This is a genomic window from Bacillus rhizoplanae, assembly GCF_917563915.1.
GTDB classification, from domain to species: Bacteria; Bacillota; Bacilli; order Bacillales; family Bacillaceae_G; genus Bacillus_A; species Bacillus_A rhizoplanae.
In genome coordinates this window covers 230,686-288,356 of the sequence record NZ_CAKJTI010000003.1, presented here as the reverse complement: position 1 = coordinate 288,356, position 57,671 = coordinate 230,686, and the positions used below count along the sequence as shown (strand labels likewise).

Genomic DNA, 57,671 nt, shown 5'->3' with positions numbered 1-57,671 from the left:
AAATACGACTGCTTCTTTAACCTCAGCAAAATCCACTACCTTTGCTAATGTCTTCTTATGAATTCTGACTCCGCCTAAATCACGTACAAAAATACGTTGGACCTCTCCGTTTTTTGTAACAATAATAGAGTTTTGCATATGTCCTTCTAAAGCAATTCCATATTGTAAAACAAGTTGTAATAAAGGAATCATAACTTTCTCAGTGTAATGAGCAACATAGTGAAATACCTCTTTTTTACCAATCGTTTCTGTTTCAAAATATGTACGTATCATATCTACAATAACGGGTTCCTCTTCTTTTAATGGATTGCTTGCTGTTAAACTAGCTCCAACCCATAATAATTCTCCCTCTTGCTTATATGCATTTGGGCTTTCTCGTAAAATAAATGCTAAATTCCTTCCTAAATGAAAATCATTCTGTTTTGTAAAAGTAGCTCCAACTCGTTCACGAACGACAACTACTGACTGCGCTAACTCTTTCTCATTCGCATAAATCGTATCAAACAGCGAAGAAAGAATTGGCCCATTTACTGTTATTTCTGGTGATACCGTTCTAACTGCACTTGTTGCTTGGGCGCGTACTGGAAGCTTCACATGATACGGTAACTCTAATAGATTCATTGTTCGAAATGAAAGCGTCGCTCTGGACGAAAGTTGATATGGGATTGGAATAATACGTCCTTCCTCTAACTCTTCCCCATACTCCTCTGTTAGTACATGCTCATATTGCCATGGATGAACAAGAAATGGATAAAAGTCTTCTATTCTGCCCCCTCTGCTTACTAATATTTGAGAAGCAGTTTCATATAAATCTGGTAAATTTTCATATAATACAGGTTTTTCAAAGCTATCTCCTGTAACTGCTGTTACATCTTTATGAACAAGCAATACGTATAACGGAACAACTTGCTCAAACTCAGGAGCATAACGTTTTACTTCTTCTTTTGATAAACCTAGTTTTGTTTTTGTTGAAGGATGAAGTGGGTGCCCTTCAATTACTAATGACTCTGTATATAATAATTCATCAAACGGCATACATATTTTTAATTCTTCAAAGAATTTGTATAGATTATTTGGCCTGTATTTCGCAAAAAACATCACGTTTGTTTCAAGTTGCTGCTTTACCCATTCTTGTTTTTGTTCCCATGCTTCATAAGCTAATTCTAGGTTCTCCACGCTATTCTGTAACTCTTTCTGTAAGGAGTCTGAAATATGAAGCTGAAAGAATGGTGCTACTTCCTCAAAAAACATTTGTAATGAATCAATCCATCTAACATGTCCTCTTACTTTAAACCGGAGTGGAAAAGCAAATTCGTATCGTTCAAATGCCCCTTCTTGTTGCACTTCTAATAATAATTCTGCTTCATTCATACAATCTATAATTTCAATACCATAATCATGCTTTAGCACAGCACAACTTTCTAATAATTTTTTTTCACGAATTAATGCATTACAAAAACGATTTAAAATACGATATTCCGCTTGTACTCGATTTGATTGTTTACTTTGAATGGACAAAATTCTTCACCTTCCCTTTTTGTTGTTTCACTTTTATATACTGAAATACAAATGGGATTATACATAAAGTACCCATCATTACAAATGTTTCAGAAATACCCACATATTCAATGGCATAACTTACTACAATTGAACCGAGTGGAATCATTCCTCGATCCATTAATACAACACTAAGCATAAGTCCTCGTTCCTCTTCACAGACATTGTTTTGAAAATAAACACGATTACTGGAACGTAACAACTGTCCAAAAAGGCCAATAGAGAATAGTAATATAAAAAATACAAATGTATTACTAATAATAAGGAGCGCTATACTAATAGAAAACAAAACTAAACTAATATAATAGATCCTAATTTCTGAGATGTACTCTAACACTTTAGGAAGAATAATAGTTGCTATAATGGCACCGATTGCTGCCGAAGACATCGCAATGCCAAATACCTCTGCTTTTCCAGTAAATTGATGCGAAACAAGTACAGGCAATACAGACGTATACGAAAAACCAAAAGCCATTATAATCATTGATGTGATAAAAATGTCTCTTCCCATATGATCATGAGAGAAATATTGAACAATTTGTTCCCAGCTTGCCTTTTTCTTTTCTTTTCGTTTTTTCATCGTTTGATCTTTCATTGGTAAGACAAGAATGAATGCAATAAGTGAACAAACTGCCTGCATCGTAAATGTAAGTTCAATATGTCCTCCTGCAATTAGAAATCCAGCTACAGCCGGCCCTGTCGAGCGACAAACATTCATCACAAACGAATTCATAGATATAAGTTTACTAATTTGATTGTTCGTATCAATATCCGAAAGAAGTGTATTTCGATTTGGTGTTTCTAATGCACTAATTACTCCTCTTACAAATGAGAAAAGAAGGAAAATAAAAAAGGACGGAGCAATAAACACAACATAAATGGCAAGTAACGTTGTAACTACTAGCCCCCAAAATGAATACAACTTCATTAACTTAATACGCGGATGCAGATCACAAAGCTTCCCTGCATATACACTAAACAATGCAATTGGAATGAGTCGTACAAAGTTTATCCATCCTAAATATGTAGCACTATGATACACATCATAGACGTACCAATTGATTGCAGTCATTCCAAGCCAATTCCCCATAAATAAGAAAAATGAACTACTAAAGAAGAGTTTGCGAATATGAACCACCTCAAATTTTTTGTTGCATTTTTAAATGCTTCTTTTATAATTGAAATTGATTATCAATATCACTGTAAAAACAATATAAAATATTCTCACTTCTTTGTAAAGACTAAAAAATTGAGAAAGGTGGTTTCTATGAACCTAAATAAAATTCAAACGTTAGCAGTAGAAGAACAAAATTTACTTTCTTTTTTACAACAACATCATGCTCCATTACATGAAACCTATCAACAAATGATTCGAAAGGGACGAACTGGTATACTCGAACGACTACTATCGTCCTTCATACGTGAAAATATATGTAACATGACAAAAACTGGAATCATATTTAGAAAACACGAAGGGGTGTTTGCATCATTTTCAGATCATCGTTGCCCAGATTATTTACTAGATTATATAAACACTCATATTCATCAATTTGACGAGTTTTCAATGATACAAGGACTATATTTTAAACAACAAAATACATATCTACTTATACCGATTCAACACGTATATGCCTTTGAACGTCCTTTTGTAAAGGGACCGTACATTCTCGTCTCACCGTCTAGTCAAACAGAAATTATACATCCAAATGAAGTATTGGCATTATTACTACATGAAGATTGGCAAGGACCACTTTCCTATTTTCATATGTTTGAAGATGATCTCGCAAATAGCGCTGCCAATTTAGCTCTTGCTTATACATCTCATGAACAAACTGAGAATGTTTCAACGCTACAAGCTGCTTCTCGAGCGCAAGATCCATATGCCTTTTTTGAACAGCTCGTTATAGAAGGTCACCCTTGTCACCCTGGTACCAAAATGAGAAAAGGTTTAAGTCCGGAAGAAACACTTGCCTATTCAGCTGAGTTTAAAAATACAATTCCATTGCGCTTTGTAGCTATACATCAAGATTATGTAAGCGCTGCTTTTATGGAAGAACAAAATTGGAATGCATTATTGTTTTCTTTTGAACCTGTACTCCAAGTAGAAGCCGAAATAAGACTTGGCGATAAAATAGATGACTACATTTTATTACCGATTCATCCATGGCAAGCTACTCATACGCTACGTGAAATTTACAGTGATGAACTCGAAAAACAAATCATCATTTTATTCGATTATGAAGCGAATTATTTAGCAGGCATGTCATTTCGTACAATCTTTCCTGAACAATATGAAACGATTAGACCGCATTATAAACTGACAACAAATATTCATTTAACAGGAGAAGTGCGGACGTTATCCGAACAAACCATTCATAATGGACCACTTATGAGCAATATTTTAAAACAAGTTGTTACGCAAGATACGATGATTGACGAAACTCGCTTTGTTCCAATTATGGAACGAGCTGGCGCTCATTTTCTTCATCCAAATGACATAGATGAAGAAACACAAACATTACGAAGCGAAAATCTCGCTTGTGTCATTCGCGACAACATTCATGCTTATGTAAAACACGATGAATGGGCTATTGTAGGCTCTGCCCTTGTCGCTTCAGTACACGGTGCGAATAAACCCGTCATAGTAGAACTAATTGAGTTATATAAAGATAGCCACAACCTACCATTACACGATGCAATTGCTAGGTTTATTGAAAAATATGTAACAAATGCCCTTGTCGGCTTTATTCCGCTCATGGTTAAATACGGCATTGGTTTAGAAGGACACCTGCAAAATACAGTTCCTGTATTTAAAAAAGATGGTACACCGGACCGACTACTCGTGCGAGATTGGGAGGGTATTCGAGTTCATCGTAGTCGTTTACAAAATGCGGGATTTGATGTAAACGTATTTCATCATAAATCAAGAATTCTAGTAGATGATGAAAAAAGTATGCGTAATAAAGTATTTTACTCTGTGATGCAAAATCACTTTGGCGAGTTATTTTTACATATAAGTCAGTTCTATCAACTAGATGAGCAACTGCTGTGGAATGTTGTAAAACGAGTCTTGAACAATATTTTTATAGATTTACAAAAAGATTCTAACTATAAAGAGCATGCAATATCTGACTATGCTGTCTTTTTTGCAGATAAAGTAGATTATAAAGCTTTAACTCTTATGCGTATAATGGGAGAAGCACATGCCTATTTTTATGTAAAAGTTGACAACCCTTTATGTAAGTGAAGTAAAAACGAATGATTTTGAATCTCAAAAAAGTGTGAAATAAATTGCGAAGAATCTATGATTTGACATACAAATTAAGATGAGCTCAATTATGAGCTCATCTTTTTGTTTACGGTATTAATTGTTCATATACATATGGTTGCTTTGGAGCTGCTATTTTTTCTACTTTATTTACTTTTACAAGTGGAAATAAAGCGCCCCTATATGTTGTTTCATCTAAAATTCCTGTAATCGTAACCCACGTCTCATCTTGCAACTCAGTAATTCCTTCTCCTGAAGCAATCATTCCCCAAACCGTCGCATCTGCCACGCAGCACGTAATACCATAACGTGCGACTACCACGTTATTTCCTTCCACTTCTTTATCATGATATACAAAACCTGAATACGTAACTTCTTTCCCTTTAAAACCAAGAACATCACGACCTATTATATCCATAGCAGCAATATAGTTCGTATCATTTATTTGTATGCTTTTCTTTTTCAAAAAGTCCTTTTCTAAGTCTTCCGATGGTTTTTGAGAACTTGGTACATTAGCAATTGGCCGTTCCTCTTCATCTACTAATAAACTCTTCCAATCTTCATTTTCTTTCTGTATCTTCGTTTGTGTACTTTGATTCATTCCGCGTTTAGCAGCAACACTTCCATCAATTGCTACACTCGAGAATAAAAAGGCGCTGATGATAGGTATAAGAAATAATCCATACAAGAAGCAAGTTCCTATTTTCGTTTTTGGGAAACCATGTCCCTCGCAGCAATGACATGCCTTTACCTTCTCATTTCCACTTCGCCACACTTGTAAACAACCAAGCAGTAAAGACACAATTGTTGCAACATAAATAAGTTTTATCATACGCGGTGCAATAAAGTTAGTTATATGTCCCGTAACAAGTAATTTGAATAATAGCATAGCAAATCCAATCAATATAATGCCGCGAATATAAATATGAAATCCCCTTTTCTCCTGCTCCTCCATCTTCTTTGCCTCCTATCCCATCGCAAGTTGCACGATTACATACACGCTAATCGTCACAATCGCCATAAATAGAAACACGAACTTCTTTTGAAAATATGCAAATAACATAACTGTATTTTTCAAATCAAGCATTGGTCCAAACACTAAAAAAGCGAGAAGAGCTTTTGCTGAAAAAATATGCCCAAACGATGCTGCAATAAATGCATCTGCTTCAGAACAAAGAGATAAAACATAACCAAAAGCCATCATCGCAAGTGGAGAAATAAAACTACTGCTCCCTAATTCAGTCAAAATTTGACGATCTAAAAACGTTTGAAATAAGCTAGCCAAAAATGCGCCGATTAGCAAATACTTTCCTGTACTAAAAAACTCATCTGCTGCATGTGAAGCAACCTCTTTCCAACTTCTCTTCGAATGTTTATGTTCACTTACCACACTGCTTTCTTTTAATACATTTTTGTTACGATACAAGTAATACACGATACATCCCATACATATAGCAACAAGAAAAGCTAGTCCAAAGCGTCCATATACAATTGTGTGATTCGTACGAAACGCATAATATGTCGATAAAAATACAATTGGGTTCAATATAGGAGCACTAACAAGAATAACCATTCCTACATGAAGTGGTAGTCCTTTTTGGATCAGCCTTCTTACAATTGGAATAATTACGCACTCACACATCGGAAATAACACCCCAACAAATGCAGCTGGAAACATGGCAACAATCGGATGCTTCGGCAACACTTTCCTGATCACTTCTTCTGTCACAAATACTTGAATAATCCCTGAAATTAATACGCCAAGTAATATAAATGGAACTGCTTCAAAAAAGATACTCAAAAAGATTGTATTTACATTCATCCACTTTTTCGGAATCAGTGCTTGCAACGATGATACATTTGTAAAATCAACAAAAAACAATAAGAACAGAAATAGTCCAATTAGCATCATACCAAGAATTTCTCTAGAAATCCGTGCAAGTGTCATTACAATCTCCTCCTTTATATCGTTATCTCATGCACCTAGCAATAAAGTAAAACTTCCATCAGTGGAGGGTTTTTCACCCCCACTGATAGAAAGCCCGCTCAATCGGGCTTTTACGGGTAGCTATCCCCCACCTATCTTCTTTGCTTCTCTCTGCATCTTGAGATGGGGGTCTTACTGCCCGTTAATGCGGGATAAAATCGCCACTTCAAAATTCCGAAAAATTTTTAAAAACACTATTCGTAAGGTCCCGTAATGGAATTCTAAATGAATAAAATCCTTTCTGATAGAAGCTCCACTCTATTGTAAACATATGCTTGTCCTCTTTTTCTATGACATGTTTCATCCGCAGCATACTTACTATATCTTATTTACAAATCGTAACCATTATGATTTATTGTTGCAATTTTATTTTGCATCCTTTAAGATATAACAAGAAATAAAACGTAATGATTACGATTTAAAAAGGAGAGTCTTTATATGAAAAAAATTCCTGTTACAGTATTAAGCGGGTATTTAGGATCTGGAAAAACAACATTACTAAATCATATACTTACAAATCGCGACGGAATGAAAGTAGCTGTCATTGTTAATGACATGAGCGAAATTAACATTGATGCTGCACTTGTCAAACAAGGTGGATTTTCTAGAACAGAGGAAAAACTTGTTGAAATTCAAAATGGATGTATTTGCTGTACATTACGTGAAGATTTAATTATAGAAGTGAACCGTCTCGTTGAATCTGGGGATATTGATTATATTGTCATCGAATCTTCAGGTATTAGTGAGCCTATTCCAGTTGCACAAACATTCACATATATGGACGAAGAATTAGCAATCAACTTATCAAATACATGTCGTTTAGATACGATGGTTACTGTCGTAGATGCGAATCGTTTCTGGGATGATTATGCTTCTGGTGAAAGTTTATTAGATCGCCAAGAAGCACTTGATGAGACAGATACGCGCGAAGTAATTGATTTACTCATCGATCAAATTGAATTTGCAAATGTAATTATTTTAAACAAAACAGATATGCTAGAGCAGGATGATATTACAGAACTTCACAAACTATTACAAAGGTTAAATCCAGAAGCTCGTATTATTGAAGCAGTTTATTCGCAAGTGCCGTTATACACAATCCTAAATACGAATCTATTTGACTATGAAAAAGCAAGTCAAGCAGCTGGATGGATTAAAGAATTAAACAGCGAACACACACCTGAGACAGACGAGTATAACATTTCATCATTTGTATACCGCCGTAAGCGCCCGTTCCACTCTGAAAGATTGATGAAATGGCTCGAAAGCTGGCCACTTGACGTCGTGAGAGCGAAAGGCTTCTTCTGGCTTGCTTCTCGCAACAATATCATTGGACTTCTCTCTCAAGCTGGTTCATCTATCACGATTCAAGGAGCTGGTGAGTGGATTGCAGCTACTTCAAAAGAAGAACAACAACAAATTATTGCAGAAGACCCAGACATTTTAAACCGTTGGGATGACGCATACGGAGACCGAATTACAGAGTTAGTCTTTATCGGTATTGACATGAACAGAGAAGAAATAGAACAATCTTTGGACCACTGCTTATTAACTGAACAAGAAATGTATGAAGACTGGGATACGTTTCTTGATCCTATCCCTTCATTTACGACTGCATCTTAAACAAAATCCCCTTTCTCAGTGTAGTATTGAGAAAGGGGATTTTGTTTAAGGTGAACTTTCCATAAGTAAAAGATTTCTTCATCTACTACTAATGGTTAACCATGCCTCTTTAATTCATCTAAAAAGAACAATGTTGGATAAAGTGAAACTTCCATCAGTGGGGGTTTTCTTTATCCCCCACCTAGCTTCCTTGCTCCTCTCTGAATCTTGAGGTGGGGGTCTTACTGCCCGTTAATGCGGGATAAACTACGCGCGTACATCTTCATATTTTAAGCTATCATTATATTCTTTTTCTAATTCATCTAGTGATAATTCATACAATTGTTTATTTAATACTTTGTATACACCTACATCAATTAACTTCTCAATCAATTGTTTTTTCCTTTGTTCTACAGCATAACGGAGCCCATAACTCATTCTTTCTTCAAAACTCCTTTCGACAATTCCCCTATCATAACCTTTACCAGTTATAAAATAGGTTTTTAGGAAGTTAGATTATCATATAAATAATTTACTACACGAACGTTTTGTGGCCACATTATACATATATATGCACAAAAAAAGATCTCATGACAATTTTTGAGATCTTTTTTATTGAACATTCTACTTCTTATATCCGGAATGATTACATCAAGTATTAACATTCCATCCAGCCTTCTAAACTCTTTCTTTAGTAGTGTTTCTTTAAAATAAAACATACCGCATAGAAGAATGTATTTTCTTCTGTGCGGTATGTTTTACATATTACTTCTAATTTTTATCATATCTGCTTTCATCACCCTCACAGGTCCAATCTATATTTTCTATATCAACGGACCAACCTATAATTGTGACACCTTTTGCTTCTTTCCAAGAATCTACCTTGACAAGTATTTGTCCAATATGAAGGGCATCTTCTGCATGTAACGATTGATATAATAGATGATCGTCTTCAAATATCCGTTCACCACATTCAACAATCCCATCTGTTGCCATCACAAGATGATTGGTTCCTTCTTGTAATTCACGAATCCCCGAAGTAAAACAAGGTGTTGCTGCTGAAAAAATATTCTTTCTGCCAATCCTCTCATAACATTGCCGTTTATTCAAACGCCCCTGGTCACATTGTAATAGTCTTGGATGAAATAAGTAGACAAAACATTCTCCTACTGACAACCAATACACAAACTTTCCTTTCCGAAGACAAATAAGGCATGATGTTTGTCCTTGTATTCGTTCACTTTCTTCAATAAATTTTTCATCTGTAAAGAGCGATAATAAATACATATGCGTATGATGAAAAACTAAATGAGAAGGATAAGTGAAAAGCTGCAATAACTTCTCTTTTCTTTTACAAATTATATCTATAATAAGCTTTGCTCTTTCGATAGTACTTTGTGCATCAAAAATCATAACAAATTCCCATGTTCCTTGTGGATCACACCAAGCAAGCACAGCATCTTCATTTTCGCTTGCACCAGCTTCTGTATTTCCACCATATAATCCGATAGAAAGAGGATCTAGCTTTTCTACATGAATCTCATTTAAATACGCTTTTTCATCACCAGTCCATTTAAAGGTATGTACGGCTTCCATCCTCATCCCTCGTTTCATTGTGATTTTAAGATAAGATTATATTATCTACTAAAAAAAAGATACTTTTTTACAGAAAAATTTAATAAATAAAGTGAAACTTCCATCAGTGGAGGGCTTACTGCCCGTTAATGTGAGATAAAAACATTTATATCTTTACAAACAATTATATCGTATTATACGATATAAAAAAAAGGGGGTTGTAATCATGCTAACTTTAAATAAACATTGGGAAACAATTTATTTTTACCTCCGTCATGAATACGAAGAAAATTTATCTCACCAAGCCATTCGTATTTTACAAATGATTTCTCGAAAAGAAGCACAAACCATTAGTGATATCGCTGCAAAACTCTCTCTCTCTCATAACACAGCTTCTGAACATATTAAACGGTTAATTCAGAAAGAATTTGTAGTAAAAAAGCGTAGTAAACAAGATGAACGAGTTGTACTTGTGACAGTAACAAAAAAAGGAAAGAATGCATTAGCTACACACACATTGCTCGATGAAACAAAGCTAAAAAAAATAGAAGAGAAGTTATCTGAAGAAGAAAAACAGCTGATTCAATCTGCATTTGAATTATTAGCGAAGGAGGCTTACGATGTCTTTTCTCATTAAAGTGATTGTCTCTGCACTTATTATTGGAGGAGTTACAGAAATCGCTAAGCACTATAGTACACTTGGCGGCTTCATTGCCGCCCTTCCATTAATTAGTTTGCTCAGTTTATTTTGGATTTCTGTGGAAGGAGGTTCTCGAGAAAAATTAAGTGATTTTGCACTAGGAGTGTTATATGGTTTTCCAGCATCAGCCTTACTGTTATTCATTGTATATTTAGGTCTTCGCAATTCATTTTCACTTAGCACTTCTATTCTATGCGGTATAGGAGTATGGGCAATATTATTGGTATGCCAAAGGTTTCTTCAAACTTAAGGGGGGCTTTATTTTGATTACAGCAGAGGTATTAGAAAATGTGTGGCAAGAACTCATTCATGAACAAACTACACTTTCAAAACAAAGTCAACTTGTTGTTGCTACTAAATCGGGACACTCCATTGAAATAGATCGGCCCGATATTATAATTGAAGCAGTAAAACAAATCAAAAATATACAGAACTTATAGAAAGAGGAAAGCAGTGTCTATACTGCTTTCCCCCTTCTTCTTATTCAAAGTCTTCTTCTAACTCTTCTACATCATAAAACAAGTTTCCATTGTTTACATGAATAGGGCCGTTTGCAACATCAACGCGTAACACCCATGCCCACGGCACAGATAAACGCTCATGCAGTGCCCGCCAGAAAGCCATCGACTTTCTCTCATATTCTTCTAACTCTTCTAACATCTCTTTATAGGAGGCACCGTCTAACTGAATATTTACTTCCATTAAACGTGAAAAAGCGTAATGCTTTAGTTCTAGTTCTGCAGCAATTTCCATTTCCTCAGGTGTTGCCATACCAATAATCGTTCCGTCAGGTGGTAAAATCTCATACACATTGTGAACTTCTACAACTTCTCCTGGCATGGATGAAAATCTATTGTTTTTCTCGAACATATGAACAGCCTCCTTTTATTAAAAAACTTTTTCACTCCAGCCATTGATTTCTATAACTGTTACATAATCTCCTGCTCTTTTCGTCAATCTTCACACATTTTTTACAATGTCCTCTTTCCAAAGTCGACTTGCTTGAACAAACTGATCTTCTGAAAATGTCAGCTTATATATGTCAGGCATATGAAGCTCCTTCCAAAATGAAAAATCATATTGGGAATCAAAATAATTCATAATAAGGACCATAATATTCCCGTGTGTTCCTATTACAATATTTTTCCCTTCATATTTCTGCAAGACTTTCATCATGCAAGAAACTCCGCGCTGCTGGGCAATAACGTTAGATTCTCCACCTTCAAACTGAAAAGAAGGATTCTCCCATACTTTCGTAATGGATTTCTCGAAATCTTCGACAGGCTCTAAACTTAATAAACGTTCTCTTAAATCTTCCTCTAACTCAATCGATAAGTCGAAATGTTCAGCAATCCCTTCTACTGTTTGAATAGCCCTTTTATATGGACTAGCAATCACAACATCTATCGATTCATTTTGTAATACTTCTATCACACTCTCTGCTGCTTGCCATCCTTTCTCAGACAATGGTCTTTCTCTCTCATCTGGCGTATATGTAGAATGTGCGTGACGTACAAAGTAAATATTAGTCATTCCCCTATCCCCTTTGCATTTTTCATAATTATATAATAACTACTACAACTATAGCGGAAGGGATTAACCAAATTTATGTAAATTTGGTAATATAGAAATAAAATACATTACATAACAAAAAGTGTGATGTTTGTATTTCTAACATACTCCGCACCACACTTTTTGTTTACATAATAAAATTATGAATTTTTAACTATTCTAGAAAACATCCCATTAACAGTAAATTTTGTAAAGGTAATGTTTTATCCCGAATTAACGGACAGTAAGACCCCCACCTCAAGATTCAGAGAAAAGCGAAGAAGATAGGTGGATGATAACTGTCCGTAAAAGCCCGATTGGTGAGAGCTTTCCATCAGTGGGAAAAGACGTCCACTGATGGAAGTTTCACTTTATTTCCCGTGATGTAACATGAAATCACTTGCTTCTTCTTCAATATGATTTAACTTTACAACCCCTTCTTTCCACTTATGAATGTAACGCGTTACACCTACAGTAAAAGAAACAAAAATAGAAGAAAGAATAACTCCATATACAACACCAACAGTACTCATAACGACACTTCCTTATCATAGGATAATAATATTAGTATACTCCTTTTTTTATCCAAATGCAGGGAGTTCATCTTTTTGTAACAATGACTACTTATTCTTTAAGATATAGACACTTCCTCCTGTTTTTGCACATTCTTCCATTGCTTCGTTCCCAAAAAAACAACAACAAACAATCCAAAGACAGATATAAGCATAACAGTAGATGCTGGTATATAGTCTAAAAGTACGCCGTACAAAAGTGTTCCAAGAGGGACAATTGCTGTTGCAATTGTTTCAATTAATCCGAATACACGTCCTAAATATTCTGGTGCCGTCGTTTTTTGAACAAAGACTTGTAATGGGACATTAATCGTGATGATATTCACTCCAAAAAGCATCATAAGTGTAATGTAATATATGAAAATCATTGTTTTAGATAACGGAAGAAACATTGGTAATACAATACACAACAATAATCCAGACAGTATGAAAAGGTTCCTACGAATCGTCCGAAACTTATTTGTTGCTTCTGCTCGAACGGATAAAACAATAGAAGCGATTAACATCCCAACAGCAAACATACCTTCAATTACCCCAAATTGTTGAGAGGAAAGTGATAATTTTTGAACGATAATATATGGAAGTGAGACCGTAACTGCACAAAAAAAGAAATTCAGCCAAAGTGAAAGTTTCAGCATCGAAAATATGTCACTTTGCTCTTTCACATATACAAAGCCTTCTTTTATGCTCGTTAAAAAATGATCCTTATTTTCTTTTTTGTCTGCTTTATACAAATCAAATACCATAAATACTTCTATTATCGCTGCAAAAGCAAATGTAATACCATTCAGTAAAAAAAAGAATTTCATAGAAAATAAGCCGTATACAAGACCACCAATAATCGGTCCTAAAATTGTCGCAAGCGATGTAGCTGTTTGATTTAATGAATTCGCTTTTTGAATACGTGTAGTATCAACTAGAGATGGAATTGAGGATGTTAAAGCAATAGAGAAAAAGCTTGCACATATGGATAACAGTGCTGCGGATACATAGATGAAGATCAGTGAAAGTCCAAATGAAGTTGAAAGTAAGAACATAGTAAACATAATAAGAGCACTTAATACATCTCCTCCAACAGCGAGCCACTTCCGGTTAATTCGGTCTGCAGCTGCTCCGGCAATGGGCCCGCAAATCAAACGCGGAACGGAACCACAAACAAGGGTAATAGCAAACCCCATGCCAGATCCTGTCGTTTTTAAAACGTACAGCCCCATTGCAAACGTGTAAATATTTGCCCCAAGCATTGATGATAATTTCCCAATCATCATCAAAACAATATTTCGCGTCGCAATTTTTAATCGTGCATCATTTTGCTTTTCTATTACACCTTCCACATAATCACTCTCCCTTTAAAAGTTAAATTGTGTTAAACTTATTATATAATTAATTTTCTGAATTTGACAATAAAAAGTTTAATTATATTTAACTTTTTTGAAAAAAGGAGGAGTTCCATGGCCACTCTCGGAGAAAAAATACGGACATTACGAAAAGAAAAAAAACTTACCCAATCTGAACTTGCTGGGACAGAACTAACAAAAAGTATGCTCAGTCAAATTGAAAATGGTAAGGCAACTCCTTCCATGAAAACGTTGCATTATCTTGCTGATAAGCTCGGCTGTGATGCAAGCTTTTTATTAGAAGAAGAAGCGAATGAATTTGCTACTCTTGTGCAAAAAATGGAGCAAAATATACAAGATATGCGTTTTAAAGATGTATACGAAATTCTTCATCCTATTGTGCATGATGTACTATCATCTACACTAGATGCTGCCCGCTTATATAAACAATACGCTAAAGCAGCACTTCACATGAAAGATTATCATGTACATGCATATATTGAAAAAGCAACACTAATTTTTGAAAAGTATGCTTTATATCGCGAAAGTACAGAAACAAAACTTATCTTCTTTCGATTATTGTTTCTCAATAATAAATACCATGAGTGTTTACAATTAATTAATTCCATTCGGGATGAGTATAAAGAAAAACATTTAGAAATGGATTTAATTATGCAAATTGAACTTTTTTTAGATGAGGCAATTATTTTATTAGCGATTGGAGATTATGACGACTGCAAAGATATTATTTTACAAGCAATTGCTTTTTCTAAAAAAAATCAAGTGTACTATAAGATGGATGAATTTTATCGTATTTTGTCCTATCAAGCAACATTTGCTAAAGATACAGAAGGTTACTTACACTATTTAAAGAAAGCAGAGCAATTTGCCATTTTTACAGAAAACGCCATATCAACAACTCTTCTTCATATATTGCAGGCTTATTTTCATAATATGCTTACGAAACAATATGAAGTTGCACTCGCGCACATTGAAGCATACGGAGAACAGTCAATAAAGGTACTAGGACCCGAAAAAGATGGCTTTTATTATCTCGAAAAAGGCAAAGCATTATATGGCCTAGATCGTTATCATGAAGCGTTAGAATCGTTGCAACAAGTCACAATTCCCGCTTATTCACATCATCCGATAGACAAAGCATTACTGACTACAGCTGGCTCTTTTCGTGCTTTATGCTATATGCACCTGCAGAATAAAGAACAAGCTCTGTATGAAGCAAAGCAAGCACATCATGCCATTCAAGATTATCATGCTCCAATGTTTTCTTCGTTCACTGAAGAAACATTACAAATGATTCAAAAACTTTAAACTCTCTATCAATTGGTATATTATTCCTTACTGTGAGCCAAAATAGTAGTACAGCATAACTTCCATCAGCGGAAGCTCTCTTGATGGTTAACCAATCGGACACAGAGAGGAGTTTAAAAATGAACATTCAAAGAGCAAAAGAAATTTCAGAATCAACGGAACAAACCAATGTAACTTTTCAAGGTATGCCTGTTACGATTCAACATGTCGACGAAAAAAACGAAACAGTACACATATACGAGGCAACAAATCCAAATCGTGAACTCACTGTTCCAGTTAACAGCTTAGAGGAAATATAAGAAATCCCACTTCATTTTATTTTGAAGTGGGATTTCTTATATTTCTCGTACTTACAGGCAGTTAATCCCTTGCGTAGATGTCTTACTGCTTATTTAACGAGACTATTTTTGGTTTTTCATGAATTTTTTCATATTAAATTCAATTCGGTAAATGAAATTAAAATACGCATTAAATGACACACTATTCAGTTTTCATGATAAACTAAAAAGAAAAAATTTATAGCAAGGAGAAAACAAAATGAACAAAGCACCATACTACGCGGTTATTTTCACTTCTCAACTCTCAACTGAAACAGATGATTACGAAATCGTTGCAGATGAAATGGTAAAGTTAGCAAAGCAGCAACCTGGATTTGTCGATGTTGAAAGTGTACGCGATGAAACTGGCTTTGGTATTACCATTTCGTACTGGGAATCACTTGAAGCTATTCAACAATGGAAAGAACATGCAGCCCATACGATTGCTAGAAAAAGAGGACGAGAACAATGGTATGAACAATTTCATACAAGAATTTGCCTTGTTGAAAGAGAGTACCGTACTACAAAAGGAGAATAGTAAATGATAAAACCGAAAACTGCTCTTCTACTTCTGCACGAAATATATGGAATCAACCAACATATGAAGCATGTCATTCACACATTTTCCTCTTCGACTATAGATGTTATTTGTCCAAATTTATTACATCGCTCCTCTCCTTTTCATTACGATGAGGAAACAGAGGCATATTCACATTTTCTCAAGAACGTTGGATTTCAACAGGGGATACAACATATTGAAGATATGCTCGCTGAACTACGAAATAACTATATGCATGTGGGAATTCTCGGGTTTAGCGTTGGTGCAACGCTTGCCTGGTTATGTAGTGAAGATCATAAAATTGATTTTGTTATCGGATGCTATGGTTCACGTATTCGTGATTACACAAACATTGTGCCGACATGCCCTACATTATTATTATTCCCTTCAAACGAAACTAGTTTTTCAGTTTCTGCTTTAATTAATAATTTACAAAGTAAAGGGCAACCACTTGTAAACATAAAACAGCTTAACGGAGAACACGGGTTTCTTGATCCATTTTCTGCAAAATACAACGAGGAAGCTGCGGATCAAGGGTATCAGATGATAAATTCTTTTCTTCAAAACATAACAGAGAAGTAACTCCTACTCCTCTGTTATATTTATTTTTCGTTTATTCCCATGTTTTCTCAAGCGCGTATATCTTCCATTTATAATTCATAAGTGTGTAATATTCTTGAATTACAACATATTCTTTCGTATCTGTTTTAACAATATAAGTATTATCGCCTTTATATGTAACACTCTGTACGTTTTTATCTTCAAATTCTTCTTTTATTCCTTGTTCTTGCAAAATTCCTTCTGCATGAACATGTTTCAAATAATTGTAAGGTGAGAAAATAGAGATTCCTAGCACGATAAAAATTGTTACAATAGCAGTAATATTAGCTACCTTCGACTTCTTCATTTCTTTTCCCCTTCAACCAAAATTACTTTTTATCTATCTTTATCCTTACCCACATCCGCACTTTCTTCCCTATCTTCCTGCTCCTCATGAAACTCTACAGGTGATTGTGCAGTAATTGATTCAAACGGTGTGTAGTAAATTTGAGGCGTCACTTTTTGAACAAACATTGTATATGTTGTAAGCCCAATAATAAAAAATAAAAACATTGTAAACATAACAACACCAATTGTTAAAATAAACATGGCACCACCCCTTTTGTAATCGTTATATTACAAAGTTCGATGCAATATGAGATAATCCTTGTTACAAAAAATGAAACTTTCATCAGTGAGGATTTTATTTACTCAAGCCCTACCAATCGTTTTCTTAACCCCCATTAAAATGGGAGAAATAAACGTAACAAAAACATTACAATAACTCCCGTTAGTACTGCACCTAATAAGCTCCGTGTAAAAATTGCAACAAGGAACGTCGGAATAGCCGCTAATAAATAATCCACTTGCATCGTTTCGTTCATAAATAATGTTTGTGCTAACAATGCAGCCAATATTGCAATTGGAATATAATTTAGCCATCTTAACCCCCATTCTGGAATTTCTACTTTACTTAATACAAGCAGTGGCACTACTCTCGGAAGCAATGTGACGATTGCAGATCCAAGTACAACAAGTAATACATCCCATCTTACTTCCATTTTTCAATCACCGTCCCAATTGTTGCTGCTGCAAGTGTTGCAACAATAACAGCAACACTATTTGATACAAAGAAATGAGCAAGAAATGCAATCATAATTGAGGAAATGGCAACGCAAAGATGAACAAATAACTTTGGACGACTATTCATAAGTTGCAAAACAAACAATCCGATAAACATCGCTGGAAGTGCATAATCCATCCCGTATGTATGCGGGTCTGGTATCCAATCTGCCAAAATACCTCCAATAATATTTGCTATTACCCAATTTACATAACCTGTCACATTTAAACCGAGCATCCATTTTTCACTTACATATTGTTTTCCTGTTACATGCTGGGCTGCAACGCCAAATGTTTCATCAGTAATTTGCGAGCCAATCACTATATTTTTCCAAATTGATACCTTTTTTAAGTATGGAGCTAATACTGCGCTCATTAAAAAATGTCTTAGATTCACAAAGAAAACGGTAAAAATAATAGTAGAAGCTGGTGCACCCGCTACAAACATTCCAGCCATAATAAACTGTGCCGAGCCAGCATAAATCAGTAATGAAATAAGTGCAATTTCTGTTATTGAGAATCCAGCTGTTTTCTCAATAACACCTGAAGCAACGCCAATGCTTAAATAACCGAGAACTGTTGGTAAACAATCTTTCACACCCTGCATAAACGTTTCATCTTGCGACTCTAATACCGCTGCTCGTTCCACCCTAACTCCCCCTTCACCCTTTTGTAAGAAAACAGCTCACCTAATAAAGTGAAACTTCCATCAGTGGGGGGTTTTTCTTCCTCCCCCACTGATGGTTAGTTGAACCAATCAGGCTCTTACGGGCAGTTATCTCCCACCTATCTTCTTTATTTTCTCAGAATCTTGAGGTGGGAGTCTTACTGCCCGTTAGTGCGGGATAAACCGATATAAGCGTTGCATTCATATTGAGAAAAACCAAACTTTTACAACTCTTTCACAATCTCATTCCCCTTTAGTAGTTATGATTATACCTACTAATATAAAAAGAAAATTCAATTGAGTCAATAATATTCTGAATTTTAAATAAACAAAAAAAGACGACTTTAAAAGTCATCTTTTTTTATACTTATACTAACAGCCCTTCTTAATTTGCAGCATTGTATCCCCATTTTTTTGAAACTCATAAGGAACTTGTACTTCTGCTACTTCGCATCCTTTATTTCGTAAGTATTCTATGAGCTCATCTAAAAATTCATATCGTTCACCTTTTAAATCGATACATGGGAAAATTCTTATTTCTTTTTTCACAACACGGAGCAACTCTGTAACCGTATCAACATGGAACTCATAATCGAAACTATCACTATACATGAATAAAAAATGTGCTGATACAACCGTATCAAACTCTTCATCTTGAAATGGCAGCTTTGGCAATGTTGCATATATGTATCTCTCTGGATTTTTTTTCATGTCAGCTGCACAAACTTGCAGTGCTTCTAAGCGGTGCTTCTTTAAATCTTCTCCACTAGAAAAATAATTCCATATATAATTATCTTTTGCTTTTTCCATATGTTCCATCGTATGTGTCACATCTTGCAGCCCTTTTTCATATAAATCTTTCTGACCAAATTGGTATACAATATCACAGGATGTTACGTCGCCGCCCTTTGCATTTGCGACTGCAGTAAATGAACAAGCACCCGCTGGGCAATCTAATATTTTTTCATTTTGTATGTCCTCATCACGCAATTGGAACATATCACAATACTCATCAAACGTACGTCCAATAAATACAACTCTTTCAATATTTAATTTCATTGCCCTCTTCGAGCATTTCTTTATCTTAATAATTCATTGGATACTTTATTGTACACTTTATCAAATGTTGTCATGACACGCTGCGATGCTTGAACCATCTTTTGGTTTGTCATAAGATCGGTCATTTCTTTCGTCATATCAACATTTGAGTTTTCTAACATATAATTGTGAACAACTGCTGTTCCATTTGGCAAATTAGCGATATTTGTTCCATCTATTGTAAAGCTCTTGTCTTCATGCTTCATAAGACGTGCTTTCATATTTGCATCAACTGATTTTGTTTGTAGACGCGCGATATTTTGCTGCACCGCTTCATTTGTTTTGCTAAATGTTCAGCTGTTGCAATATGCATATGCTGTGTAAAATCTTGACCATCTGTTATAAATACAATTGGTGCAGATGAAACAACTGGAATTTTTAGTAATTCACCACTGCTTGCTGTTTCATCAAACTTTGTAAATATAGATCCATAAATTGACACATTTCATTTTCGTATTAAGATTGAAATATATAAAGGGGGATTTATATGGAACATAGTATTTTAAAAATCATTGCACTAGCAGAAAAACTAAAATATGAAATGCGGCACAGCTGGCTTTCAAACGGCCGTCAAGAGAGTGTAGCAGAGCATACATGGCGTATGTCACTTATGGCTATCCTCGTTCAGCCTTATTTAGATAAAGAAGTGAATGTAGAAAAGTTACTTAAAATGGTGATTATTCACGATTTGGTCGAAGCTGAAGCTGGTGATATTCCTGCGTTTGATACAATGAATAGTGAAGAATTAAAGCGAAAAAAACAAGAAAACGAACAGCAAGCAATCCTGAATATTAAACATACACTATCCGGTCCACTTGGAGAAGAATTATATGACCTATGGATGGAGTTTGAAGAAAAAGAAACATATGAAGCAAAAGTAGCGAACGCTCTAGATAAACTAGAAGTAAAAATCCAGCATAATGAGGCAGACATTGATACATGGCTTCCAATTGAACATAAAATGACATTCCAAGTTGCACAGCATACAGATTTTGATTCGTTCTTATCAAAATTACAAAAGATTATTGAGCAAGAAGGGGAAAAGAAATTAATTGCTGCTGGGATTGATGTAGAGGCTTGTAAACAGTAGAAAGGTTACAAAATACGTTAAAAAAAGCGGCATATGTAGTAGCCGCTTTTTCTACATTATCCCACATTAACGGGCAATAAGACCCCCACCTCGAGATTCAGAGAAAATCGAGGTGGGGGTAACTGCCCGTAAAAGCCCGATTGGTGAGAGCTTTCCATCAGTGGGGAATGAAGCCCCCCCACTGATGGAAGTTTCACTTTATTTTTTATTAAATCCTTTTTTAACTAAAAACTCTTTCATATGCAATCGCTTCTCCTGCGACATGAACGTACTCATTGAACCAGTCCATGTCACATCCTTTTGATTTGTCAATCTTTCCTTATAATACTGGTTTGTCGTGTGATCATATTCATCTAATAATTCATTATATTTTTTCTCATCGTATACATTTTCATGTAAAATAGCTCCAACTGGTAAGCGAGGTTTCACTCCATGATTTTCATCTGGTACACCAATTGTCATTCCAAAGACTGGATATACTTTCTCTGGTAAATGTAACAATGCACTTACTTGCTCTGGGTTATTACGAATTCCGCCAATATAACAAATACCGTATCCAAGGGATTCAGCAGCAAGCGCTAAATTTTGAGCAAAGAGGGCAGCATCTACCGTTGCCACAATAAAATTTTCTGTTGTATCAGATTTAATTTCTGTTCCATGCTTCTCGCATGCAATTTCTAATCGCTTTAAATCTGCGCAGCAAACAAAGAATGCCGCGCAACTTTTCACGTGACGATTTCCAGATAGCTCCGCTAGTTGTTCTTTCAATGCTTCATCTGTTACATAGACAACTGAATATGCTTGCACAAAATGTGATGATGCCGCATGCTGTGCTGCTTCAATCATTCTTTCGATTATATTCTTTGGAATCGATTCTTTCTTATACTTACGGACTGATACGTGTTGTTCCATTTTATGTATAATTTCATTCATAACATCCCGCCTCCTGTAGTCTGAATACTCAATAATTAACACATTTTTCGCATACAGACAAACGATATGCTTATAACAAAATGATACACAAAAAGGACCAATCTTATTTGATTGATCCTTTCATACATAATTAAGCTGCTTTCAACACCTTCACACCTTTTACAATATTCCAAACACAATAATAAATTCCTACAACTGCACAAATGACATAGGTTACAATCACACCAACACCAATACTTGCAGCGTCTCCCATACCAATACCAACTGCCCCCGAAAGAGCAAAGCCTCCAAATAAGATAATGAATGGAATTATGTGCGTCCATAGTGCTTTTTTTGCATGATATTTCACGTCACCTTCGGCAATAAAATAGACGATAATTGGAAATAGGAACGGTGCAAAGAAAATACTAAAATAACATAATGAAGATAAAATATTATTGCTTTTCATACGATTCACCTCTAAAGTTTTGTTGTTTTTGTTACTTTTATTATGCCATTCCAAAACTTTAGAAACTATCGTTTTACCTTTCAGCTAAATTACAGTTTTGTAAGATTTCTCGTTATATTTGATTCATGAGCCAATACTTTGTAATTGCTAAATATTCTCGAACATTAGATTGAATGATAATAGGTTTTGGTGTTCTTGCAGACAATCCCTCTAACTGCAATCCTTGTTTTTCAGCAATCTTTTTTGCACGATACATATGAAAATCGTTCGTTACGATAATTCCTTTTTTCTTATTTGCTGGAATAAGAGATTTTGAAAATTTTATGTTTTCATCTGTATTTGTAGAGCGATCTTCCATTATAATTCGTTCTTCTTGAATCCCCTGTTTTATCAATCCTCGTTTCATAGCCAAAGCTTCGGAAATATCCTCTCCTTTTCCTTTACCACCAGATACAATTACAATTGTTTGTTGATGTGTTTTTAAATATTCCGCGGCTTTATCAATACGATATTGCAGAGAATAAGAAGGTTCTGTTCCTTTCACACGCGCACCAAGTACAATCATATAATCTGCATCATTTGGCGCTTCCATATGTCCATGCTTGTAAATAATATATTGTAATACACACATATAGCCAACTATAATCATCAAAAGAATCATGCCGTACGTTATCCACTTTTTTCTTTTTAGCATTTCTACAAATACTCCCCTCTCTTTATTTTTTCATCTTAATATTCTTCCAATCACTTGTGTAGCCTTTTTTCCAATACAACCCAATCTATCCTTTAAAAGTAATATTTCTACTCCAAGTAGGAATATCGAATCATGTATCCAATGCATTTTTTTACATAGAGCGTACTGAGATTAAAATGAGACTCCTATTTGTGTTGTTTAGAATTTTGAAGTAGGAATCCTGTTTATGAATAACAAAAAATCCCCTTAACACATTAAGGGGATTTCATCATTATATATGTTTTTCTGCCAACACTCGTATAGAAACTGGATGTGAAAAGCGATTCATTGCAAATACAACACACGCTGTTAATAATTCTGCCACGGGCATTACAAGCCATATTCCATTTACACCAAACAATTTCGGCATGATCCACAGAAGAGGTATGATAAGCAGTAACCCGCGACTCAATATAATAAAAGCAGATTTTATTGTTTGTCTTACAGATTGAAAATACTCTCCATATACAATGTTATAGCCTAAAAATACATATTGCGTGAAGAATAAACAGATTCCTGTTATCGTCATATTTAATAATTCTGCAGATTGAACGTCAAATAAACCGATAAGATATTTCCCAAAGAATAAACCGATAATTGTTGCGATAGCACCGAGTACAACAGCTGTTTTTACCGCAAGCTGTAACCCTTCTTTCAACCTTTCCGATAAATTTGCACCATAATGGAAGCTCGCGATAGGTTGTAGTGCTGCCCCAACTCCAAAGAATAAAAGTAACGTTATGGCATGAATACTGTTTACCATAGCAAATGATGCAACGCCCTGCTCTCCAGCGTATTGAATAAAAGTAACGTTAAAACCTATTGTTACAATCGCCGCTGTGATTTCTGTTGTAAAGCTAGGAAAGCCAATCACGAGAATTTCTTTTATTGTTTGCCACTCTAATTTTAGTTTCGTCCATTTTAAAATGCTGTTTTTTCTAAAGAAATGACTCAATAGTACAAGAAAGCCAATTGCTGCAGATAAAATTGTAGCAGATGCTGATCCTGTCACACCCCAGCCAAGAATGAAGATAAAAATATAATTAAATACAATGTTTAATACCGCTGTGATAATTAAACCTGCCATAGCTAAATTCGGATTTCCATCATTTCGTATAAATGTACTCAAAACATTTTCTAATACATATACCATTCCAAATGTGAATAATACATGGAGATAATCTAATGAATACGGTAAAATTACATCATTTGCTCCAAATAAGTAAGCTATATCTTCTATTTTCCATAAACAAATAATCATTAACACACCAACAATAGCAACGGCTACCGTCATAGATTGCGTGAAAATAGAACGTGCTCGCTCTACTTTATTTTCTCCTAAAGCGATAGAATACATTGTTGCTCCGCCCATTCCAATCCATAATGAGATCGAGAAAAAGATAGAAAATGCGGGAACGGCAACATTCACTCCTGCCAAACCATTCGCACCCACACCTCGGCTAACCATAACTGCATCAATCATAATATTCACCGACATCAGTACCATTCCAAGTACAGCCGGAACTAAATACGAAGTAAATAAACTTTTAATCGGTTTTTCTCTTAAATTCTCAGTTGCTTCCATAACAAAACTCTCCTTTACGACTCTCTGCTCATATTTTAAACCTTCAAGTTACTTGAAGGTCAAGAGAGAAGTAAAAAATATACTTTGTTATTAATGATGCCTTACTTATTGTATCTCGCTATTTGCGGATAGTAAGCCACCCACTGATGGAAGTTTCACTTTATCTTTTTTTGATCACAGGGATTTGGATTTCTGTTACTTGCTCCATTGGATTACTTGTTACAGACCAATCAATTAACGCTAATTCAATTGCATCACCACATATTTCATAATCATCTTTTTCAATAGCTTGTAACAACCTCTTATAGGTCTTACCTGTTTCTTCGTATGGTCCATGATGATACGCACACGCATATATTCCCTCTTCAATTACATTAGAAGTAGCACTTTCAAATAGCATATAATCAAGAAGAATAAATACGCTATTGTATGCTTGAAAATCATGCTTCAATAGTGCCTCTTTTGCTAGAGTAACGCCTAGATCCCCTGAAAATAAGCTATCATCTACTTGCTTCATATTTTTTTGAAGTGAATGAATATAATATTCAAACATGTCATCCGTTATATTTTTGGTAATAGGAAGAGCCGTAATTTTTCGCGTTGGTAGTTCTGTAAAAAAGACAGTGTGAGCATCTGTTTGTATAGCTTCTTTCATTAAATGAATTTTATGTTTTATTTTTGCTAACGTATATTCAATTTCCCTTTGTTTTTTTAATAACATCTCTTCCTGCTTTTCTAATAAATTCAATGCAAATGATGGTGTTCTTTCATCTATATATCGTTTAATTTCTTTTAGCGGTATGTTTAACTGACGTAAAAACTTAATCGTATCTAGCATTGAAAATTGATCAATTGTATAGTATCGATAATTCGTTTGTGAATCAACAATTGCTGGATGAAAGATACCCTTTTCATCATAATAACGCAATGTTGATTCAGGAATATTATGCATTTTCGCCATTTCTCCGATTGTAAAACGTTGATTTAATAACATATCTATTTCTCCGTTCATTTCAAATTCATTAACCTAATCACACTTTTTATTGTTCCGTTAACAACAGTTTCACTTTAACCCGCTATTGCGGGCAGTAAGTATATTATACATGTATGTATTCTTTGCAAAAAATAGCAAACTAAAAAGCGAGCCTTATCCTTCTGGCCCGCTTTCACCTTTTATCAAATACGTTCCATCGCCGCTTTCACTGTTTCTACAACAAACGTAATTTCTTCGCTAGAAATTACAAGCGGCGGTGCTAATGCTAAAATATTATTATAACCAGCTGTTGTCATACCGTTGCGACCAATAAGTAATCCTTTCTCTTTACAAGCATTCATCACCGTTGCAATTTTGTCCCCATCAATTGGCTCTTTCGTCGCTTTATCGTTTACAAGTTCAATTCCAACGAGTAACCCCTTTCCGCGAATATCTCCTACATATGGATGGTCACCAATCGCTTCTTTTAATTGTTCTAATAGAAGAGATCCCATTTGAGCAGAACGATCAATCAATCCTTCGTTCTCCATAATTTCTAAATTTTTAAGTGCTAATGCACAAGCTGCTGGATTTCCGCCAAATGTATTAATATGACGGAAAAACTCGTATTCTCCCGCCCCTTGAAACGCCTCATAAATTTCTTTTTTCACTGCCGTTACGGACAATGGTAAATATCCACTTGTAATTCCTTTTGCCGTCGTAATAATATCTGGCTTTACATCATAATGCATGAATCCAAATGGTTTTCCTGTACGTCCAAAACCACAAATGACCTCATCACTAATAAGAAGTGCCCCATGCTTTTTGCACGTTTCATGAACAGCCTTCATATAATTTTGCGGCGGCATTAAAATACCTCCGCCTGTGATAATTGGTTCCATAATAAATGCTGCTATCGTTTCACTCAATTCCCATGTCATCACGCGATCAATTTCTTTTACACATTCCACATCATAAATATCCTCTACATCAATTCCTGGCATGCGGTAACAGTCTGGCGGTGTGACATGTAAGAACCCTGCAGCTAACGGCTCATATTGATATTTCCGCTGTGCTTGTCCTGTTGCTGCCATTGCTGCCATTGTATTTCCATGATAACCGCGGTAGCGTGACATAACTTTAAAACGATGCGGTTCTCCTTTATACGCATAATATTGACGAGCAATTTTAAATGCTGTCTCATTTGCCTCTGATCCACTATTAGAGAAGAAAATAACGTATTCCCCACCAAGCCACTCATTTAATTTCTCTGCTAATTGAATTGCCGGCTCATGTGATTGTGACATTGGAAAATAGGAAAGCTTTTGTAACTGTTCATACGCAGCATCAGCTAGTTCTTTTCTTCCATAACCACTATTCACACACCAAAGACCGCTCATTCCATCTAGATAGCGTTTTCCTTCACTATCCTCCACCCAGCAGCCCTCTGCCTTTGTTCCAATCATTGTACTGCTTGGACTATACGGACGCATTCCATGCCATACGTATTTTTCATCTTTTGCTAATAATTCTCCAGATTGCTTCGTTTTCACCATACATTCCACCTTCCATTACAACTTTTTATATCTAAAGCTGTTCGGTGCCTCATGATGATTTAAATTTTTCTCTTCCTAAACTTTCATTCCACAAAAATGATGTAAATCCTACCGGCTAATAAAAAAATTCAACGCTTTTAGGCAAGGTGTCCCCTTTCTCAAGGAACGTGAAGATGCGATAGCACCAGTAAGTAGGTAGGGGAGGAATTGCCTTTTTGCACGGAAGAATATTCCTTATTTTCAGTAAATAATGATATAATATATATATACTGAAAATAAGGAGGTGGAAAAATGGAACTTATTATTACCGCAAAAACAAAAATATTACCTACCAATGAACAAGCGGTGTTGCTACAAGACACTTTACATGTCAATCGAAAAGCATTAAATTATGCATCACAAATAGCCTATAAACACAATTTGTTATCTAAGTTTAAGTCGTTACAACAACTGGTATATACAGGCTTACGAGAACAATTTGGTTTGAAATCTCAAATGGCTTGTAATGTGTGTACGGTTGTTGCAGGAAGTTATGCTACCGTAAAAGAACAAGGTGAAAACACACTTGTAAAATATAAACGTTCTAAACTGCAATACTCATATGGACGTGATTACTCGTTTACAAAAGATGGGCTAGTTAGCGTTGGTACATTACAAGGGCGTATTAAAATTCCGTTCATCACAAAAGGGTTAGAGCACTATTTTGATGGTTCTTGGGAATTCGGCACAGCTACACTTGTATATAAAAAAGGCAAATTCTTTTTGCATTTTGCAGTAAAGAAAATATTTGAAGACACTTTCACCATTAAAAATATTGTTGGTGTTGATTTTGGTATGCGCTTTTTAGCTACAGCTATCGACAGTAACGACAATCACCTATTTAAAAGTGGAGCATCCATAAAGGAAACAAAAGCAAGATATGTCCGTTTACGAAAAGGACTGCAAGCCCATGGTACAAAATCGGCAAAACGAAAACTCCAAAAAGTAAGTGGAAAAGAAAACCGTTTCATGACAAACATAAATCATGTATTGTCGAAGGCACTTATCCAATTTGCAGGAAAACACTCGTTAATTGCGATTGAAGACTTAACAGGGATTAATTTAACAACTACTGTTCGTAAACGTGACAGATACTATCGTCTATCATGGGCGTTTCACCAACTACGACAAATGCTTGAGTATAAAGGGATTATGAACAATATAAAAGTAATTGCATTTGACCCTGCGTATACAAGCCAAAAATGTCCGAAGTGTGGAAATACAAACAAAAAGAATCGCAATCAGAAGGCACATACATTTTGTTGTACAACATGCCAATACGAATCGAATGACGATAGAATCGGAGCAATGAATCTAAGACAAATGGGAATTGAGTACCATCACAAAATGACATTAGAAGCATGACTTCTTATGTTGGGTAGCTGTCAGCCTACCTATAGTAACCTACGCTTGAGGTTAGAGGTCGCTAGACTGTTTGTATAACGTGTAGTAGAGTTACAAGCCCCCACTTCAAGATTCGTTAGAATTTAAGTGGGGGGTAGTTGACAAGAGAAAATTAGTAAATGTTATTTAGTAAAATAACAAACAAAAGTGCTTTCCTTTAGCCAGAAAGCACTCTGTTTCTTAATGCGCCGATACATCACTAATGCCATGTCCTGTATTCGACTTTACTAATATCTCATCAAATTTCGCGGCATCTTCTTTCTTACTAGATAAAATCGTCCCTAAATAGGCAGCTAAAAATCCAAGTGGAATGGAGACTATGCCTGGTGTTGTATATGGAAATAACGGCTCCCCAACAAAAATTGCTTTTCCAGCCACCGGATTCCATACATTTGGACTCAGCGCAACGAGGACAATAGCAGAAATTAAGCCAACAAGCATACCACAAATTGCACCGGTCGTATTAAAACGCTTCCAATATATCGTGAATAAAATAACTGGTAAGTTTGCACTCGCCGCAACAGCAAATGCAAGCGATACAAGGAACGCTACATTTAATGTTTGTGCAAATAACGCTAAAATAATAGAAAATACTGCAACTCCAACTGAAGCATAGCGTGCCATTTTCACTTGTTCTTTTTCCGTCGCTTTTCCGCGGCGTAAAATTTCATTATAGAAATCATGAGCAAACGCTGATGCAGCTGTTAAAACAAGTCCTGCTACTACAGCTAAAATTGTCGCAAATGCTACTGCCGAAACGAAAGCAAACAAAAGGTCTCCACCTAACGCTTTCGCTAGCATTGGCGCTGCCATATTACCTGCTGCATTCGCTTTCACAATTGCCCCATTCCCAACAAATGCCGCCGCTCCAAACCCTAAGAAGATTGTCATAATATAAAAAGCTCCGATTAACCATGTTGCATATACAACGGATTGACGAGCTGTTTTGGCATCACGAACCGTAAAGAAACGAACGAGAATATGCGGCAATCCCGCTGTACCAAGAACAAGTCCTAAATTCAAAGAAATGGTATCTAAACCATCTTTATACTTTACACCTGGATTTAAAAATGCTTCTTTCAACGGTGTTGCTGTCTTCATTTGTGCAAACATTTCTGTAATACTAAAATTAAACTTCGCAAACACAATAACAGAAATAATAAATGTACCTGCCATTAATAATACTGCTTTAACAATTTGGACCCAGCTCGTTGCTGTCATTCCGCCAAAAATAACATATACAGTCATCAATGTCCCAACAATCAATACAGATGTTGTGTATTCGATTCCTAATAATAATTTAATAAGTGCTCCTGCCCCGACTAACTGTGCGATCATATAAAAAATCGAAATTGTCATCGTATTAAGCGCTGCTACTCCGCGTACTTTTCTTGCATCAAAACGTGCTGCAATCATATCTGCTAACGTAAATTTCCCCAGATTTCGAAGCGGCTCTGCAACAAGATATAATACAACTAAATAGGCAACAAGAAAACCAATACTATAAAAGAACCCATCAAACCCTGTTAATGCTATTGCTCCAGCAATTCCAAGAAAAGAAGCAGCGGACATGTAATCACCCGCAATCGCCAAACCATTTTGCCACCCTGTTAATCCACCGCCTGCTGTATAAAAATCGCTTGCATTTTTTGTTTTTTTCGATGCATAGTACGTAATGACGAGCGTTCCAAGAACAATTACTAAAAACAATGTAAAAGCTGTTGTATTCAAGATTTATCCCCTCTCTTTATCTATGTTTTCAAGAATCTGATTCGATAACCGATCAAATGATTCTGCTTTTTTACTATAGATCATACACAGGGCCCACGTCATAACGAACTGAGCAAAAGCAAACACCCATGCCCATGTAATATCACCAAACACTGGTGTATTAAGCACTTTTGAATATGATGTTAAAATAGGCAAGGCAATAAAAAAACTAAAAAAGAAAATGCTCATCGGTACAATAAATTTTTTCTTTGCTTGTAACAAATTTTGAAATTCAGCAGATTGTACTACTTCTGTGTAATTGATTTCACTATTTAATTTACGAGCAGACGTTTCTTGTTTCACTTCATATCGTCCCCTTTCTTTTCAATGCGAATAATAGAAAATCCCCTCCCATGAATGTGTTAATTACTAAATTTTATAAATATTCAGAAACTTATTCTCATTGTAGACAATCTATTTTTATAAGCAAAGATTTTTCGATAGACAAATTACGCTATATTTTTCCAATTTTCCAATATGATTTATTACAATAAAGTGAAACTTCCATTAGTGGGGGGTTTTTCATTCCCCACTGATGGTTAGTTGAACCAATCGGGCTTTTACGGGCAGTTATCCCCCACCTATCTTCCTCGCTTCTCTCTCAATCTTAAGGTGGGGGCTTACTGCCCGCGAATAGCGAGATAAAAAAAGCAGTGCTTATTGCACTGCTTTCTCACCTTCCAAATTACGAGCTGTTTCACTCGTTTCGACATCTTTTCCTTCTCTATATGTCTTAAACAGAAAATCGTAAAATAGATTTGATACTCCAAACCAGTAATTCTCATTTTTATAATGATGGAGTATATGCTGCTTCTTTAGCCACCTTCCATATGGAGTCATTGGACGAATTGGCCGATGAGCAATGTAATGTTTCCATTCATATACTAAAAGCATGAAGATCATTCCAATTCCAAATGATAATGTCACCGTGACGCTAGAAGTAATACCGTATACAATGCATAAATATATCGTAAATCCCGGAAGACTATACCACACGGGTAAAAATAATAACTTTAAATCATTCGGATATACGTGATGATCATAATGAAGACGTTTTAACATTTTTAATAAAAATGGATTCTTCGGCGGTTTTAAATGAAATAAAAAACGATGTGTTACATATTCGTTAATTGTATAAAAGATAATACCCGCAATGACTGCACTAGCTGCAATCAATGTAAACAATTGCATGTTCAAAAAAACGATAAAAGCAATTAAAATTCCAATCATAATGAAAATATCATGCTGAAAGAAAAACTCTTTTATAACTCGCTTCATCCCTATATTCCTCTCTTTAGAAAACGGCCGTAACGTATTGTTATGGCCGCTTTCTTTTATCTCTATTCTATTCCCATTATAAACTTACTTGCTTCTCCATTTTGATAGAAAAAATTACTTGAGCCAAATATATTCTGTTTCGGAATAATATGTTCCACTGCAAAAACTGTTACTTCTCCTCTTTGTACTTCTCCAATAATTAGCCCTAATATTTCATGATTTACAGCAAATGTCGGTTGTTTTGTTTGAAGTAATCGTTCAACAGTTTGAAGAACAGCCTCGTATAATGGATTTCTATCTGTTACTTCTTTACGAATTTTCGGTGCTAATGTAATAATAATTTCTTTTTCATTTACTATGGTTCGATACATAAAAATCTCCCCTTCAATCTTATATGAACAACTGTAAAGCTTTATACGCAAAATGAATGGAATAACCGACTCATATAATCCCCGGTCCGGCTGTGACTTGGACCGCCGCATCGTTTTTCCAAAATGAACAGAAAAAGCAATATTTAACGTATTTGCGAAAGAAATTCCTCTTCCTCTTTATATTCCATATTTGAATGTAAAATTCCTTGTTTTACACTTTGAAATTCAAGATAAAACAAAAAAATTCTGTGCAGTACATGACTGCAAAAAATAGACTAGCTTTTATGAGGAATATACATAGTTAAAATATCCTTATCCATCCAAATTTATACAAAACCACCCCTTAAATGACAGCTTTCAAATTCCTATGATATCAAAGTTGGTATATCGTCCTTTTTTTCATTCCCTCATTATCTAATAAAGTGAAACTTCCATCAGTGGGGTTTTTTTCATCCCCCACCGATGGAAAGCCCGCCCAATCGGGCATATGCCAGCAGTAAGACCAACTCATTCTCTCAGCTCTTTATGTACAGCCTTCATTTAAAATTAAAAGTAGCAGTTGTCCTATACCTATTTACATTAGCTAGTGTAAAAAATTATTTAAAAATACAAAAAGATAAAACCGCTTACTTGACTAAAATCTCCCATTTCATGTATATTTAATTTATCATTTAGTAGAATATTCAAGAATATAGCAATTTCGATTTTATGAATTTGTGAATGTTTTCTGTATTATTCACTAAATGAGAAAGTAATCATATTTAGGAGGCATCATAACATGCAAGGTAAAGTAAAATGGTTTAATAGCGAAAAAGGTTTTGGATTTATCGAAGCTGAAGGCGGAGACGATGTATTCGTACACTTCACTGCAATTCAAGGAGAAGGCTACAAATCTCTAGAAGAAGGTCAAGAAGTTTCTTTCGAAATCGTTGAAGGAAACCGTGGACCTCAAGCTACTAACGTAGTAAAACTTTAATTCAACATATAACAGGAGGTTACCCATCGGTAACCTCCTTTGTTTATTCCTCTGTATATTTCTTTTTCACAGAGCGAAAACTATGTGAAATGAGAAAATAAAGGAGGAGAAAACAATGGGTTCACCTGTAAATGATTTTGAGGAAGTAAGATTTCGCGTAGAAACTGCTCAAAAGATGGTTGGTTCCGCGACGGTCACAATGGACCCTGAATCATTGCAGCATGCTACAAATGCTGTTGACTCAGCTCGCCTTCAGCTCGAAACAATGAAAGAAGTAGCGACAGATTTAGATGCACCATTTTTATTAGATCAAGAAGCAAAATTAGAGAAATGCGAGCATCAATTACAAGAAGCAAAGCATTAAAAAACATCCAGGGGATTTTTCTCTGGATGTTTCTATTATGTACGTAACGAGCTATAAAGTGAAACTTCCATCAGTGTTTTTTCATCCCCCACCTATCTTCCTCGTTTCTCTCTAAATCTTGAGGTGGGGGTCTTACAGCCCCAAAATAGCAGGATAAAAACTGCTGTAAGTTTTCTACATATAATCGTATAAAATTCCCTATCTCAACAAAGTAAATAGGGAATCGTTCAAGACAGTCTTTCTCCATACTCTTTTAACTTTGCTCCTATTGTACATTGCCGAATGCAAAAGGAGTGGGCATAATATTTACTATGTTCTTTTCGAAAATGCTGCTGTAAAAAGCAGCCATCGCAATATGTTTCTAATAAATCATTCACTTCCGTAATCAACTGCTTACGATCCACTCCTTCACACCCCTACTCTGTTATTTCTTTATGACTATCAATATTCGTTCCTTCAAGTGCTTGCGTTGCCAATTGATGAGCTTCTTTATTCTGTTTTCTAGAAACAGGTTCACATATCAGTTTTATTCTCATCTGTTTTGCTTTTTGTTCGACTTGATCTAAATAATGGATTAAATGTTCCTCATAACATGGCCATTCACCCGCTAATTGCTGGAGCACCACTTGAGAATCACCGCGAAGTATAACGGATTCATACTTAACTCCTAGCTCTTCTAGCACATTCATTCCGTATAATAACGCAGCATATTCCGCTTCATTATTATCAGCAATTCCTTCTATGTAAGCATTGCGACGAATTCGATATGTTTTTCCCTGCTTCTTATAATAAATACTCACTCCCACGCCCGCTTCTTTCGTCTCAATATCGTACCCTCCATCGAAATACAATAAGAGATCTTGCGGCTCCTCTTCAACTTGTTTACTCAATTTCTTAACTTCTTTTAACGTCCACTTCGTCCCCATTTCATCATAAAACAACAGTTCTTTCGCTCTCCCTGTTTTTTCAAAGTCCACTGCAAACTGCATCGCCTCTTCTAAACGAAGGTAATCTGTTTCAAGGTTAGTCTCTAAACCATGTTTTGTTCGATATAACCAAGTTATTTTATATTTCATTTTGCTCCCCCTTTTACATACAAAATCAATACACTACCAAATATTACATGTTCATTTTATAATATTTTGTCTATGAGCACAGTATTCTATTCCGAATACATCACATCTCCGAACGATGAAGTGAAACTCCTGCAAATATAAATTGAGAAAAAGAAATAAGAGTTGTCACGATTAAGTGAACAACTCTCTTATTCTTATCCATCTTACACAAATTTCTCAAACTGCACTCGTTTATTAATAAAATACATAACAGGTGCTCCAATAGCCATTACAACAAATTCACCAATTGCACATGTTAGCCATGTAAGCAAAAATGGTAAATCAAATGCAAGATGTAGTTCGATGGCAATAAGGGACATTGTAAACGTAAAGACAACTGTGTTAAAAATCATCCGCGCCCATATCCCTTTTATGAAACGCATAGAAACAATTGTACAAAGCAAGGCAATAATAGATTGCCCCACCCCAAATACAAGATCATATGCAATCATTGGTGAGAAAAAGAGGTTTGTTAAAAACACTCCCAACACAATCCCGTAAATATATTTTTTATTGAACACAACAAGATGATTGAACATTTCCGAAATACGAAATTGAATATTCGTAAAACCAAAAGGCTGAATAAGCATGGAAACGGCAATATATAAAGCTGCTAAAACCCCGTTACCAACAAGTGTCTTAATTTTCATTGTATAATCTCCTTAGTTTTTTTACGTGGGATGGTTACGAACCACGTGAATATGTAAATGAACAAAATTACATTATATTTATAATTTAAATTCAAGTCAATATGGCAGAAGATGCATCAAATGAACTGAATTACAAAGGGATAGTCATAAACTATCCTTTTCTTTTTATAGGACGTATAATAAAAAACATGAAAGATTTAGGAGGGTTTGTTCATGACAGCAACGATTCAAAATGAAAAAATGATCGTTTCTATTTCTGAAAAAGGTGCAGAATTGCAAAGCATTCGCTTAAAAGAAGATCATACAGAATATATGTGGCAAGGGGATTCAAAGTATTGGGGACGACATGCTCCCATTTTATTCCCAATCGTCGGAAGATTAGTAGATAATACATATTATGTTGATGAAAACTCTTATTCGTTAACACAGCATGGATTTGCTCGTGATCTAACATTTACAATAAAAGAACAAAGCGAATCAAAAATCACATACGTAGTAACGAGTAATGAAGAAACATTACAAAACTATCCGTTTGCATTTGAATTACTCGTTTCTTATGAATTATATGAAACATCTGTATACGTAACATATGAAGTAATCAATCCAAACACGAAAGAAATGTATTTTTCAATTGGAGGACACCCTGGTTTTAATTGTCCTTTACTATCAAATGAATCTTTCACAGATTACTACTTATCTTTCAGCACTCCAGAGCACTTAGAAACAAGCGTTTTAGAAGGACCGTTTCTTTCTAAAAATAAACTCATAGTAGCAGAAGAAACAACCGAACTTCCACTTACATACGATTTATTTAAAAACGATGCGCTTATTTTTGAAAACATGAACAAAAACGAAATTGCCATCCGCTCTCACAAACATAATAAATTTATTAAAGTAGCATTTGAAGGATTTCCATTTGTAGGTGTGTGGACGCCTGGAAACGACGCACCGTTTCTATGTATTGAACCTTGGTATGGCATTGCTGATGAAGTAGAGCCCGTAAAAGACTTTAAAGAAAAAAAAGGAATTCAAATGTTAAAAGCGAATGAAACATTTACATGCCGCTATAGCATTACAATCGGTTAATCGGAGGTTTTCAATTTGATTGAAGTGTACATTGATGGTGCATCAAAAGGGAACCCTGGTCCTTCTGGCGCCGGGGTTTTTATCAAAGGTGTTCAACCGCCTGTGCAGCTTTCTGTTCCACTTGGAGTTATGAGCAATCATGAAGCTGAGTATCACGCATTACTTGCTGCATTAAAATATTGCACCGAACATAATTATAAAATTGTATCGTTTCGAACAGATTCCCAGCTTGTAGAACAAGCTGTTGAAAAACAATATGCGAAGAATCCATTATATGCGCCGCTTTTAGAAGAAGCATTGCAAATGACCCAGCAATTTGATCTCTTTTTTATGAAGTGGATTCCAAGCAGTCAAAATAAAGTAGCAGATGAATTAGCGCGAAAAGCAATTTTAAAAAATGAACGGGGGTAGTGTATTGAAAAAAGAGTGGATTGCTCCTCTCGCATTGTTGTTCGTTGCCTTTATTTGGGGAGCTACGTTTGTTGTTGTTCAAAATGCTATGTCATTTGTCGGACCATTTTCTTTTAATGCTGTACGTTTCTTATTAGCTGGACTTATTTTACTGGTTATTCAGCTCATTTCTATGAAAAAAATACCTATTAAACGTGCAGGGTATAGTAGCTTCGCTGGTATTATAGTAGGATTCTTTTTATTTATTGGTTACTTGTTACAAACATTCGGCTTATTATATACAACTTCTTCTAAAGCAGGATTTTTAACAGGACTTAGTATTGTCATGGTGCCTATTTTATCGTTTATATTTTTAAAACAAAAAGCGAATATATTTATTGTACTCGGAATTACAGTAGCTACAATTGGATTGTTTTTATTAACAGCTGGAAATTCTTTTCAATTGAATATAGGAGACCTTCTTATCATAGGTTGCGCTGTAGCATTTGCTGCTCACATACTTGTAAATGGATTCTTTTCAAAAAAGGTGTCTCCGTTATTATTAAGTACAACACAAATATTAGCAGTTGGACTCTTTTCTTCTATTTGTGCATTTTTGTTTGAAGATTGGGAGAAGTTATTTTCGCTATCATTATGGACGAATCGCTCATTTTTGTTCGCACTATTGCTAACATCGCTATTTGCCACTTCTCTTGCATTCTTTATTCAGACAACAGCACAAAAGTACACGTCACCCACCCGCGTTGCCATTATTTTCGCAATGGAGCCAGTCTTTGCAGCAATCACAGGTGTTCTTGTTGCGAATGAGCAATTGTCAGTATCAGCTATCATTGGGTGCATTTGTATTTTCTTAGGAATGATCTTTGTGGAACTCCCAAATAAACAAAAAAAAGAAGCGCAGGCTGCATGAAGTTATGTTTGTAACTTCCGCATAAAAGCCATCGCGCTTTTTTTATCGGTAATTTTCTCTTCCTTTAATCGTTCTAACAAAGCAATAAAGTAACTGCCATCAAATTGTAATTGGTGCTTAATCGTCGCTTCAATCGCCACATTCACAATTCCATCAGATGAACCTGTATACCCTTGACCAAACATAATAAATCCTTGTGCTTCCTCTGATAATTTAAACCCTTTTGTATGTAAGAATGAAAGGTAATCTTGAACTGTTTGCATGATGTCCCCACCTAGTTTGAAAAATTCTCCACTCTCTATCATACATGTTTTCGGGCATTATGAGAATGAATTTTCTTTGAAAACTGCTGTAGAATCTATCTATTCAAACTTTGTTACGTATTCATAGTCGTTTACTTACTCATTTACAAGAAGTCGACTACAAATAAAGTTTTTTAACATCCTTTCCAACTAATAAGTTAGATAAACAAAGTCCTTTCAGGTTATCACTGAAAGGACTTTCGAATTAGCAGCACTTTAAGTTGCAATGTTTTATTTAAATGCTTATTCAAGATTTATAGATTAACTCCTTATTATGTGGATTTTCCTGATCAAAAATTTTCCTTTACTCAGTTACTCGCTGCTCCATATGATACATGTCTTTTTTCAATTTTTTCTTCAATTTCTCTTATGTTCTCCTTATTATTTAATAATGATTGTTTATTTTCTATTAGTAATTGTTTAAAGGATTTTCTTATTTTTTTTCGCATACTTAATTTCCTCCTTAATTGTTATGAAAAATTTCATTTATATAAAAGATAAGTAATTACCTGTATTGTGTAATAATAAAAGATTTGTGTGAAATCCATTTGAACTTCAAATGAAAACTACGTATATTTTTTCATGAGTCAATATGTGTATAGTTCTGCGACTGAAACGTGACTTTACCAACAGTTTGTTTACTACCTTTACTATCAATCTAAAGAAATTAGATATGGTAGAAACCATATCCAGTTGAAATGTTTTAAATATAAATAATAACGCCCAATCAAATGTATAGTTTGATTGGGCGTTATCTATAGTCTAGAATAAATCCTTTTCAAGAACCGCTTTTTATCCCGCTACTTTTGGGCAGTAAATACCCTATTAGGCAGGCTTTCCATCAATGCGGGATGCAGAAAAGCTTCTACTAATAGAAGTTTCAATTTATAACATATTTACAAACATTTCGGGTCTGCCCCAGTTCATTTGCTCACAAACGAATCGGATTTTTTCTATATCAATTGTGTGAAGGGCTTCTTCTAATCCACAAGAAATTGGCACTTCACAATGAATTTGTGCAAGTTGTAATGACATATGCAAATTGTCTAAGTCATTTTCAATTTTTGTACGCTGTGTTTTCGTTAATAGTGCAATGTTTTCTAAAACAGCTGCAACTGTTTCGTGCTCTTGAATGAGCTTATATGCTGTCTTTTCACCAATGCCCTTTACTCCTGGATAATTGTCACTTGAATCACCCATAAATGCCTTTGCATGAACAATTTGCCACGGCTGTACACCTTTTTCTTCGATAATTTTTTCAGGCGTGTAATATTCATAGTTTCCAATTCCTTTGCGAAGGAGCATGACGGTAATATTTGTATCAACAAGCTGCAGCAAATCTGTATCACCCGTTAAAATAAACACTTCTGCTTCATTTTGATACACTTTTGCTAATGTTCCAATACAGTCATCAGCTTCATATCCTTTCATACCAATGACTGGAATAGATAAATGCGCAGTCATTTCTTGCACTAAATCGAATTGTGGAATTAATTCTTCTGGCGGTGCCCCGCGATTCGCCTTATAGTTTGAAAACGCTTCTGTTCGAAAGGTTGTACTCCCCATATCCCAGCACGTTACAATATGAGTCGGTTCAATTGTCCCAGACGCTGTTAATAAATGCTTCATATAACCATGAATCCCGTTTGTCGGAGTACCATCTTGTCTTTTCATAAATTGCCCGTAGACACTTGTTGCATAAAAAGCACGAAATAATAGTGCCATACCATCTACTAATAATACTTTTTTCATAATTCCTCTCCTAATGACAAAAATAAAAACCTCACGTCATTACGCAAGGTTATAAATAATCAATAATGATTGTACTTTTTATTATACAATGATTTACTCCATTTAGCATCCATAAAGATTACTTACAATATTGATGTAATAGTTCCACGTACGTATTATTTCCAGTTGAAACAACAACTGCCTTTGCTGTTCCATTAACAATATGGGTGCTTTTATAGCATAAATTTTCAAGATAAAGTGGATTGTAATCTTTTATGCGTTTTAACGGCATAAATCGCTTTTTTTCGATATGATAACAACTTTCATATTTTTCTACAAGCATTTCCTTTCCTGTTAAAGGAGATTCATCTACTAATAAATCTTTTGCGTAAATAATGCGGGCATCAGCTGGTACAGTATCACCTGCTGAAAGACAAATTACATCACCTGGAACCAATTCTTCTACAGGAATATTCATCATTTCAGAATTTGTATCTACTCCATTTGCTTTATCATTTACTACTCTTAAAACAGCAACCGTTTTTGATGTTGTTGCACTTGTTTGATTCGTTTCCTTTTCAAACAGACTTACTTTTTCAATCAACTTCATCATAATATAAGCCAGCATAATTTTTTTATTCGCATATCGTTCATTTTTCCCATATTGTGCGATACGTTTTTTTGCTTCTTTAACGGAAAGACCATTTCTTGTTGTTTTAAAATAAGCATATACAGATTTCACATCTCGAATCGCAACTTCCACTAACATTTCATTGTTTTTCTGTAAAACTTCTTGCCCTTTATGATTCATGTTGCCTATAATTTCATCTCGTTTATTTACATATAACATCGTCCGTCTCCTCCTTCGCGCACGCAGGAAGAAACTCATTGTTTCTCGACTTATCTATTTACAGATATAGAGGGAGGAACAATTCGCTTCCTACCTACATGACGTATTCTTTTTTTGAAATATATGGGTAACGGAACCGAGTCCGAAGCTGACATTGCTCCTCACCTCCTCATAAACTTATTTTTAGTTATGTATATTTGTACAAAATACAACCTTACTAAAAAGACCTTTACCCGGAAACGAGTAAAGGTCTGAACATACACAAATAAGCGAAGTTTAATGAAGCTACATTTTATAGTAGCTTATATTAAAAAAATCGCACCTCTCCCTCGCCGAGCTTTAGCACTGTATAGCATAGGTTCTTCACCAGCTACATTAAGAAAGACCTTAATTCGATCATTCCTGTTGACCCATTGGCGTCTCTCGACATTTTTGGGCAGTAGCATCTCTCTATACAGGAGCCTCACCTAACAGAGACATATTTAATTACATAGAAAATGTTACTCCTATTTAAAATAGATGTCAACACTTTGAATTCAAACTTTTCCTTATTACAACAAGTATTTCCTACAAAATAAATCAAATGGACAAACTTATTGATTACGTATCAGAAGGATTAACAAATGAAAAATAAAAACCTTACGTATAAAACGTGAGGTTTTTCAATATGTTAAACACCCAGCAATCACAATTCCGATGGAAATTGATAAAAACATCAGGAAAAGTCCGACGGCCTGGTTATCTTCTTCAATGCTTTGATTGATATTAAAACGCGGTGTGCACCATTCGGCTAAATAAAATACAACAATCTGCGCTAAAATCCCAACCGCTCCCCATAAAACCATATCCATAAGTGAAATAGAATGGGCAGCAGTCGAATACAAGACGATGGCAAGACCAAGAAGTCTCCCTCCAAGTGCATAGCTTGCTGCTCTATTTCCTTTAGCCATTAACGAAAATTCCTTCACTTTTGTTGTCAATTCCATAAGAAAAAGACCAATACATAAAAGGCCGAGTGAAACCACTAAATAAAGTAAAAAGTTCATCATTTATAATCCCCCTTTTTTATCCCTACAGGTAAATAATAAGATTCATTCCCCGTAATTTTTCCACCGGCCCGTATACCAATACTACTTGGTTTTCCAGCAATTAAAAACGATCCAAACACATACGACAACTCCTCGTTCCCTTTTTCAGTCTCAAGGGAAACAACCGGAAGCTTTATATACTTTTGAAATACAGGAAGTTCTTTTTTATACGTTTGATATGAATTTTGAATCACAATATTCGTGTCTTTGTCACGAATTATAACCGTGTTACCCTCTCTACCGAACGAAGGTTTTTGAACAAAAGAACTTTTTCCTAAAAATAAATCTGGTTCTAAGTAAGTAGGAAGCATATATTCCTTAATCCATTGTCGTTCCTCATTTGTATAAAAAACGCCTATCTCAGCTAATCCCCAAATCAGGCATTGAATCGATTTCGGCTGAAGTAGAAAGGATGAAACAGGATTTATAATAAAGAGCTTTCCTTCCTTTACAAGTTGCAGTAACTCAATCCCCACAAAATCACCGGTATTAGGATCCCGGTCCTCAACCAAATCTTCAATAGGATATGTTTGACGATACAAAATATCAATAGGCACACCGTCTCTGTCGACCAAAGCATCGTCAGTAATTCTGAGTTCTGACATTGACACCGTTTTGTTTTTAACCTGACATAGCTGACTCAAATACGCAGTAGTATTCCAATCTTCTATATGTTCATGATGGGCTGTGAAGACAACGTTTGGCATTTCTATTCCTTTAGCAGCCTCCATTACAGCTTTTGTGATACCAGAAGAAAGAAGACGTTCCTGATTCTCGTTTGGGTCATGATAGTCTAATTCTTTGCATACCTGTCCATTCATTTGAAAGCATTCCATGATAAAAGTAGGGGTATCACTATTAAACTCAAGCATTTTGATATCACCATTCGTCAAAGTAAAATCAAACCGTGAAATAATAGATTCAGGAAACAGAGATTTCATTCTGATAAAAGGCAGACTTGAAGATGGAAAACCAAGTTCAAGAAGCTGAGCATCCGATAAGTTCCGAAGAAGGCTAGCAGTCTTAAAAAATACTTTTCCCATTCGTTCTGTTGCTAATTGCAAATGCCTCATAGTTTGTTCTGTTATTTCAAAAACATGAAAAAGGCTATACTCACTCCCGTATAAGTCAGACCAAAAGTGTGGGAACCTCGAATAAAATTGACTTCGTTCCTTTATGTAAAACGACATGACTTAACCTCCGAATCCGCCCTTTGAACCGCTTCCAATTCCTCCTTTAAAATTAGACGAAGCTTGATAGGACTTAAATTCAGATGAATTTTTGAAAGTTGATTTATTTTGATAATATTTACCACCGTAATAATAATGCCCATGATAACTTGAATGATTGTCATCACATCGCCACACGCCAAGTTCATCATCCCAATCCCAATCGGAACAGCTCTTATCATTTGGTTTTGGAGGGAGATCTTTTGTACAGCCAGCTAAAGTGCCGGTCATTAAAGATGTAAGAACACCTGTTACTAACCATTTGGTTTTTGTCACCTTCCCACACCCCTTTATATATTATATTTTTATTATAAAAGAATTCATGATAAATTAGAAGAAAAAGGAAGAGGGATTACGATTGCGGTTAGAATATCGACTCAATGATGAAGCTAAACAATATCCTGCCTTATGGAACTATGCGGATATTCCTATCTCTGAAACCGTCGCAAGGATGACTTGTGAGTATTTCATTAAAGAAGGAGGTACGTATGTCGTAACAGCGACCGCAATGGATCCTGACGGAACTGCAGTATTATATGTCAAAAGAGAAAAATTCTTCGATGATTCTCCAGAAACCACATATTCCCATATAGGTTTTGAGATTAGAGAACTACAAGGAGCAAATTCGATTTTGATAGAAAGTAAAGATGTATGGAATCATGAGGAAATCTTAACGTATCTACATTCAGATATTTTGTACGTTCAAAGGGATGGAATATTAATGGAATTCACCTTAGACTCAAGGGAGATTGATGAAGACCGAAAGTGCTATGTTTATTATGGAGAATTTACAGGTGAATGCAGATAACATTGAACTCCCCCACCTACCGCTTCGCGCTTGAGGTGGGGGATGAATCGCCAGATATGATAAAGTAAAGCTCTCATCAGTAGGGGGTTCATTTTATCTCTAATATTTTTTATTGTTTCCACACAACGAAACTTAAATGATTTCCAGCGTGCTGACAAAAAGGCTTCTCAAAACAAAAAAACTTACGTATAAAACGTAAGTTTTTTATATAGTCCCACATATGCCGTTCTCTTCTAGATGTCCATAAACCCGCTCTCGCAGGTGGATGCTCTCAAAAATGCTTTCATCTTCCTTCTTAAAAAGATGGCATGATGGCCACATTTCAATATTGAACTTCCGTATTACTCTCATTGGTTTAAGACATACACAAGCTACGTACATCGTAGGCATTTATTATTAATCATAAGGATAAATAGAACCCCCGCACGTGCCGTCCCTCGTAAATGTCCAAAAACCCGCTACTCGCAGGTGGATGTTCTCACAGTTACCTTTCATCTTCCTTCTCAAAGAAAGGCTTGATGTTGGCCTCTAAATATCGAACTTCCGTAAAACTAACATCGGTTTTAGACATAAATAAGTTACGCACACCGCAGGATGTTTTATTTATTTGTCGTTATCTTATCACATTGTTCGCAATGTGTAAAATATATTGTTATGAAAGTATTTCTTGCTTGTGATCCTATTGTAATACAAAATTTTTTGAGGTGCAATAGGCTACTGTTATTCTTTCACAATTGGATTTTCAGGATAAGAAATCCAATCACTCCAGCTGCCCGCATATAATTTTACATTTGTAAAACCAGCCATTTTTAACGCTAATACGTTCGGACATGCCGTTACACCTGATCCGCAATACACAATCGTTTCTTTCTTTTTATCAAGATGGATAAAGCGCTTTTCTTGTGCGTCCTGCCCCTTAAAAGCACCAAAATCAGTTACGCCATCTTTCCAAAAATAATTTTGTGCAGTCGGAATGTGGCCGGCTACTTTATCAACTGGTTCTTCTAATCCTGCATAGCGCTTTGGTTCTCGCGAATCAATAAGTGTTATATTTGCCTGTTTATTAATTTTCTCTTGTAATTCTTCCATTGTTACGACAATATCATGCTGCAGAGTTGGAACAAACGTCTTAGGTTCAAAGACTGGTATATCATTCGTTACTTCGACCCTTTGCTCCTTCCATGCTGGGAAGCCACCATTTAACACATATACTTTGTCATGTCCAAGGTACGTTAAGAGCCACCAGAGACGAGAGGCCATTGCTCCTCCTTGACTATCATATGCCACAACTGTTGTATGTTCATCAATCCCAGCTTGTGAAAGTTTTTGTACAAACGCTTCTATATTTGGAAGCGGGTGACGTCCGCCATGTTGTGTAACCGGACTTGATAAATCTTTATCTAAATCAAAATAGAGCGCACCTGAAATATGTGCCTCATTATACTGCTCTCTTCCCCAATTCGGATTTGCTAAGTCAAAACGACAATCGATAATACGAACATGCTCATCTTGTATATGTTCATGTAACCATTCGACTGTAACGATCATACTTAACGACCTTCTTTCTCTTGTAAACGTCCTACGTACTCCATCACCATTTCTTCTGTCACAATCTTACGTTGCGGTGCAATACCGTTTTTCGCAAGCCCATTAATTTGTTTTGTTACCATATTAATTACATCAACAGAGAAAGGCTTCCCATTTGATGCAAGCGATACTGCCGCTTCAATTGCTGCTTCACGTTGCGCCTCTAATTGCAGAAATGCTTTCACCACTTCATTTTGTTTACGAGAATGTGCTGTAATTGCTGCATGTACTTCCATGTTCTCTTCCCCCTAGTATAAGTCCATCGTAAGCCGAATCATATCCCGGCATACAATGCCATTTTCTATAATCTCTTCTTCATAATGCTTCGAAAAGTACTCAAAATCAATAGAAAAAATACGAAATCCACATTTTTGATATAAGGCAAGCTGCGAGATACTCGAATTACCTGTCCCAATTTCAAGTGTGCGCATGCTTTGTTCCTTTGCAGTTGCGATCGCATGCTGCAATAACTGCTTCCCGATGCCTTTACCCTGTTCTTGTTCACAAACTGCAATATTCATAATCTCCATCGTATTAGGGCGTGTTTCCAATAATATGTATGTCCCTATCACATGTTCATCGCGTTTAGCAACATAAATCATTCCTCGTTGAAGATACGACTGTAACTGCCTTTCGCTCGGATCAGCAAGTAATAATAATGATATCGGTGCCTTATCTTCAGAAATACACTCAACAATTAATTGTTCCTTAAAAATTCTCTCATCTCCTCCTGTTCTAAATACCCCTTGTCTTCCATAAGTAATACAAAGGAGGTCATCACTATGGACAACAATGAAAAGAAGTGCAATATAATCTCCATCGATGAGAAGAAAAAGAAAAATGGCACGTACTCCTATCCAAAGTTAGTGATAGAAGGAAAACCATATGAATTCACTTCCTTCGTCTTATGCGGCGAAACGCCAGATGGAAAACGTCTCGTCTTAACTCATATGGTTTCCTCAGATGAATTTGCAGGATTTGTAAAATCATTAGATGCTGTTCTACAAAAACGCATTGAACGTATCTTCTTCTCTTAATACTTATAGAACTTCTACTTCATGTTTTATTTTCATTAATTGTTTTTCCAATTCTTCTTTTCTCTTTTCGTATGCAGAAACATCAATTGTTTCCAATAACGCAAATAATAAACTTTCATAGTATTGCGCTGCGTCTTGCATCATGACTGTTTTCACAAGTTGCCATCTATGAAGCCATTCTTGTTTATAGTGATTAACAAATAGGTGCTGTTCTTCCATTACGTAATCTGCCACAAATGGTTCTAACGTTTGCTTCATTTCTTCTTGCATCAATGCTTTATCATTTTTTTCAAAGAAGCTTTTCTCACTTTTAAAATGGGATAATGCTTTTTTAAATTGTTTTGCTTCCATATTTGGAAATGGATTTTCATGCATAAGAACGCGATAATCATATGTTGTATCTGTACGGATGACGAGCTGTTCATTCTTTGTAGCACATTGCACCGTTACTTCTTCTTGCACATGTTTCATCGTTTCATTCATCCATTTTTCAAGACGCAGCGACGTTGCACGCATTTCTTGCAATAAATCATGTTGTAAGAAGGCAATTAACTCCATCATGCACTCTTGTAATTTTTCTTTCACATTCCCTTGTGTTCGTAAAGAAGCTGGATTAATAAATTCTGTAAACACATCATTGTATCGTAAAAATAAGCGCTGTTTTACATAATATAGAAGCTCTTTCACTTCATTTTCCAATGCCATTTCTTCTGTTACCACACTATGCGAAGAGATCATATGAAGCAGTTCTTCACGTTCCGCTTCATATTTTTTTCGTTTTTGTTCTTTTTCTTCATTTCCTTGTGTTGCACTTTCAATCATATTTGTAAGAAGTTTATAACCGTTTTGAAGTGCTCCATATAAAGAATGAACCGATACAAGCATTAAATCTCTCATGATAAACGAAGTGAAAGCTTGTTCAAACGGTGCAAGACCAGAATGTTTTAAAATACCATACGTTTCTTTCGAAATATCTTTTCCTTGTTTTTCTTCTAATGCAAATAAGCTAGAAATCGCAAATAGACGTGGATTCCGAATACCGTACTGCAACAATTGATCACTAATATACCCTTTTACTGTGTGTAATTCCTCTTCTGACTGTGCTAAATCCGCAGCATTAATTAAGAAGAACATTTTATCAAGTGCAAACGTATCTTTTACACGTCCAAGTTGAATTAAAAATTCTCGATCTGCTCGTGAAAACACGTGATTATAATACGTTACAAATAAAATTGCGTCTGCATTTTTTATATATTGGAATGCTACGTCTGTATGGCGTGCGTTAACAGAGTCTGCTCCCGGCGTATCAACAAGTGCAATGCCTTGTCTCGTTAATTCGCAATCATAATAAAGCTCCATATATTCTACAAAGCATGACTTTTCTTCATTGGCCACATAATCAGCAAATTCAGCTAATGTTACGCGAGATTGCTCTCCTAAACGATGCCCTACTTCCGCATACCCATGCTGCACCGCTCGTAAAAAACTAAACGTTGTTTTTTGTCTGCCACTTGGCGCTGGATATTGCAGTACATCATCAATTTGTAAGAGTGCTTCTTCCAAAGATGTAATATCACGGTGAAATAACTTATAAACAGCCTTTAAGTCCTCAAAGAGCGCCGTTTCCGATTTGAACTGTACCACTACCGTACCATGCGGCTTCTCATCTGTTACCGGTAAAATTTGATTAATAGTTGCTGTTGTAGGATTCGGTGATACTGGTAATACTTTTTCTCCTAATAAGGCATTGGCAAAGGACGATTTCCCTGCACTAAATGCTCCAAATAACGCCACTGTAAATTGCTTCGTTTCAATGCGTGTTCTCTTTTCAACAATTTCGTCGTATACGTGCGTCAAAGCCGGAAGCTGTTTTAGAACAAATTCTGTTTCCTTCACATGTTCTAATACGCGCTGAATATTAACATTTCCTGTGCTTGCAACTTGATTTTCCGTATACGTAGATACAGCTTCTTGTTCTTGCAATTGAAATTTAGCATTTGTCACTCGTTGTGTTCGTTGTAAAATATCTTCTATTTCCATCGTTTCAGGCACAGAAACACAATCATTCCATACATCATGCAAATATGTTTCATACTGATCGTACTGTTCCATATATTGACGTTTCATGTCATTCGCATGTTGCACCGCTTCGTACTGCTTTTGTTCTCTATCAATGCTTAGCAGCTCAGCTTTTCCTCTTTCTTGTAATATCGGTAAAGCTTTCGCAAATACAGATTGTGCTGCATTGAAATATCGTTTCTTTAATTCATTTGCAACATCTGCTGTATAATGTAATAAATAATCTCCTGTAAATCCTGCTCCTTGCTTAATTATTTCCTCTAAAAGCGACGATTCAAAGGAAATATTCAAATCGTATACTGCTTTTCCTAATTCTTCTGTAAATATCTCTTCTTGTTTTGTAAAAGAAACAATATATTCTTTTACATGAAAGTCTAATTGCGCTTCTACCGTCTTTTGCAGGGACTCATAAAACACTTGTAAACGACGCTGTTTTTCTTGATCAGTTTTCGCTTTTGCAAATAATAAACCAACCTTAAATTTCGTCAATTTTGTTTCTAAGTATTGATTTGCTAAATCACGCATTTCAAATGGCATTAAATATGCATTATCTAATATATTTTGCAGCCCTATGATAAATCTATTTTTCACTTCATCTTCTTTTGCATAAAATTCTTTTTCTTTTTCAGCAAGTTCTTCTAAAATCGACGTAACTTCTTCATACGATAATAGCGATGCCAATTCTTCACGAAACGGCTCCAGCTGTTTCTCATACTGTGTTAACAAATAAGAAAGATGTTCTTGTAGTAAATAAGAAACTTCCTTTTCCATTCCACCTTTTACATAAGAACCGCGTTCTTTCATAATAGAAATAAGCAGACCCTCTAGCTTTTCCAATTCATTGTACGAATGTTGTTGCAATCGTAAAGACGTATAAAATATACCATCAACGTCAACATTCCAATTTGCAAATGACTGCATTACGCTTTGCTGATAAGCAGAAAAAGACAATTCATGTTCTTTATGCTTATCAATCTGGTTCACAACAAGATAAACCGTTTTATTACGTTGCTTTAATTCTTTGACAAACTGTAAATTCACTTCCGATTGCACATGATTATAATCCATCATATAAAAAATAATGTCAGCAAGATGCAGCGTAGATTCAGTCGCAAGTTGATGTGCATCATCAGTTGAATCAATACCAGGCGTATCAACAAGAACAACGCCTTCTGGGAGCGGTGCATCGCTCCGATAAATATGAATTCCAATCACTTCATCGCCATTTTTACAAAGCTGTTTTAATTCTTCTGCTGTATACATACCGTCATACTCGTATTTCTGTCCTGATTTTAATGTAACAACGACGCGAGCATGTCCTTTTTCTATCTTTACGACATTCGCACTCGTTGGAATCGGACTTGTTGGCAACAATTGATCTTTATATAAATAGTTCATCATTGTTGATTTTCCAGCAGAGAAATGTCCACAAAATGCAATCATAAGCTGCTCTTCTTTATATTTCTGTATAACTTCAAGCAACTTTTCACTATGTTCTATATCACCTTTTTTCTGCCATTCTTCATAAAAACAAACAAGCTTTTGTAAACTGTTTGTTTGCACTGTTTTTGTCATCCCCTCGTGCCCCTTTGTTCCAAGATGTATCCACCTATTATATTACTAAATTTTCAGCATCTTCACAGTAAAAAAATAAAAAATCCCTTTCATTCTTTTTGAAAACGAAAGGGATTTCTATGTAATATAGTTCATTATTTAGTTGCTCCTACTCGATTTAACACATGTTTTGTTACAACTGCATATAAAACAACTGTTCCTGCTAAAAATGCGTATACCATATAATCACACCTAACTTTCTTGATAATGATTATCAATTTTAAACACATTGTACCATTAGAGAGAATGATTATCAATATATATTTTAAAAATAAAAGCTCCTTTTCAAATAAAGGAGCTTTCATACTGCCTGTTCTAAAGGAGTAGTAGGATTGTTGTGCCCTCTTATTATAACTCACAGGAGAAATGTTAACAGTTAAAAAAATTGGAAATATATATACCACCACTTTTCATACCGTATATACTAAAAGAAATATACACAAAAGGAGATGAAGTATGATAAAAAATATTTCACAAAATGAGAGGATTCATTCCATTGATATCATACGAGGAATTGCAGTCTTTGGCATTTTCCTTGTAAACTGGCCTGTATTAGCTGGCATTGAATCACGAGATCTAACAGGCGTTTACGAAGGATTGAATCGTTACATCCGACTATTTTATGATATGTTTGTCCAAACAAAATTTTACACAATTTTTTCCTTTTTGTTCGGCCTTGGTTTTTATATTTTTATGAAACGTGCTGAAGAGAAAGCATATCGTCCAAAATTACTATTTATACGTAGACTACTGATATTGTTATTGTTTGGATTTTTACATTATGTTTTGCTTTGGGACGGCGATATTTTACATAATTATGCAATAAGTGGATTCGTACTTCTTTTATTTTATAAAAGACAACCAAAAACTTTGTTAATTTGGTCACTTATTTTGTTAAGTATATGGGAATGTATTATGTTGCTTGCTAATTTAACGATGCTAGTCGTACCAACTGAAAAGCTTGGAGGTTTTTCCGCTCCAATTGTTCCGTTGCAAGATTGGTTCTTACAAGTACAAGGTCGGTTTACTACTTTTTACTCTGAAGAAGTCGGCTCTTCTCTTATGATGCTACCGGAAACAGTTGGTCTCTTTTTACTCGGTCTATACGCCGGCAAAAAAGAAATCTTCCGCCGCGTAAAAGACATTGATACAAAGCTAAAGAAATGGCAAATCATTGCCTTCATCGCTACTTTGCCAACATGGTGGATTATGATTGTCTATTTCAATATGAACGATTCATACGTGCCGTTTAAGATGATTGCCTTTATTACGTTAAGCGGAAAAACATTATTCATTTTTTACATTCTCACACTTATGCGTTTATTGCAGCATGCAAAATGGCAAAAAATATTTCGTCCATTCCAATATGTTGGCCGCATGGCATTAACAAACTATATTTCGCAAACTATTGTAACTTTATTGGTATTCGGCTTACTGTTTCAAGTAAATATTATATTCCCGCTATGGGGCGGCACACTCTTCTGTATCGGCTTCTATATTATTCAAATCTTTGTCAGCCGCTGGTGGCTATCTCGTTATCAGTATGGTCCACTTGAATATATTTGGCGTCTCGGTACCTATGGAAAAAACATGCCGATGAAAAAACAAAGCAGTATCTCATCGTGAGATACTGCTTTGTTTTACGCTTCAGAAACAGCACTTTGCATTGCAACTTGCTCTTCTTTTACCTTCGTTTGTTTTTGCGGAACCATATTAAACACAATATTCAAAAGTACTGCTGATGCACTTCCTAATACAATTCCGTTATCTGTTAAAATACGAACGCTCTCTGGAAGCTGCGAGAATAATGTTGGCACAACTGTTACACCAAGACCAATTCCAACAGAGCATGCAACAATTAATAAGTTTTCCTGTTTTGCAAAGTTAACAGCGCTTAACATTTTAATACCATATGCCATAACCATTCCGAACATAGCAAGCATTGCACCGCCAAGTACTGGCGTTGGAATAATCGTTGTTAGCGCGGCAATCTTTGGAATAAATCCAAGTACAATAAGCATACCACCGCATGTGTAAATGACAACACGATTGCGCACACCTGTCAGTTGAACAAGACCTACATTTTGTGAATATGTGCAAATGACAAAACAGACTCATATTACTCTTATATCAGCATTTCATAAATATTGAACATCCAACATATTTAATTGTCGTCTATGTTTTCTTTCCTTATTTGGTTATTTCTATTATAATAAATTTTTTCAATACTCGGCAATACAATTGCCATTATTTTTCATTACCTATGTTACTTTAGCCTTTACCAATATAATTATTGTAAGTCCTATCCCCATTAAATAGAGTATCTAATAGATACTAAATCAAAGCAGACCTTAACAATAAAAGTAAAAAAAGCACTAGGACTATCCCTAGCACTTTTTATGGCTACTACTTATTTAATGGCAATTGTTCAGTCACTTCATCAAAGCAAGTAATAATTAATTCTTTCATTTCCTCTAAATCTTCAACTTCATTTATTATAATTCGGCTATTACATGTAGATTTAATTCCTTCTACTACTTCAAAATTAGGGCATAATTCTCTGGCTACTTCGGGTTCAAGTCTGGTGTAAATATATTTTACTGCTTGGTCTAAATTCACACGGATAAACCATTTTGTAATTACTCGATTCATCACATTGAAATAGTTCAGAGTATCTTTGTGCTTTAAATTTTCAATATTACGTCCGTTATCTTCTAACGTCTTCTTAATTATATCAAATGCCTTTAACTCTTCCGCCGTAGTAGTAGGTACTATTTTTGTTGTCGATACCTCGGATTCCATCTCTGCTTCTTCTTCTTTTTCTTTGTCTATTAATACCTCTGCTGGTCTTGGTGACAATCCCTCACTAATAATTTCCAGCAAAGTGTTATTGATTGCTTTTTGGACTATCGGTCGAAATCTTTCCAATACATTACTTGTAATTCTAGTTGAACTAAAATCTTTAATTAAAAACCGCAAAAAATCATCAGAAGGATTCTTAAATAGTTCCTTAATATTGGCATTCAAATTTGTCATATAAATCAGTTCTTCTGCAAATTTAACAATCTCTGTAGCATCAAAATTCTCTTTCGTGAAATTTTCAATCGTTTCAATATCTAAGTTAGTCACACTATCCATTGAGAAAGTGAAAAATGGTGTGTTATCCATCATGTTATCCATTGTTAAATCAGTAAAAAACTTATATTCTACACCATTAGTTAAAATACCTATTTTCACTTCTGGAATTGCATTGAAATAGCGAGACAATTGCGAATCATGCTTTTTTAAATTTTCTGTGACTGATTTTGCTTCAACAAGGATAATAGGTTCACCATTCTTAAAAATAGCATAATCGACTTTTTCACCTTTTTTAATACCAAAGTCTGCTGTAAATTCTGGTCTAACTTCTAGCGGATTAAAAACATCATATCCTAGTTTTTGGATAAAAGGGATGATTAATGCTTGTTTTGTCATCTCTTCATTTGTTATATGGCTCTTTCTCTCAAGTACTTGCAATGAAAGCTTTTGTATATTATTTCTGAAGTCCAACATAATCCCTCCAAAATTAACTATGTAATATTTAACACCATATAATCATTTTACATCAATGCAGCATTATATAATATATATATTTTAATTATTGCGAATATTTCATATTAAATACTTCCCCTTTACTTAAATATGTTATATTTACATTAAAGATTAGGGTTTAGCTAGAAGGAGTGATTTGATGGGAAATAGCAAAGAATTCTGCCCGTATTGCAATGCTGATTTGCAAGGAGAACCTATACCAAAACAATCACAAAAAGCATATGGTGCAACTCATTTTACAAGAAAAATTGGTATCGCAAGCATTGAAGCCGACCGAATTCTTAAATGGAAATGTCCAGACTGTAGCAAAGAGTGGAATCAAGATTAATCATAAGAATTTACGAATTTTCTGAAGGACGTAGCATTTAGCTTCGTTTGGAAACAATAATTTTTTCTTAAGGTGTTTTTTACCTACTATACACTTATTCCATAAATGTATGGAATAAAAATACGAAAAATCCCCCCATATCATTGCAAATGAAAAGAGACCCCATAGGGAGTCCCTTATAATTACTCCTAACTTCTTATGGATTTTTGGGAGTATTAAAGACTAATCAAAATGGTAAAATTTCTTTAATTCATCATCAAATTCTTTCCAAGTTAATAAGGTAGACGGTGCTTCCATATCCAATATTATTCTTACTTCTTCTGCTACCGCTTTAATTCTTTTAGTGGGGTTATCTCTTTTACCTGCAGGGAAAAGAGATAATGCTTTCAACTCTTGATTCCCATTTTTTAATTCTAATTGATTAATTTTTTCTTTAGAAGGAATTACTTTACCTTGCCAATCACATATTTCAAAAAGAGGATATTTATCTCCAGTCCATTGTTCAATAATACCAATGACCTTAAGAATAATATAATCTCCTGACAGTAATTGATAGCTAATGGCATCACCTGCTTTTAAATCTGTATCAGTTACAAACCTCTTTGGTACTTTATTAGCTTTTGGTTGTGGAGAATTTAATTGCTCTTTTAGTTTAAGAAGAACCGCTTCACGCTTCTTCTTTAATTTAGGGTCTTCTTCCCAACGTTCGAGGTCAGCACCACTATCAATAATTTGAAGTGCTTTATTTTTTACTTGCTCTTGAAGTCTTCCTAGTTTCCATTGTATTAAAGCAAATGATAACCAAAAAGTCGTGATTTCTTCATCATCTAACTCATTCTGAAATTCTTCAATCACTATTTTACTTGCTTCTTCATTCGAATAATTATCACCTAATAAGTCCTTATATCTAAAGCTAACATCTTCGGCTACATCATCGGATAATATCGCAACTCCCCAAGCACCCATTTTTTACTCCTCCAAAATGTCTTTAAATTTTTAACAACTGATGATTAACAGTTAGCATATACCTTCAACATTAATTCACAAACAGTTCATGAAACTGAAATTTGTACTCACTAGGTGCTTTTTCGCTTGAACGATAAATTTCGGCTCTTAATCCTGTTCTTCCCCTAATTGTGACTTGTTTCTTAGTAAGACGAATATTGCCTAAAACATAAGGAACATTAAATGTTTCGAAGACCCCAAGAGGAATTACACGCTCTTCTCCTGTTGCCTTTTGGAAAATGTGTAAATTATAACTGGCTTTTACATAATTTCCGATGATATTTTCTCTGGTTACTTTATATTGAATTTTCACCTCGTATTCTTCATTTTCTTTTATCGCATAAATAAGCGGTGTTTGCAGTTTATGCTTTTGGATATACTTAATTACACTTTCAATTTTGTCCTTTTCTAAGTGGTCGAAATCTGTAATAAATCTTAGTCCTTCAAATAAACAATCTAATAATAATTGTTCTTTCGTTTCTTGTGAAGATTGTTTAAATCGTGTGTAATCTAATATTGCATGGGTGTATTGAAACCAGTCATCCTTACTAGTGCTAATATCAATGGCTTCTTCTAAAGAATTTACTAAATCGATATAAATTTCCTTATAGCTAGGTAAACGGATATCGTACCTTCGGAGAACATCAGAAAAGATGATTGCATACATATTCTGATAGAAATAAATATCCTCATCATCATGAAATCGATATCTGTTGCTAAGGACACGAACCCCTATAAGCCTTGTATCTAAAGGTCTCGGATTCTCCCTAAAATTTTCAACCATCCTCAATTTGTGATTCATACGATTTTGTATAGTGAGTTGCTTTTTGTTATCCCCCAAATGTTTGATTGCATCTTTGGAATGAGGGGCATCTTTAGCAGCAGTACTAATATCTCTCAAAAGTCCTTTAACATCAAAATCAAATTCTTTTTTAGCTGGGGCATGTGGTATACGGTGAATTGCTTCTTGTATTAAACCTAGCGCATGATGAAATGTCTCTACACATAATTTCCCATTATCTCTAAAATCAGAGAGAATCTCCACCTCTGGATGAATCCCATAAGGCATAAGTATTTTTGCCTCCCTTTTCTTCGGTGGATTATTCAAAAATTTAAATGATACACTATTGTACACACTACTATAATTATTCATGATTACATGTGTGTTTAGGAATAACTCCAGAACTTCCAAAGTCCTGTTGGATTCACTTTTATCTTTATAATCATGAAAATAAATATCAATTCTCAAATTAATACCCCGTTCCACTGTTTTTCAACTACTATTCTTAATTTCATATTACAAGGAGTGAAAGTCTTGTCGCAAGTAACAAACTTATTTCGTGACGTGTGAATGAGTCTACCTATCTCATATCCCAACTATTAACCCACTGAAAATGTGGAATTCACGCCCCCTATATCTTATACAAATGAAAAGAGACCCTTTTAGGAGTCTCCTTTAGTTCGTTTCATATTCCTTAACCCTGCGATAGAATGTAGCCTTAGTCATACTTGATTGCTTCATTGCTTCAACTGCAGTGATATCTCCTGCTTTCCATTGCTTATAAGCATGTTCGAATTCAGAGGTAATAGATGTTTTAGGTCTTCCTAGGTGTTTACCCTGTGCTTTTGCTAAAGCTATGCCTTCAGCTTGACGAGTCTTAATCTTTACTCTCTCTTCTTCAGCAACCCATGATAATACTTGTAATACCAAGTCAGCTACAAAAGAGCCGATTGAATCATTGTATTTGCGTGTATCCAATAATGGCATATCAATTACGACAATATGTGCTTTGATGTTCTGTGTGATATCCTTCCACTCATTAAGAATCATCTCTTTGTTACGACCTAGTCTATCTAATGAATGAATGTATAATGTATCTCCTTTACGCAAACGCATTTTCAAAGCTTGGTATTGAGGTCTATTAAAGTCTTTGCCGCTTTGCTTATCGATATGTATATCACGTTCATCAATTCCAAGAGCATACATGCTTTCCAATTGTCTTGCTTCGTTTTGGTCTTTACTACTTACTCGTACATATCCGAACTCTTTGTTATCCATGATTTATTCCACCTTGTTATTTGATACTCTTATTTTATCGAATGCGTATCAAAAGGTAAAACTAAATTATGATACGTCTCAAAATTCGATTTGACACCATACGAGACTATGAGAACCCTTATTCGACCGTTTCGTAAAGTACGTCTCAAAAAGTATACCTTTTGATACGTATGGTTTATCGAAAAACAACATGATAGGAGTAGAGACATATATTCCTTAAATAACACACTTAGATTGCACGTTGTTTTCGGATATCCTTTTCGAACTATATCAGCTTATTACTATCTGTTTTATCACTTTACTGCACTAAAACATAACTATTATTTGAGTCGTGTCGGAAATTTACCGAAAGATAGTTTGTGGATGAGTGTGGTTTCTGAATATGCACTAGATAGGAACTCTTTTAGCATTTTTACGAGTAATTGTATGGTAAAATTAGTAAAGAGGCATTTTGCACTAACTGGGCAGAGTTAGTTGGAGAATAAGTCTCATATTACAGGAGACGAGAATGAGGAGTAGATAAGAAATGAAGGTAAGCTTACTGCTTAAATATTGGATGATTTCTATAGGAATATTAGCCATCTTTTGTGGCTGTTCAACAACAGATGAATGGGAAGGAGAAGTTTCTAAATCTTCTCTTATATCAGGAACTTCCTTTTTAACAAGTCCTTCTCCAAACCAAGTGCATATCATCGACCTTCAGGAAATTAGCACCGGAGTTATAGATGAAAAGGATAAGAAGATAACCTACGGAAACACTTCCTTCCGAATTTATTACGGGGATTACGGAAATAAGTTGGAGAATTATAAGGATTTTGAAGGGTTTGATTTAACGACCGTCGATAACTTCGAGGTTAAGTGGCAAGACAACAACGTAGTATTAATTGATG

General features: G+C 35.2%; 64 protein-coding genes, 2 other RNA genes, 3 pseudogenes and 2 riboswitches (2 of these 71 only partly in view). Of the genes and pseudogenes, 21 read left to right on the top strand and 48 right to left on the bottom strand.

Annotated elements, in window-relative coordinates; genetic code table 11:
• Window positions 1-1,518, bottom strand: the 5' portion of a protein-coding gene (locus tag LRP84_RS05385) for an IucA/IucC family protein (protein ID WP_230574127.1). The gene continues 288 nt to the left of window position 1, outside the view; the window shows 1,518 of its 1,806 coding nt (coding positions 1-1,518); it begins with the start codon at window positions 1,516-1,518; its stop codon lies beyond the left edge, outside the window.
• Window positions 1,502-2,695: an MFS transporter gene (locus LRP84_RS05380; RefSeq protein WP_302850569.1), complete on the bottom strand. Its 1,194-nt coding sequence runs from the start codon at window positions 2,693-2,695 to the stop codon at window positions 1,502-1,504. The genes LRP84_RS05385 and LRP84_RS05380 overlap by 17 nt, the downstream gene beginning before the upstream one ends.
• 129 nt (window positions 2,696-2,824) lie before the next feature.
• Here LRP84_RS05380 and LRP84_RS05375 point away from each other — a divergent pair, with 129 nt between their 5' ends.
• Window positions 2,825-4,804, top strand: coding sequence for an IucA/IucC family protein (locus tag LRP84_RS05375; RefSeq protein WP_230574125.1), 1,980 nt, complete (start codon window positions 2,825-2,827; stop codon window positions 4,802-4,804).
• 109 nt (window positions 4,805-4,913) lie between these two features.
• On the opposite strand, the gene LRP84_RS05370 is transcribed toward LRP84_RS05375, so the two are convergent.
• Both LRP84_RS05370 and LRP84_RS05365 read right to left on the bottom strand, forming a co-directional pair.
• On the bottom strand, window positions 4,914-5,780 hold the full coding sequence (locus LRP84_RS05370; protein WP_230574124.1) for a TIGR03943 family putative permease subunit: 867 nt from the start codon (window positions 5,778-5,780) through the stop codon (window positions 4,914-4,916).
• A 12-nt stretch (window positions 5,781-5,792) separates the two neighbouring features.
• The gene (locus LRP84_RS05365; RefSeq protein WP_230574123.1) at window positions 5,793-6,773 is read right to left on the bottom strand and encodes a permease; all 981 of its coding nucleotides are present in this window, start codon (window positions 6,771-6,773) and stop codon (window positions 5,793-5,795) included.
• A gap of 477 nt (window positions 6,774-7,250) precedes the next feature.
• Between LRP84_RS05365 and LRP84_RS05360 the strand changes: the two genes are divergently transcribed.
• Complete coding sequence (locus LRP84_RS05360) at window positions 7,251-8,435, top strand: GTP-binding protein (RefSeq protein ID WP_230574122.1); 1,185 nt, start codon at window positions 7,251-7,253, stop codon at window positions 8,433-8,435.
• A 246-nt stretch (window positions 8,436-8,681) separates the two neighbouring features.
• Here the strand turns inward: LRP84_RS05360 and LRP84_RS05355 are convergent, their stop codons facing one another.
• Together LRP84_RS05355 and LRP84_RS05350 are read right to left on the bottom strand one after the other, a co-directional pair.
• The gene (locus LRP84_RS05355) at window positions 8,682-8,852 is read right to left on the bottom strand and encodes a Fur-regulated basic protein FbpA (RefSeq protein ID WP_230574121.1); all 171 of its coding nucleotides are present in this window, start codon (window positions 8,850-8,852) and stop codon (window positions 8,682-8,684) included.
• A 333-nt stretch (window positions 8,853-9,185) separates the two neighbouring features.
• A complete protein-coding gene (locus LRP84_RS05350) occupies window positions 9,186-10,010 on the bottom strand; it encodes a PP2C family serine/threonine-protein phosphatase (RefSeq protein WP_437438762.1) in 825 nt (274 codons plus the stop codon).
• A 205-nt stretch (window positions 10,011-10,215) separates the two neighbouring features.
• Between LRP84_RS05350 and LRP84_RS05345 the strand changes: the two genes are divergently transcribed.
• Genes LRP84_RS05345 through LRP84_RS05335 form a run of 3 tightly spaced genes read left to right on the top strand, consistent with a single transcriptional unit; the run spans window position 10,216 to window position 11,129 of the window.
• Window positions 10,216-10,626, top strand: coding sequence for a MarR family winged helix-turn-helix transcriptional regulator (locus LRP84_RS05345; RefSeq protein WP_230574119.1), 411 nt, complete (start codon window positions 10,216-10,218; stop codon window positions 10,624-10,626).
• Window positions 10,610-10,939 carry a DUF3147 family protein gene (locus LRP84_RS05340; protein ID WP_230574118.1) on the top strand — a complete coding sequence of 110 codons (330 nt, stop codon included), beginning with the start codon at window positions 10,610-10,612 and terminating at the stop codon, window positions 10,937-10,939. The genes LRP84_RS05345 and LRP84_RS05340 overlap by 17 nt, the downstream gene beginning before the upstream one ends.
• 13 nt (window positions 10,940-10,952) lie before the next feature.
• Entirely contained in the window at window positions 10,953-11,129 is a 177-nt protein-coding gene (locus tag LRP84_RS05335; protein ID WP_437438761.1) for a hypothetical protein, read from the top strand.
• A gap of 40 nt (window positions 11,130-11,169) precedes the next feature.
• Here the strand turns inward: LRP84_RS05335 and LRP84_RS05330 are convergent, their stop codons facing one another.
• The 4 genes from LRP84_RS05330 to LRP84_RS05315 form a co-directional block, all read right to left on the bottom strand.
• Entirely contained in the window at window positions 11,170-11,559 is a 390-nt protein-coding gene (locus LRP84_RS05330; RefSeq protein WP_230574117.1) for a hypothetical protein, read from the bottom strand.
• A 90-nt stretch (window positions 11,560-11,649) separates the two neighbouring features.
• Entirely contained in the window at window positions 11,650-12,222 is a 573-nt protein-coding gene (locus LRP84_RS05325; protein WP_230574116.1) for a histidine phosphatase family protein, read from the bottom strand.
• A gap of 389 nt (window positions 12,223-12,611) precedes the next feature.
• Entirely contained in the window at window positions 12,612-12,773 is a 162-nt protein-coding gene (locus LRP84_RS05320) for a peptidase (RefSeq protein ID WP_098310367.1), read from the bottom strand.
• 98 nt (window positions 12,774-12,871) lie between these two features.
• Window positions 12,872-14,080 carry an MFS transporter gene (locus LRP84_RS05315; RefSeq protein WP_230574167.1) on the bottom strand — a complete coding sequence of 403 codons (1,209 nt, stop codon included), beginning with the start codon at window positions 14,078-14,080 and terminating at the stop codon, window positions 12,872-12,874.
• Window positions 14,081-14,263: 183 nt separating this feature from the next.
• Between LRP84_RS05315 and LRP84_RS05310 the strand changes: the two genes are divergently transcribed.
• From LRP84_RS05310 to LRP84_RS05295, 4 genes are all read left to right on the top strand, one after another.
• Window positions 14,264-15,478, top strand: a complete 1,215-nt coding sequence (locus LRP84_RS05310; RefSeq protein ID WP_230574115.1) for a helix-turn-helix domain-containing protein — start codon at window positions 14,264-14,266, stop codon at window positions 15,476-15,478.
• Between the two features lie 119 nt (window positions 15,479-15,597).
• Window positions 15,598-15,777 (top strand): H-type small acid-soluble spore protein, encoded by a 180-nt coding sequence (locus LRP84_RS05305; RefSeq protein ID WP_230574114.1) that lies wholly within the window; start codon window positions 15,598-15,600, stop codon window positions 15,775-15,777.
• 238 nt (window positions 15,778-16,015) lie between these two features.
• Window positions 16,016-16,333 (top strand): antibiotic biosynthesis monooxygenase family protein, encoded by a 318-nt coding sequence (locus LRP84_RS05300; RefSeq protein ID WP_230574113.1) that lies wholly within the window; start codon window positions 16,016-16,018, stop codon window positions 16,331-16,333.
• A 6-nt stretch (window positions 16,334-16,339) separates the two neighbouring features.
• Entirely contained in the window at window positions 16,340-16,936 is a 597-nt protein-coding gene (locus LRP84_RS05295) for a dienelactone hydrolase family protein (RefSeq protein WP_230574166.1), read from the top strand.
• Window positions 16,937-16,967: 31 nt separating this feature from the next.
• On the opposite strand, the gene LRP84_RS05290 is transcribed toward LRP84_RS05295, so the two are convergent.
• From LRP84_RS05290 to LRP84_RS05260, 7 genes and pseudogenes are all read right to left on the bottom strand, one after another.
• On the bottom strand, window positions 16,968-17,261 hold the full coding sequence (locus LRP84_RS05290) for a hypothetical protein (protein ID WP_230574112.1): 294 nt from the start codon (window positions 17,259-17,261) through the stop codon (window positions 16,968-16,970).
• Window positions 17,262-17,290: 29 nt separating this feature from the next.
• The gene (locus LRP84_RS05285) at window positions 17,291-17,503 is read right to left on the bottom strand and encodes a DUF3951 domain-containing protein (protein ID WP_230574111.1); all 213 of its coding nucleotides are present in this window, start codon (window positions 17,501-17,503) and stop codon (window positions 17,291-17,293) included.
• Window positions 17,504-17,637: 134 nt separating this feature from the next.
• Window positions 17,638-17,955 carry an AzlD domain-containing protein gene (locus LRP84_RS05280; RefSeq protein WP_230574110.1) on the bottom strand — a complete coding sequence of 106 codons (318 nt, stop codon included), beginning with the start codon at window positions 17,953-17,955 and terminating at the stop codon, window positions 17,638-17,640.
• Window positions 17,946-18,623: an AzlC family ABC transporter permease gene (locus LRP84_RS05275; RefSeq protein ID WP_230574165.1), complete on the bottom strand. Its 678-nt coding sequence runs from the start codon at window positions 18,621-18,623 to the stop codon at window positions 17,946-17,948. The genes LRP84_RS05280 and LRP84_RS05275 overlap by 10 nt, the downstream gene beginning before the upstream one ends.
• Before the next feature lie 432 nt (window positions 18,624-19,055).
• Complete coding sequence (locus tag LRP84_RS05270) at window positions 19,056-19,742, bottom strand: methyltransferase domain-containing protein (RefSeq protein ID WP_230574109.1); 687 nt, start codon at window positions 19,740-19,742, stop codon at window positions 19,056-19,058.
• A 20-nt stretch (window positions 19,743-19,762) separates the two neighbouring features.
• Window positions 19,763-20,059: pseudogene (locus LRP84_RS05265) on the bottom strand (flagellar basal body rod C-terminal domain-containing protein); the annotation flags it as partial.
• Window positions 19,999-20,211: pseudogene (locus LRP84_RS05260) on the bottom strand (hypothetical protein); the annotation flags it as partial. The pseudogenes LRP84_RS05265 and LRP84_RS05260, both read right to left, overlap by 61 nt.
• Window positions 20,212-20,268: 57 nt before the next feature.
• Here LRP84_RS05260 and LRP84_RS05255 point away from each other — a divergent pair.
• Window positions 20,269-20,871: an HD domain-containing protein gene (locus LRP84_RS05255; protein ID WP_230574108.1), complete on the top strand. Its 603-nt coding sequence runs from the start codon at window positions 20,269-20,271 to the stop codon at window positions 20,869-20,871.
• Between the two features lie 198 nt (window positions 20,872-21,069).
• Here LRP84_RS05255 and nfsA read toward each other — a convergent pair whose 3' ends face one another.
• From nfsA to LRP84_RS05225, 6 genes are all read right to left on the bottom strand, one after another.
• Window positions 21,070-21,804, bottom strand: a complete 735-nt coding sequence (gene nfsA / locus LRP84_RS05250) for an oxygen-insensitive NADPH nitroreductase (RefSeq protein ID WP_230574107.1) — start codon at window positions 21,802-21,804, stop codon at window positions 21,070-21,072.
• A 130-nt stretch (window positions 21,805-21,934) separates the two neighbouring features.
• A complete protein-coding gene (locus LRP84_RS05245) occupies window positions 21,935-22,252 on the bottom strand; it encodes a magnetosome magnetite crystal formation protein family (RefSeq protein ID WP_230574106.1) in 318 nt (105 codons plus the stop codon).
• A 112-nt stretch (window positions 22,253-22,364) separates the two neighbouring features.
• Entirely contained in the window at window positions 22,365-22,946 is a 582-nt protein-coding gene (locus LRP84_RS05240; protein ID WP_230574105.1) for a YdcF family protein, read from the bottom strand.
• A 271-nt stretch (window positions 22,947-23,217) separates the two neighbouring features.
• The gene (locus LRP84_RS05235; RefSeq protein ID WP_230574104.1) at window positions 23,218-24,570 is read right to left on the bottom strand and encodes an MATE family efflux transporter; all 1,353 of its coding nucleotides are present in this window, start codon (window positions 24,568-24,570) and stop codon (window positions 23,218-23,220) included.
• A 160-nt stretch (window positions 24,571-24,730) separates the two neighbouring features.
• Window positions 24,731-25,564 (bottom strand): MerR family transcriptional regulator, encoded by an 834-nt coding sequence (locus LRP84_RS05230; RefSeq protein ID WP_230574103.1) that lies wholly within the window; start codon window positions 25,562-25,564, stop codon window positions 24,731-24,733.
• 182 nt (window positions 25,565-25,746) lie between these two features.
• Window positions 25,747-27,099: an aspartate aminotransferase family protein gene (locus LRP84_RS05225; RefSeq protein WP_230574102.1), complete on the bottom strand. Its 1,353-nt coding sequence runs from the start codon at window positions 27,097-27,099 to the stop codon at window positions 25,747-25,749.
• 291 nt (window positions 27,100-27,390) lie between these two features.
• Between LRP84_RS05225 and LRP84_RS05220 the strand changes: the two genes are divergently transcribed.
• The gene (locus LRP84_RS05220) at window positions 27,391-28,503 is read left to right on the top strand and encodes an RNA-guided endonuclease InsQ/TnpB family protein (RefSeq protein WP_230574101.1); all 1,113 of its coding nucleotides are present in this window, start codon (window positions 27,391-27,393) and stop codon (window positions 28,501-28,503) included.
• Window positions 28,504-28,722: 219 nt separating this feature from the next.
• Here the strand turns inward: LRP84_RS05220 and LRP84_RS05215 are convergent, their stop codons facing one another.
• From LRP84_RS05215 to LRP84_RS05200, 4 genes are all read right to left on the bottom strand, one after another.
• Window positions 28,723-30,273 carry a solute symporter family protein gene (locus LRP84_RS05215; protein WP_230574100.1) on the bottom strand — a complete coding sequence of 517 codons (1,551 nt, stop codon included), beginning with the start codon at window positions 30,271-30,273 and terminating at the stop codon, window positions 28,723-28,725.
• A 3-nt stretch (window positions 30,274-30,276) separates the two neighbouring features.
• A complete protein-coding gene (locus LRP84_RS05210; protein WP_230574099.1) occupies window positions 30,277-30,615 on the bottom strand; it encodes a DUF485 domain-containing protein in 339 nt (112 codons plus the stop codon).
• Window positions 30,616-30,969: 354 nt separating this feature from the next.
• Window positions 30,970-31,590 (bottom strand): sterol desaturase family protein, encoded by a 621-nt coding sequence (locus LRP84_RS05205; RefSeq protein WP_230574098.1) that lies wholly within the window; start codon window positions 31,588-31,590, stop codon window positions 30,970-30,972.
• A 62-nt stretch (window positions 31,591-31,652) separates the two neighbouring features.
• On the bottom strand, window positions 31,653-31,961 hold the full coding sequence (locus LRP84_RS05200) for a cytoplasmic protein (protein WP_230574097.1): 309 nt from the start codon (window positions 31,959-31,961) through the stop codon (window positions 31,653-31,655).
• 778 nt (window positions 31,962-32,739) lie between these two features.
• On the opposite strand from LRP84_RS05200, the gene cspD reads away from it, so the two are divergent.
• Both cspD and LRP84_RS05185 read left to right on the top strand, forming a co-directional pair.
• A complete protein-coding gene (cspD, locus tag LRP84_RS05190; RefSeq protein WP_230574096.1) occupies window positions 32,740-32,937 on the top strand; it encodes a cold-shock protein CspD in 198 nt (65 codons plus the stop codon).
• Window positions 32,938-33,052: 115 nt separating this feature from the next.
• Window positions 33,053-33,301: a DUF2564 family protein gene (locus LRP84_RS05185; protein WP_230574095.1), complete on the top strand. Its 249-nt coding sequence runs from the start codon at window positions 33,053-33,055 to the stop codon at window positions 33,299-33,301.
• 227 nt (window positions 33,302-33,528) lie between these two features.
• Here LRP84_RS05185 and LRP84_RS05180 read toward each other — a convergent pair whose 3' ends face one another.
• The 3 genes from LRP84_RS05180 to LRP84_RS05170 form a co-directional block, all read right to left on the bottom strand.
• Entirely contained in the window at window positions 33,529-33,705 is a 177-nt protein-coding gene (locus LRP84_RS05180; protein ID WP_230574094.1) for a zinc-finger domain-containing protein, read from the bottom strand.
• A gap of 12 nt (window positions 33,706-33,717) precedes the next feature.
• Entirely contained in the window at window positions 33,718-34,377 is a 660-nt protein-coding gene (locus tag LRP84_RS05175; protein WP_230574093.1) for a ribonuclease H family protein, read from the bottom strand.
• A gap of 203 nt (window positions 34,378-34,580) precedes the next feature.
• Window positions 34,581-35,066 (bottom strand): QueT transporter family protein, encoded by a 486-nt coding sequence (locus tag LRP84_RS05170; protein WP_230574092.1) that lies wholly within the window; start codon window positions 35,064-35,066, stop codon window positions 34,581-34,583.
• Between the two features lie 6 nt (window positions 35,067-35,072).
• A riboswitch (PreQ1 riboswitch) is annotated at window positions 35,073-35,117 on the bottom strand.
• A 162-nt stretch (window positions 35,118-35,279) separates the two neighbouring features.
• Between LRP84_RS05170 and LRP84_RS05165 the strand changes: the two genes are divergently transcribed.
• Genes LRP84_RS05165 through LRP84_RS05155 form a run of 3 tightly spaced genes read left to right on the top strand, consistent with a single transcriptional unit; the run spans window position 35,280 to window position 37,473 of the window.
• Window positions 35,280-36,152: an aldose 1-epimerase family protein gene (locus LRP84_RS05165; protein ID WP_230574091.1), complete on the top strand. Its 873-nt coding sequence runs from the start codon at window positions 35,280-35,282 to the stop codon at window positions 36,150-36,152.
• Window positions 36,153-36,167: 15 nt separating this feature from the next.
• Window positions 36,168-36,563 (top strand): reverse transcriptase-like protein, encoded by a 396-nt coding sequence (locus LRP84_RS05160; protein ID WP_230574090.1) that lies wholly within the window; start codon window positions 36,168-36,170, stop codon window positions 36,561-36,563.
• 4 nt (window positions 36,564-36,567) lie between these two features.
• Entirely contained in the window at window positions 36,568-37,473 is a 906-nt protein-coding gene (locus LRP84_RS05155; protein ID WP_230574089.1) for a DMT family transporter, read from the top strand.
• 2 nt (window positions 37,474-37,475) lie between these two features.
• Here LRP84_RS05155 and LRP84_RS05150 read toward each other — a convergent pair whose 3' ends face one another.
• From LRP84_RS05150 to LRP84_RS05120, 7 genes are all read right to left on the bottom strand, one after another.
• Entirely contained in the window at window positions 37,476-37,736 is a 261-nt protein-coding gene (locus LRP84_RS05150; RefSeq protein WP_230574088.1) for a DUF6123 family protein, read from the bottom strand.
• Between the two features lie 347 nt (window positions 37,737-38,083).
• Window positions 38,084-38,224 (bottom strand): FbpB family small basic protein, encoded by a 141-nt coding sequence (locus LRP84_RS05145; protein WP_230574087.1) that lies wholly within the window; start codon window positions 38,222-38,224, stop codon window positions 38,084-38,086.
• Window positions 38,225-38,660: 436 nt separating this feature from the next.
• Window positions 38,661-39,527 (bottom strand): 5'-3' exonuclease, encoded by an 867-nt coding sequence (locus LRP84_RS05140; protein ID WP_230574086.1) that lies wholly within the window; start codon window positions 39,525-39,527, stop codon window positions 38,661-38,663.
• Window positions 39,528-39,645: 118 nt separating this feature from the next.
• Window positions 39,646-40,356 (bottom strand): P-type ATPase actuator domain-containing protein, encoded by a 711-nt coding sequence (locus LRP84_RS05135; RefSeq protein WP_230574085.1) that lies wholly within the window; start codon window positions 40,354-40,356, stop codon window positions 39,646-39,648.
• Window positions 40,357-40,672: 316 nt separating this feature from the next.
• Window positions 40,673-40,838: riboswitch (M-box (ykoK) riboswitch) on the bottom strand.
• Window positions 40,839-41,018: 180 nt separating this feature from the next.
• Entirely contained in the window at window positions 41,019-41,405 is a 387-nt protein-coding gene (locus LRP84_RS05130) for a DUF350 domain-containing protein (RefSeq protein WP_230574084.1), read from the bottom strand.
• On the bottom strand, window positions 41,402-42,634 hold the full coding sequence (locus LRP84_RS05125) for a glutathionylspermidine synthase family protein (protein WP_230574083.1): 1,233 nt from the start codon (window positions 42,632-42,634) through the stop codon (window positions 41,402-41,404). Before LRP84_RS05125 ends, LRP84_RS05130 begins: the two co-directional genes overlap by 4 nt.
• A 3-nt stretch (window positions 42,635-42,637) precedes the next feature.
• Window positions 42,638-42,949: a hypothetical protein gene (locus tag LRP84_RS05120; RefSeq protein ID WP_098309346.1), complete on the bottom strand. Its 312-nt coding sequence runs from the start codon at window positions 42,947-42,949 to the stop codon at window positions 42,638-42,640.
• 82 nt (window positions 42,950-43,031) lie between these two features.
• Here LRP84_RS05120 and LRP84_RS05115 point away from each other — a divergent pair, with 82 nt between their 5' ends.
• Window positions 43,032-43,481 (top strand): hypothetical protein, encoded by a 450-nt coding sequence (locus LRP84_RS05115; protein ID WP_230574082.1) that lies wholly within the window; start codon window positions 43,032-43,034, stop codon window positions 43,479-43,481.
• 207 nt (window positions 43,482-43,688) lie between these two features.
• Here the strand turns inward: LRP84_RS05115 and ssrS (LRP84_RS05110) are convergent.
• The 5 genes from ssrS (LRP84_RS05110) to LRP84_RS05090 form a co-directional block, all read right to left on the bottom strand.
• Window positions 43,689-43,873, bottom strand: a non-coding RNA gene (gene ssrS, locus LRP84_RS05110) — 6S RNA.
• A 22-nt stretch (window positions 43,874-43,895) separates the two neighbouring features.
• Window positions 43,896-44,080, bottom strand: a non-coding RNA gene (gene ssrS / locus LRP84_RS05105) — 6S RNA.
• A 121-nt stretch (window positions 44,081-44,201) separates the two neighbouring features.
• Window positions 44,202-45,029, bottom strand: a complete 828-nt coding sequence (locus tag LRP84_RS05100) for a sulfurtransferase (protein ID WP_230574081.1) — start codon at window positions 45,027-45,029, stop codon at window positions 44,202-44,204.
• A 2-nt stretch (window positions 45,030-45,031) separates the two neighbouring features.
• Window positions 45,032-45,304, bottom strand: coding sequence for a YpbS family protein (locus tag LRP84_RS05095; RefSeq protein ID WP_230574080.1), 273 nt, complete (start codon window positions 45,302-45,304; stop codon window positions 45,032-45,034).
• A gap of 12 nt (window positions 45,305-45,316) precedes the next feature.
• A complete protein-coding gene (locus tag LRP84_RS05090; RefSeq protein ID WP_230574164.1) occupies window positions 45,317-45,784 on the bottom strand; it encodes a GNAT family N-acetyltransferase in 468 nt (155 codons plus the stop codon).
• A gap of 66 nt (window positions 45,785-45,850) precedes the next feature.
• Here LRP84_RS05090 and LRP84_RS05085 point away from each other — a divergent pair, with 66 nt between their 5' ends.
• On the top strand, window positions 45,851-46,105 hold the full coding sequence (locus LRP84_RS05085) for a DUF3931 domain-containing protein (protein ID WP_098309351.1): 255 nt from the start codon (window positions 45,851-45,853) through the stop codon (window positions 46,103-46,105).
• 3 nt (window positions 46,106-46,108) lie between these two features.
• Here LRP84_RS05085 and LRP84_RS05080 read toward each other — a convergent pair whose 3' ends face one another.
• Window positions 46,109-49,759, bottom strand: a complete 3,651-nt coding sequence (locus LRP84_RS05080; RefSeq protein ID WP_230574079.1) for a dynamin family protein — start codon at window positions 49,757-49,759, stop codon at window positions 46,109-46,111.
• Window positions 49,760-50,254: 495 nt separating this feature from the next.
• On the opposite strand from LRP84_RS05080, the gene LRP84_RS05075 reads away from it, so the two are divergent.
• Window positions 50,255-51,424: a DUF418 domain-containing protein gene (locus LRP84_RS05075; protein WP_230574078.1), complete on the top strand. Its 1,170-nt coding sequence runs from the start codon at window positions 50,255-50,257 to the stop codon at window positions 51,422-51,424.
• A gap of 14 nt (window positions 51,425-51,438) precedes the next feature.
• Here LRP84_RS05075 and pbuX read toward each other — a convergent pair.
• Window positions 51,439-51,906: pseudogene (gene pbuX, locus LRP84_RS05070) on the bottom strand (xanthine permease PbuX); the annotation flags it as partial.
• 298 nt (window positions 51,907-52,204) lie between these two features.
• The gene (locus LRP84_RS05065) at window positions 52,205-53,347 is read right to left on the bottom strand and encodes a type I restriction endonuclease (RefSeq protein WP_230574077.1); all 1,143 of its coding nucleotides are present in this window, start codon (window positions 53,345-53,347) and stop codon (window positions 52,205-52,207) included.
• A 181-nt stretch (window positions 53,348-53,528) separates the two neighbouring features.
• Between LRP84_RS05065 and LRP84_RS05060 the strand changes: the two genes are divergently transcribed.
• Window positions 53,529-53,717 carry a hypothetical protein gene (locus LRP84_RS05060; RefSeq protein WP_230574076.1) on the top strand — a complete coding sequence of 63 codons (189 nt, stop codon included), beginning with the start codon at window positions 53,529-53,531 and terminating at the stop codon, window positions 53,715-53,717.
• 222 nt (window positions 53,718-53,939) lie between these two features.
• On the opposite strand, the gene LRP84_RS05055 is transcribed toward LRP84_RS05060, so the two are convergent.
• From LRP84_RS05055 to LRP84_RS05045, 3 genes are all read right to left on the bottom strand, one after another.
• Window positions 53,940-54,683 (bottom strand): hypothetical protein, encoded by a 744-nt coding sequence (locus tag LRP84_RS05055; protein WP_230574075.1) that lies wholly within the window; start codon window positions 54,681-54,683, stop codon window positions 53,940-53,942.
• Window positions 54,684-54,753: 70 nt separating this feature from the next.
• A complete protein-coding gene (locus LRP84_RS05050; RefSeq protein ID WP_230574074.1) occupies window positions 54,754-55,971 on the bottom strand; it encodes a hypothetical protein in 1,218 nt (405 codons plus the stop codon).
• A gap of 207 nt (window positions 55,972-56,178) precedes the next feature.
• A complete protein-coding gene (locus LRP84_RS05045; RefSeq protein WP_230574073.1) occupies window positions 56,179-56,781 on the bottom strand; it encodes a recombinase family protein in 603 nt (200 codons plus the stop codon).
• Between the two features lie 526 nt (window positions 56,782-57,307).
• Between LRP84_RS05045 and LRP84_RS05040 the strand changes: the two genes are divergently transcribed.
• Window positions 57,308-57,671 carry the 5' portion of a hypothetical protein gene (locus tag LRP84_RS05040; RefSeq protein WP_230574072.1) on the top strand. The gene runs 68 nt beyond the window's last position, so the window shows 364 of its 432 coding nt (coding positions 1-364); the start codon lies at window positions 57,308-57,310; its stop codon lies beyond the right edge, outside the window.

Coding starts and splice junctions, on each gene's coding strand:
- nfsA (WP_230574107.1), bottom strand. CDS start 21,804: ATGAATGAAATTATACATAAAATGGAACAACACGTATCAGTCCGTAAG.
- LRP84_RS05310 (WP_230574115.1), top strand. CDS start 14,264: ATGGCCACTCTCGGAGAAAAAATACGGACATTACGAAAAGAAAAAAAA.
- LRP84_RS05175 (WP_230574093.1), bottom strand. CDS start 34,377: ATGAAATATAAAATAACTTGGTTATATCGAACAAAACATGGTTTAGAG.
- cspD (WP_230574096.1), top strand. CDS start 32,740: ATGCAAGGTAAAGTAAAATGGTTTAATAGCGAAAAAGGTTTTGGATTT.
- LRP84_RS05255 (WP_230574108.1), top strand. CDS start 20,269: ATGGAACATAGTATTTTAAAAATCATTGCACTAGCAGAAAAACTAAAA.
- LRP84_RS05285 (WP_230574111.1), bottom strand. CDS start 17,503: ATGTTTATTTTAACAATTGGTGTTGTTATGTTTACAATGTTTTTATTT.
- LRP84_RS05340 (WP_230574118.1), top strand. CDS start 10,610: ATGTCTTTTCTCATTAAAGTGATTGTCTCTGCACTTATTATTGGAGGA.
- LRP84_RS05325 (WP_230574116.1), bottom strand. CDS start 12,222: ATGACTAATATTTACTTTGTACGTCACGCACATTCTACATATACGCCA.
- LRP84_RS05280 (WP_230574110.1), bottom strand. CDS start 17,955: ATGGAAGTAAGATGGGATGTATTACTTGTTGTACTTGGATCTGCAATC.
- LRP84_RS05305 (WP_230574114.1), top strand. CDS start 15,598: ATGAACATTCAAAGAGCAAAAGAAATTTCAGAATCAACGGAACAAACC.
- LRP84_RS05165 (WP_230574091.1), top strand. CDS start 35,280: ATGACAGCAACGATTCAAAATGAAAAAATGATCGTTTCTATTTCTGAA.
- LRP84_RS05075 (WP_230574078.1), top strand. CDS start 50,255: ATGATAAAAAATATTTCACAAAATGAGAGGATTCATTCCATTGATATC.
- LRP84_RS05205 (WP_230574098.1), bottom strand. CDS start 31,590: ATGAAGCGAGTTATAAAAGAGTTTTTCTTTCAGCATGATATTTTCATT.
- LRP84_RS05320 (WP_098310367.1), bottom strand. CDS start 12,773: ATGAGTACTGTTGGTGTTGTATATGGAGTTATTCTTTCTTCTATTTTT.
- LRP84_RS05170 (WP_230574092.1), bottom strand. CDS start 35,066: ATGAAAATTAAGACACTTGTTGGTAACGGGGTTTTAGCAGCTTTATAT.
- LRP84_RS05200 (WP_230574097.1), bottom strand. CDS start 31,961: ATGTATCGAACCATAGTAAATGAAAAAGAAATTATTATTACATTAGCA.
- LRP84_RS05315 (WP_230574167.1), bottom strand. CDS start 14,080: ATGATGATTGGGAAATTATCATCAATGCTTGGGGCAAATATTTACACG.
- LRP84_RS05370 (WP_230574124.1), bottom strand. CDS start 5,780: ATGGAGGAGCAGGAGAAAAGGGGATTTCATATTTATATTCGCGGCATT.
- LRP84_RS05085 (WP_098309351.1), top strand. CDS start 45,851: ATGGACAACAATGAAAAGAAGTGCAATATAATCTCCATCGATGAGAAG.
- LRP84_RS05240 (WP_230574105.1), bottom strand. CDS start 22,946: ATGCTAAAAAGAAAAAAGTGGATAACGTACGGCATGATTCTTTTGATG.
- LRP84_RS05235 (WP_230574104.1), bottom strand. CDS start 24,570: ATGGAAGCAACTGAGAATTTAAGAGAAAAACCGATTAAAAGTTTATTT.
- LRP84_RS05100 (WP_230574081.1), bottom strand. CDS start 45,029: ATGATCGTTACAGTCGAATGGTTACATGAACATATACAAGATGAGCAT.
- LRP84_RS05275 (WP_230574165.1), bottom strand. CDS start 18,623: ATGCAGGGTGTGAAAGATTGTTTACCAACAGTTCTCGGTTATTTAAGC.
- LRP84_RS05360 (WP_230574122.1), top strand. CDS start 7,251: ATGAAAAAAATTCCTGTTACAGTATTAAGCGGGTATTTAGGATCTGGA.
- LRP84_RS05145 (WP_230574087.1), bottom strand. CDS start 38,224: ATGCGAAAAAAAATAAGAAAATCCTTTAAACAATTACTAATAGAAAAT.
- LRP84_RS05355 (WP_230574121.1), bottom strand. CDS start 8,852: ATGAGTTATGGGCTCCGTTATGCTGTAGAACAAAGGAAAAAACAATTG.
- LRP84_RS05150 (WP_230574088.1), bottom strand. CDS start 37,736: ATGCAAACAGTTCAAGATTACCTTTCATTCTTACATACAAAAGGGTTT.
- LRP84_RS05130 (WP_230574084.1), bottom strand. CDS start 41,405: ATGATGAACTTTTTACTTTATTTAGTGGTTTCACTCGGCCTTTTATGT.
- LRP84_RS05345 (WP_230574119.1), top strand. CDS start 10,216: ATGCTAACTTTAAATAAACATTGGGAAACAATTTATTTTTACCTCCGT.
- LRP84_RS05375 (WP_230574125.1), top strand. CDS start 2,825: ATGAACCTAAATAAAATTCAAACGTTAGCAGTAGAAGAACAAAATTTA.
- LRP84_RS05330 (WP_230574117.1), bottom strand. CDS start 11,559: ATGTTCGAGAAAAACAATAGATTTTCATCCATGCCAGGAGAAGTTGTA.
- LRP84_RS05350 (WP_437438762.1), bottom strand. CDS start 10,010: ATGGAAGCCGTACATACCTTTAAATGGACTGGTGATGAAAAAGCGTAT.
- LRP84_RS05060 (WP_230574076.1), top strand. CDS start 53,529: ATGGGAAATAGCAAAGAATTCTGCCCGTATTGCAATGCTGATTTGCAA.
- LRP84_RS05230 (WP_230574103.1), bottom strand. CDS start 25,564: ATGTTATTAAATCAACGTTTTACAATCGGAGAAATGGCGAAAATGCAT.
- LRP84_RS05185 (WP_230574095.1), top strand. CDS start 33,053: ATGGGTTCACCTGTAAATGATTTTGAGGAAGTAAGATTTCGCGTAGAA.
- LRP84_RS05300 (WP_230574113.1), top strand. CDS start 16,016: ATGAACAAAGCACCATACTACGCGGTTATTTTCACTTCTCAACTCTCA.
- LRP84_RS05220 (WP_230574101.1), top strand. CDS start 27,391: ATGGAACTTATTATTACCGCAAAAACAAAAATATTACCTACCAATGAA.
- LRP84_RS05135 (WP_230574085.1), bottom strand. CDS start 40,356: ATGTTATATGTAAATAAACGAGATGAAATTATAGGCAACATGAATCAT.
- LRP84_RS05290 (WP_230574112.1), bottom strand. CDS start 17,261: ATGAAGAAGTCGAAGGTAGCTAATATTACTGCTATTGTAACAATTTTT.
- LRP84_RS05125 (WP_230574083.1), bottom strand. CDS start 42,634: ATGTCGTTTTACATAAAGGAACGAAGTCAATTTTATTCGAGGTTCCCA.
- LRP84_RS05270 (WP_230574109.1), bottom strand. CDS start 19,742: ATGAAATTAAATATTGAAAGAGTTGTATTTATTGGACGTACGTTTGAT.
- LRP84_RS05365 (WP_230574123.1), bottom strand. CDS start 6,773: ATGACACTTGCACGGATTTCTAGAGAAATTCTTGGTATGATGCTAATT.
- LRP84_RS05140 (WP_230574086.1), bottom strand. CDS start 39,527: ATGAAAAAAGTATTATTAGTAGATGGTATGGCACTATTATTTCGTGCT.
- LRP84_RS05225 (WP_230574102.1), bottom strand. CDS start 27,099: ATGGTGAAAACGAAGCAATCTGGAGAATTATTAGCAAAAGATGAAAAA.
- LRP84_RS05080 (WP_230574079.1), bottom strand. CDS start 49,759: ATGACAAAAACAGTGCAAACAAACAGTTTACAAAAGCTTGTTTGTTTT.
- LRP84_RS05045 (WP_230574073.1), bottom strand. CDS start 56,781: ATGGATAACAAAGAGTTCGGATATGTACGAGTAAGTAGTAAAGACCAA.
- LRP84_RS05095 (WP_230574080.1), bottom strand. CDS start 45,304: ATGGAAGTACATGCAGCAATTACAGCACATTCTCGTAAACAAAATGAA.
- LRP84_RS05055 (WP_230574075.1), bottom strand. CDS start 54,683: ATGGGTGCTTGGGGAGTTGCGATATTATCCGATGATGTAGCCGAAGAT.
- LRP84_RS05245 (WP_230574106.1), bottom strand. CDS start 22,252: ATGAAAAGCAATAATATTTTATCTTCATTATGTTATTTTAGTATTTTC.